General features: G+C 60.7%; 44 protein-coding genes and 1 pseudogene (2 of these 45 cut by a window edge). 37 read left to right on the top strand and 8 right to left on the bottom strand.

Features of this window, described 5'->3' with window-relative positions; genetic code table 11:
- The 3 genes from AC50YL_RS23515 to AC50YL_RS23505 all read left to right on the top strand — a co-directional run.
- A protein-coding gene (locus AC50YL_RS23515; RefSeq protein WP_494835123.1) for an S-layer homology domain-containing protein crosses the window boundary here: on the top strand, positions 1-3,026 show its 3' portion. It extends 91 nt beyond the left edge of the window; the window shows 3,026 of its 3,117 coding nt (coding positions 92-3,117); its start codon lies beyond the left edge, outside the window; the stop codon is at positions 3,024-3,026.
- Positions 3,027-3,195: 169 nt separating this feature from the next.
- Positions 3,196-3,759, top strand: a complete 564-nt coding sequence (locus AC50YL_RS23510) for an FAD-dependent oxidoreductase (protein WP_494835121.1) — start codon at positions 3,196-3,198, stop codon at positions 3,757-3,759.
- Between the two features lie 192 nt (positions 3,760-3,951).
- A complete protein-coding gene (locus AC50YL_RS23505; protein ID WP_494835119.1) occupies positions 3,952-4,758 on the top strand; it encodes a phytanoyl-CoA dioxygenase family protein in 807 nt (268 codons plus the stop codon).
- Positions 4,759-5,013: 255 nt separating this feature from the next.
- Here AC50YL_RS23505 and AC50YL_RS23500 read toward each other — a convergent pair whose 3' ends face one another.
- Positions 5,014-5,235 (bottom strand): hypothetical protein, encoded by a 222-nt coding sequence (locus AC50YL_RS23500; protein WP_494835118.1) that lies wholly within the window; start codon positions 5,233-5,235, stop codon positions 5,014-5,016.
- A gap of 252 nt (positions 5,236-5,487) precedes the next feature.
- On the opposite strand from AC50YL_RS23500, the gene AC50YL_RS23495 reads away from it, so the two are divergent.
- The 3 genes from AC50YL_RS23495 (at position 5,488) to AC50YL_RS23485 (ending at position 7,707) form a co-directional block, all read left to right on the top strand.
- Complete coding sequence (locus AC50YL_RS23495) at positions 5,488-6,633, top strand: helix-turn-helix domain-containing protein (RefSeq protein ID WP_494835117.1); 1,146 nt, start codon at positions 5,488-5,490, stop codon at positions 6,631-6,633.
- Between the two features lie 32 nt (positions 6,634-6,665).
- Positions 6,666-7,058, top strand: a complete 393-nt coding sequence (locus tag AC50YL_RS23490; RefSeq protein ID WP_494835115.1) for a VOC family protein — start codon at positions 6,666-6,668, stop codon at positions 7,056-7,058.
- Positions 7,059-7,260: 202 nt separating this feature from the next.
- Complete coding sequence (locus AC50YL_RS23485) at positions 7,261-7,707, top strand: ParB N-terminal domain-containing protein (protein ID WP_494835114.1); 447 nt, start codon at positions 7,261-7,263, stop codon at positions 7,705-7,707.
- Positions 7,708-7,966: 259 nt separating this feature from the next.
- Here the strand turns inward: AC50YL_RS23485 and AC50YL_RS23480 are convergent, their stop codons facing one another.
- Together AC50YL_RS23480 and AC50YL_RS23475 are read right to left on the bottom strand one after the other, a co-directional pair.
- Positions 7,967-8,602, bottom strand: a complete 636-nt coding sequence (locus AC50YL_RS23480) for a GntR family transcriptional regulator (RefSeq protein WP_494835113.1) — start codon at positions 8,600-8,602, stop codon at positions 7,967-7,969.
- Positions 8,568-9,431: a sugar phosphate isomerase/epimerase family protein gene (locus AC50YL_RS23475; RefSeq protein ID WP_494835112.1), complete on the bottom strand. Its 864-nt coding sequence runs from the start codon at positions 9,429-9,431 to the stop codon at positions 8,568-8,570. The genes AC50YL_RS23480 and AC50YL_RS23475 overlap by 35 nt, the downstream gene beginning before the upstream one ends.
- Positions 9,432-9,692: 261 nt before the next feature.
- Between AC50YL_RS23475 and AC50YL_RS23470 the strand changes: the two genes are divergently transcribed.
- The 9 genes from AC50YL_RS23470 (at position 9,693) to AC50YL_RS23430 (ending at position 20,926) form a co-directional block, all read left to right on the top strand.
- Positions 9,693-10,544: a phosphogluconate dehydrogenase C-terminal domain-containing protein gene (locus tag AC50YL_RS23470; RefSeq protein WP_494835111.1), complete on the top strand. Its 852-nt coding sequence runs from the start codon at positions 9,693-9,695 to the stop codon at positions 10,542-10,544.
- 7 nt (positions 10,545-10,551) lie between these two features.
- Positions 10,552-11,601: a Gfo/Idh/MocA family protein gene (locus AC50YL_RS23465; RefSeq protein WP_494835110.1), complete on the top strand. Its 1,050-nt coding sequence runs from the start codon at positions 10,552-10,554 to the stop codon at positions 11,599-11,601.
- A 15-nt stretch (positions 11,602-11,616) separates the two neighbouring features.
- A complete protein-coding gene (locus AC50YL_RS23460; protein ID WP_494835109.1) occupies positions 11,617-12,363 on the top strand; it encodes an amidohydrolase family protein in 747 nt (248 codons plus the stop codon).
- A 304-nt stretch (positions 12,364-12,667) separates the two neighbouring features.
- Positions 12,668-13,936, top strand: a complete 1,269-nt coding sequence (locus AC50YL_RS23455) for a serpin family protein (protein WP_494835108.1) — start codon at positions 12,668-12,670, stop codon at positions 13,934-13,936.
- Between the two features lie 100 nt (positions 13,937-14,036).
- Positions 14,037-15,590 (top strand): WG repeat-containing protein, encoded by a 1,554-nt coding sequence (locus tag AC50YL_RS23450; protein WP_494835106.1) that lies wholly within the window; start codon positions 14,037-14,039, stop codon positions 15,588-15,590.
- Positions 15,591-15,807: 217 nt separating this feature from the next.
- Entirely contained in the window at positions 15,808-16,527 is a 720-nt protein-coding gene (locus tag AC50YL_RS23445) for a GntR family transcriptional regulator (RefSeq protein WP_494835105.1), read from the top strand.
- Positions 16,528-16,590: 63 nt separating this feature from the next.
- Positions 16,591-17,352, top strand: a complete 762-nt coding sequence (locus AC50YL_RS23440) for an SDR family NAD(P)-dependent oxidoreductase (protein ID WP_494835103.1) — start codon at positions 16,591-16,593, stop codon at positions 17,350-17,352.
- Positions 17,353-17,425: 73 nt separating this feature from the next.
- Positions 17,426-19,363 carry a DUF8034 domain-containing protein gene (locus AC50YL_RS23435; RefSeq protein ID WP_494835102.1) on the top strand — a complete coding sequence of 646 codons (1,938 nt, stop codon included), beginning with the start codon at positions 17,426-17,428 and terminating at the stop codon, positions 19,361-19,363.
- Between the two features lie 252 nt (positions 19,364-19,615).
- The gene (locus AC50YL_RS23430) at positions 19,616-20,926 is read left to right on the top strand and encodes a glycoside hydrolase family 140 protein (protein ID WP_494835101.1); all 1,311 of its coding nucleotides are present in this window, start codon (positions 19,616-19,618) and stop codon (positions 20,924-20,926) included.
- Positions 20,927-21,042: 116 nt separating this feature from the next.
- On the opposite strand, the gene AC50YL_RS23425 is transcribed toward AC50YL_RS23430, so the two are convergent.
- Both AC50YL_RS23425 and AC50YL_RS23420 read right to left on the bottom strand, forming a co-directional pair.
- Entirely contained in the window at positions 21,043-22,809 is a 1,767-nt protein-coding gene (locus AC50YL_RS23425; RefSeq protein ID WP_494835100.1) for a cache domain-containing sensor histidine kinase, read from the bottom strand.
- Entirely contained in the window at positions 22,806-24,407 is a 1,602-nt protein-coding gene (locus tag AC50YL_RS23420) for a response regulator (RefSeq protein ID WP_494835098.1), read from the bottom strand. The genes AC50YL_RS23425 and AC50YL_RS23420 overlap by 4 nt, the downstream gene beginning before the upstream one ends.
- 195 nt (positions 24,408-24,602) lie before the next feature.
- Between AC50YL_RS23420 and AC50YL_RS23415 the strand changes: the two genes are divergently transcribed.
- The 12 genes from AC50YL_RS23415 to AC50YL_RS23360 all read left to right on the top strand — a co-directional run bounded on the left by AC50YL_RS23415 (position 24,603) and on the right by AC50YL_RS23360 (position 43,969).
- Entirely contained in the window at positions 24,603-25,526 is a 924-nt protein-coding gene (locus tag AC50YL_RS23415) for an ABC transporter permease (RefSeq protein WP_494835097.1), read from the top strand.
- A gap of 13 nt (positions 25,527-25,539) precedes the next feature.
- Positions 25,540-26,424: a carbohydrate ABC transporter permease gene (locus AC50YL_RS23410; protein WP_494835096.1), complete on the top strand. Its 885-nt coding sequence runs from the start codon at positions 25,540-25,542 to the stop codon at positions 26,422-26,424.
- 80 nt (positions 26,425-26,504) lie between these two features.
- Entirely contained in the window at positions 26,505-28,133 is a 1,629-nt protein-coding gene (locus tag AC50YL_RS23405; RefSeq protein ID WP_494835095.1) for an extracellular solute-binding protein, read from the top strand.
- A 138-nt stretch (positions 28,134-28,271) separates the two neighbouring features.
- Positions 28,272-32,858: an S-layer homology domain-containing protein gene (locus tag AC50YL_RS23400; protein ID WP_494835093.1), complete on the top strand. Its 4,587-nt coding sequence runs from the start codon at positions 28,272-28,274 to the stop codon at positions 32,856-32,858.
- Positions 32,859-33,066: 208 nt separating this feature from the next.
- Positions 33,067-35,403 carry a fibronectin type III domain-containing protein gene (locus AC50YL_RS23395; protein WP_494835092.1) on the top strand — a complete coding sequence of 779 codons (2,337 nt, stop codon included), beginning with the start codon at positions 33,067-33,069 and terminating at the stop codon, positions 35,401-35,403.
- Positions 35,404-35,607: 204 nt separating this feature from the next.
- Positions 35,608-36,543: a phosphatidylinositol-specific phospholipase C/glycerophosphodiester phosphodiesterase family protein gene (locus tag AC50YL_RS23390; RefSeq protein ID WP_494835090.1), complete on the top strand. Its 936-nt coding sequence runs from the start codon at positions 35,608-35,610 to the stop codon at positions 36,541-36,543.
- A 61-nt stretch (positions 36,544-36,604) separates the two neighbouring features.
- Positions 36,605-36,898, top strand: a complete 294-nt coding sequence (locus tag AC50YL_RS23385; protein ID WP_494835089.1) for a hypothetical protein — start codon at positions 36,605-36,607, stop codon at positions 36,896-36,898.
- Between the two features lie 3 nt (positions 36,899-36,901).
- Complete coding sequence (locus tag AC50YL_RS23380) at positions 36,902-37,666, top strand: SDR family NAD(P)-dependent oxidoreductase (protein ID WP_494835087.1); 765 nt, start codon at positions 36,902-36,904, stop codon at positions 37,664-37,666.
- A 216-nt stretch (positions 37,667-37,882) separates the two neighbouring features.
- The gene (locus tag AC50YL_RS23375) at positions 37,883-38,566 is read left to right on the top strand and encodes a response regulator transcription factor (RefSeq protein ID WP_494835085.1); all 684 of its coding nucleotides are present in this window, start codon (positions 37,883-37,885) and stop codon (positions 38,564-38,566) included.
- Positions 38,559-39,953, top strand: a complete 1,395-nt coding sequence (locus AC50YL_RS23370; RefSeq protein ID WP_494835083.1) for a sensor histidine kinase — start codon at positions 38,559-38,561, stop codon at positions 39,951-39,953. The genes AC50YL_RS23375 and AC50YL_RS23370 overlap by 8 nt, the downstream gene beginning before the upstream one ends.
- An 83-nt stretch (positions 39,954-40,036) precedes the next feature.
- Entirely contained in the window at positions 40,037-43,126 is a 3,090-nt protein-coding gene (locus AC50YL_RS23365) for an efflux RND transporter permease subunit (protein ID WP_494835081.1), read from the top strand.
- A 105-nt stretch (positions 43,127-43,231) separates the two neighbouring features.
- Positions 43,232-43,969 carry a class I SAM-dependent methyltransferase gene (locus tag AC50YL_RS23360; protein ID WP_494835079.1) on the top strand — a complete coding sequence of 246 codons (738 nt, stop codon included), beginning with the start codon at positions 43,232-43,234 and terminating at the stop codon, positions 43,967-43,969.
- Positions 43,970-44,026: 57 nt separating this feature from the next.
- Here AC50YL_RS23360 and AC50YL_RS23355 read toward each other — a convergent pair.
- A pseudogene (locus tag AC50YL_RS23355) lies at positions 44,027-45,253 on the bottom strand (MFS transporter).
- A gap of 95 nt (positions 45,254-45,348) precedes the next feature.
- Positions 45,349-46,221, bottom strand: coding sequence for a helix-turn-helix transcriptional regulator (locus tag AC50YL_RS23350; RefSeq protein WP_494835077.1), 873 nt, complete (start codon positions 46,219-46,221; stop codon positions 45,349-45,351).
- A gap of 168 nt (positions 46,222-46,389) precedes the next feature.
- Between AC50YL_RS23350 and AC50YL_RS23345 the strand changes: the two genes are divergently transcribed.
- Positions 46,390-47,220: a phytanoyl-CoA dioxygenase family protein gene (locus AC50YL_RS23345; protein ID WP_494835075.1), complete on the top strand. Its 831-nt coding sequence runs from the start codon at positions 46,390-46,392 to the stop codon at positions 47,218-47,220.
- 152 nt (positions 47,221-47,372) lie between these two features.
- Here AC50YL_RS23345 and AC50YL_RS23340 read toward each other — a convergent pair whose 3' ends face one another.
- Complete coding sequence (locus AC50YL_RS23340) at positions 47,373-47,543, bottom strand: hypothetical protein (RefSeq protein WP_494835073.1); 171 nt, start codon at positions 47,541-47,543, stop codon at positions 47,373-47,375.
- A gap of 350 nt (positions 47,544-47,893) precedes the next feature.
- Here AC50YL_RS23340 and AC50YL_RS23335 point away from each other — a divergent pair, with 350 nt between their 5' ends.
- The 9 genes from AC50YL_RS23335 to AC50YL_RS23295 all read left to right on the top strand — a co-directional run.
- Positions 47,894-49,963 carry a bifunctional aldolase/short-chain dehydrogenase gene (locus AC50YL_RS23335; RefSeq protein WP_494835071.1) on the top strand — a complete coding sequence of 690 codons (2,070 nt, stop codon included), beginning with the start codon at positions 47,894-47,896 and terminating at the stop codon, positions 49,961-49,963.
- An 18-nt stretch (positions 49,964-49,981) separates the two neighbouring features.
- The gene (locus AC50YL_RS23330; protein ID WP_494835069.1) at positions 49,982-50,356 is read left to right on the top strand and encodes a sensory rhodopsin transducer; all 375 of its coding nucleotides are present in this window, start codon (positions 49,982-49,984) and stop codon (positions 50,354-50,356) included.
- Positions 50,357-50,375: 19 nt separating this feature from the next.
- Positions 50,376-51,659, top strand: coding sequence for an L-rhamnose isomerase (rhaA, locus tag AC50YL_RS23325; RefSeq protein WP_494835067.1), 1,284 nt, complete (start codon positions 50,376-50,378; stop codon positions 51,657-51,659).
- Positions 51,660-51,908: 249 nt separating this feature from the next.
- Complete coding sequence (locus tag AC50YL_RS23320; RefSeq protein ID WP_494835065.1) at positions 51,909-53,381, top strand: rhamnulokinase; 1,473 nt, start codon at positions 51,909-51,911, stop codon at positions 53,379-53,381.
- Positions 53,382-53,483: 102 nt separating this feature from the next.
- Positions 53,484-54,248 (top strand): DeoR/GlpR family DNA-binding transcription regulator, encoded by a 765-nt coding sequence (locus tag AC50YL_RS23315; protein ID WP_494835064.1) that lies wholly within the window; start codon positions 53,484-53,486, stop codon positions 54,246-54,248.
- Between the two features lie 209 nt (positions 54,249-54,457).
- Positions 54,458-55,186 carry a (Fe-S)-binding protein gene (locus AC50YL_RS23310; RefSeq protein ID WP_494835062.1) on the top strand — a complete coding sequence of 243 codons (729 nt, stop codon included), beginning with the start codon at positions 54,458-54,460 and terminating at the stop codon, positions 55,184-55,186.
- Positions 55,183-56,712, top strand: coding sequence for a LutB/LldF family L-lactate oxidation iron-sulfur protein (locus AC50YL_RS23305; RefSeq protein WP_494835061.1), 1,530 nt, complete (start codon positions 55,183-55,185; stop codon positions 56,710-56,712). The genes AC50YL_RS23310 and AC50YL_RS23305 overlap by 4 nt, the downstream gene beginning before the upstream one ends.
- Positions 56,705-57,436 carry a LutC/YkgG family protein gene (locus AC50YL_RS23300; protein ID WP_494835059.1) on the top strand — a complete coding sequence of 244 codons (732 nt, stop codon included), beginning with the start codon at positions 56,705-56,707 and terminating at the stop codon, positions 57,434-57,436. Before AC50YL_RS23305 ends, AC50YL_RS23300 begins: the two co-directional genes overlap by 8 nt.
- A 117-nt stretch (positions 57,437-57,553) precedes the next feature.
- Positions 57,554-57,671 carry the 5' end (the start) of a FadR/GntR family transcriptional regulator gene (locus AC50YL_RS23295; RefSeq protein WP_494835058.1) on the top strand. 581 nt of this gene lie beyond the right edge of the window, so only the first 118 of its 699 coding nucleotides appear in the window; it begins with the start codon at positions 57,554-57,556; its stop codon lies beyond the right edge, outside the window.

The following is a 57,671-nucleotide window of genomic DNA, read 5'->3' as shown; positions in this document are numbered from 1 at the left end:
ACATTCCTGCCACAAGCCCGTACCTGGCTTACATTAGCGACCTGAAGGCGCTCGGCGTCGTGGACGGCGTCTCCGAGGGGCTGTTCGGCCCGGAACAGACGCTGACCCGCGCGCAGTTCGCCAAGCTGATGTCGCTTGCTTTTCAGTTGAAGGATAACGGCGGCCAAGCGCCGTTCGCGGACGTCCGGGATCACTGGGCCGCCGCGTACGTGCGCGCCGCTTTTCAAGCGGGGATCGTGGAGGGCACTACCGCCACGACCTTCTCGCCCAATGCCCCGGTCAAGCGCGAGGAAGCATCCGCCATGGTCTGGCGCTATGCCAAACAGAAGGGGCTTGCTCCGGGCGCCGCGCTGAATTACGGCGACCAGCCGGATGCATGGGCGACGGAAGGGATCAACGGCATCATCGCCCATGGCTGGCACGGAGTTGACGCCGTGCAAACGGCCGGCCAATGGTCGTACCGGCCGCAGGCGCAGATGACCCGCCAGGAATCGGCCGCCTTGATCGATCTGGCGATGAAGGACATTCCCGGCAGCCTGACGGAGCCCGTGAAGCCGAAACCTCCGGCATCCGCCAACGGCGTGAGCGCGGGCCTGCCTTCGGGCGCCGTCACGTACGGCAGCATGGTGGTCTTGACCGCGTCCAAGCCCGAGGCGACCGTCTATTACACGACGGATGGCAGCGATCCGCGAAAATCCGCCACCCGCAAGCACTATGTCTCGCCGATCAAGGTGCTCGGCGCGCTGCAATTGCGGACCTGCGCCGTGTACCACCCGACCGCCGAGAGCACCGTGGTCAGCGAAGTCGCCATTTACCGCTATACGTTGACCGGTACGGGAGGACCCAAAGGCGGACTGAACGATCCGCTCTCCGACTATAAGCAATTGTTCAATCGTTCGAACGTCTACGTCGCGACCGATCATCCCACCTACTTCGGCGACGATGCGAAACGCATCGCCCGCGCGTCGACGGCTTCGGGAAGCGTGATTTACCATACGGGCTACGACATCACGTCCTTTCAGACCTCCAGTTACTTCTTCACCGGCATCGATAAGCAGAAGAACCGCTACTACGCCTCGAAGGACGGCAAGGCGTATACGGAAGTGACCGCCAACTCTTATCCGGTCGGCAATCCGGCAGGCAATTGGCTGCAGTACGTCGACGAGGCCCTATCGCTGCCGGCGAAGACCCGTTACCTGAAAATCGAACTGCGCGGCACCGCCCAGTCCTGGTCGCCGCAATTGTCCGGCGTGCTGATCAATCGCGGCACCGCGTCCGTCGACATCAAGCAGACGCGCAGCGCGGGTTCGCTTCAGGTCGCGTTGTCCACGGCTTCGACGGGGGCCAGGGTCTACTACCGCAAGGACGGCGCCGCGAAGTTCGAGCTCTACGCGCAGCCGATCCAGCTCACCGGATATACGGTGCTTGAAGCATACGCCGTCAAGGACGGCAGGGAACCGAGTCCCATCCGCAAATACAAGCTTAACGGGAGCAGCGATTTCACGGTCGACGCTTACGGTCAGATGGCCGCCGCGAATTTCCCGGAGAAGGTGACCGGCGATCAGGAGCTGAAGGCGGACGCCGCAGCGGACGCCTCGTACTACGGCGGCCTGCATCCGACCGCGAAGCTGGATAGCTACGGCGGTCTCGCCGGCAGCGCGGCCGAATACGGCATCAAAGGCACCGGTTACTTCGCGATCCAGCAGCTCGGCAGCCGCAAAGTGATGAAGACGCCGGACGGCGACATCTTCTTCAGCCTGGGGATGAACGGCATCCATGAAGACGAGACCTACACGGTGGTCAAGGGCCGCGAGGAAGCGTTCGAATCGATCCCGGCCTACGAAGGAGCGTACAAGCCGGCGTACATTACGCCCGATCATGGCAGCTTCTCGTTCTACATGGCAAACAAGTACAAGAAAACCGGCACGTTCCCGACGGACAGCTCCTTCTACGCGGAAGCGGTGGGACGGCTGAAAAAATGGGGCTTCAACAGCGCCGGGGGCTATTCGCCCGAGCAATACGGCGCGGCGAACAAATTCCCTTACGTGCGGATGCTTCCGATCGACATGAACTGGGCGAGGCTGGACGGGATCTCGATCTTCGATATTTTCGCGCCCGGCGCCGAAGCCAAGCTCGACCAAGCGTTCGCGGCGGCGGTCAAGCCGAACAAGAACGACAAGATGCTGATCGGGTACTTCATGGGCAACGAATACGATTTCCATAAATTCTATTCCGACGTGCCGAAGCTGAAGGCCAGCAAGGCTGCGATCAAAGGCCGTCTGGTGAAAATGCTCCAGGACAAGTACCAGAAAATCGCGGCCTTCAACGCCAGCTGGGGAACAAGCTTCGCTTCCTTCAACGACTTGCGGGAAGCCGAGCTTCCGATCAGCACGTCGGCCTCGTGGCAGGATATGGACACGTTCTTCCGGTATTACCTCGACACGTTCTACGGGACGGTATCGCGCATCTACCGCAAATACGATCCGAACCATCTCCTGCTCGGGGACCGCTGGATCACGACCTCGTTCCACAATGCGAAGTTCCGCGACGTGATGGCGGAGGTGGAAGGGAAGTATTCGGACGTCATCAGCATCAACTACTACTCCTACAAGATCGAGAGCGATCTGCTGCAGGACGTGTACGAGAAATCGGGCGGCAAGCCGATCCTCATGAGCGAGTTCGGTTACGGCACCGCGGAGCAGGGGCTCGCGCCGCTGCTGCCCAACGCGGCCGTGAACCAGTTCCAGCGGGGCATGCGCTACCGGAATTACGTGGAGGGCGTTGCCGGCTTGGGATACGTCGTAGGCGCCCATTGGTTCAATTACGTGGACCAAGCCGCGCTCGGACGGTATTGGCAGGGAGCCGGCGATTGGGCGGAGCATTATAATTCGGGCGTGCTGAACGTCGCCGACCGTCCGTACAAGTCGTTCCTGACGGGCGTCATGCAGTCCAATTACGACATTTACGACGTGCTGCTCGGGAAGCGGGCGAAATTCTATTACGATTTCAACTCAACCAGCGGTTGATATCGCGTCTGCAGGCATGGCCGTTTCGTTTCAAAACATACCGATATGAAAAGTTGAATATCGGATTTTCAAAGCGTATGATAGAAGCGGACGGGCTTGCCAATGCATCGAATACCAGACTGCCGACCGTCATGTTCAGCATCTCGAATCTATTTTGGGAGGTAGAATCATGTCAGAAATCGCCATTATCGGAGCAGGACCGGCAGGCGGAAGCGCGGCGCTGTTCGCGGCCAAAGCCGGGAAGAAAACGCTGGTGCTCGACAGCGATCAAAGCGTGACGAAGCGAGCCTGGGTCGAGAACCACTACGGCGTACTGGAGACGACGGGACCGAATCTGGTCGAGATCGGCATCCGGCAGGCGAAGAAATTCGGCGCGGATATCGTGCAGGCCAAGGTCACGAAGATCAGCAAGACGGACGACGGCTTCAGCATTGCGACGGAATCCGGCGACGCGTACGAAGCGAAGGTCGTCATCGTCGCATCCGGCTTGTTCCTCGATTTCGCGGAGGCCTCCGGACTGAACACGAAGCCGGGCACCGAGCCGCGCATCAAGACGATTCTCGACGCGGATGCCGAAGGCCGCACCAATGTAGCGGGCATCTGGGCCGCAGGCACGTGCGCGGGCGTCAGCATGCATACGATCATCACGGCCGGGGACGGCGCGAAGGTCGCCGTCAACGTCATCAGCGAGCTGAACGGCTCGCGCTACGTCGATCACGATGTTTTGAAATAAATCGCCATTTTACAATCGAACTTTTCATCACGGATCTCTCTTTCTTCTCGGGGCGCATGCGGCAGCATAGCCTGAGAGGAGAGGGGGATTTTTTAGTTGAAGCTTGCAGGAAATCGTGCGGCCGGGTGGAATGAATAATTTGAAAGCGGGTTCAATAATCGGGGGACCATTTTGATTCGCGGAGGGTTAATCATGCGGTTGAGCCAAGCGCAAATCGATTTTTTCGAAACGTTCGGGTTTTTGAAATTTCCGGGGCTGATGGCGGACCGTTTGGACTGGATCGTCGACGAGTTCGCGAAGACGTTTCCGGAGGACAACAAGCATGACGGCACGAAGCGGACATGCGTCGTGCCGTTCATCGACCAGCGCATGTCCGTGCTGATCGACGATCCGCGCATGCTCGCGATCGGCCGCTCCCTGCTCGGCGAGGATTTCAACTACATGGGCAGCGACGGGAACTACTATACGGGCGATACCGGCTGGCATCGGGACGGCTACCACGAGAAATACAGGCATTTGAAAATCGCCTTCTACCTGGATCCGCTGGACGGCGACAGCGGCGCGCTGCGCGTCATACCGGGCAGCCACCGGCTGCAAGACAAATACGGCGACGATCTGACGCTTCGCATGCGGGACGCGGCGGCGACCTGGAATATTGGCGGCGCGGATGTGCCGGCTTACGTGCTGAACGTGACGCCAGGCGATGTTCTGGTCTTCGACCACAATACGTTCCATTCTTCGTGGAACGGCAGCGCGAGCCGCCGCATGTTCACCATCAACATGTGCCAGCGCTACGCGCAGGAAGACATCGGGGAGCTGCGGGAGTATATCGCGGGAGCGGCGAGATTTTGGATCGACCGCGCCTTCTCCGAGACGATGATGAACACGGCATCGCCGGAGCGGATGATGCATTTGGAGCAGGTGATGGCGAACGACGACCATCTGGCGGCGCTGAGCGCCAAGGCGCGGCAGGAAATGGCGGAGCCGTCGCGTGGCTGATGGATGCGCGCGTCGCGCACGAACGGCAGAACCGGGACCGTTTCGATGGAAGCGGTTCTTTTCGTTTGCGGGAGCGTCGTGTAGGGCAACGTCGTCGTCGTCCGGAAGTTCCGGCGCTATGCCCGAACTTACGGATCTATCGTTCAAGCAGGACTGCGGAAGCAGCGCTCGACGCCTATCGGCAGGATTGGAAATGGGGCGTGCAATGTCGGATCTTACGGTTGGAACGGTTGCGTCGCGGCATGCACGTACCGTTCAGCGGGCTCTTTTACGCCCCTTCCGCTTGTACCGTCTCCGGAATGAAGAGGTGTCCGCCCCTTCGGCAGCAGCTCCGCCCGTCAGCGAATCGGTTTGCTGGGCGTCTTCCACTACGTCCTTCGACTTGTCTTCTCCCACGATGGGGAGGATATCCGCGTTCCCGAACAGGATCGTCCCGTTATTGGTGACGATGATCGCGGTTCGAATCCAACAGGCCATACCGGCATCAGCATCCTCGTCGTCATGTAAGTGAATCGGCTAGTCTAACCTATGCCGGTATAGCCGCGCCCGAATTGGCGCGTATCCCGCTTGCGCCAGAAATCGCGGGAGCCCGGGTTAGGGGCGGGCGATTCAACCGCCGGTTGAAACGGCCTGTTCAACCGATGATTGATAGAGCCGGAGCAAGCGGCATGCTATGCTGAATGCAGGCAGTGCGCACTGTACGAATCTAGCAAGCGGAGGCGTTCGATAATGGAAATGCGCAAGATCGGTGCTTATTTCTCGAGACTCAGAAAAGAAGCGGGCATGACGCAGGCGGAGTTTGCCGAACGGTTAAGCTTGAGCCATCAAGCGGTATCGAAATGGGAACGCGGAGAGTCGCTCCCGGATATCGGCTTGCTGCCGGCCATTTCCGGTCTGCTCGGAACGTCCATCGACGAGCTGCTCGCGGGCGGGCGGCGGATCGTGCCGGCGCAGGCAGCCGCGGCATCGGAGGCGGCTGGGGAACATACGGCTGCGGAAGCGGCGCCAGCGCCTGCGGAACCGCGTACGGATGGCTCGGGATACGCGGCAGCGGAGTCAATAGAAGCCGAGCCGGAGCACGCCCGTGCGGTAAAAGCGGAGCAAGAGGCAGAAATAGAGCTGGTGCTAAAGCAAGAGGAAGAACAAGTAGAAGAAAAAGCAGAAGCAGAAGCAGAGCAAGAACATGAGCGAGAACTCGAGCATGAACAAGAGAATGAGCAAGAGAATGAGAATGAACATGAGCATGAGCAAGAAGAAAGCGCCGTGATTGCGGCCGTCGAGCCGATCGACGAAGCGGACGAGGAAGAAGACGCGGACGGGGATCATCCGAGCCTAAGCGCGATCTTGCGTTTGGCGCCGTTCCTGGGCAGCGACACGATCGACGCGATGCTCGCCTTCGTGGAAGACGGCCGGTTGAACGCGGACGTTATCCAAGCGTTGGCGCCGTTCATGGGGCATGAATCATTGGCCCGCGTGGTTGATCGCGCCGCCGGCGGGAATTTCGACATGCGCCAGCTTGTCGCGCTTGCGCCTTTCTTGGCCGCGGAACATATCGACCGGCTCGTGCTGCGGGCGGAGGGCGGCGTGACGGACTGGGAGGTCGTGCATGCGCTGGCGCCCTTCATCGGAAGCGAGACGCTGGACCGCCTCGCCGATCAGACTGTCGATGGCGGGATCGAAGTCAGCCATATCGTTGGACTTGCCCCGTTCTTAAGCAGGGACAGCATCGAGAAGCTGCTGGGGCATGTGGAATCGGGCACGCTCGGCGCCAACGTTCTGACCGGACTCGCGCCTTTCCTGCACAAAGACGCCTTGGACCGGCTGGTGAAGCGCATGCTGGATAAGGCGCTGATGCCGGCAGCGAAGCAAAGATAGGCAAAATCGGACCACCGGGAGGAAACAATATCATGAGCGGAAACGGTTCGCAAGCCATCCCGATGCTGGCGGTAGACGATGCCGGCCGGGCAATCGATTTTTATAAACATGCCTTTGGCGCTGTCGAGGTTAGCCGAATCGAGACGGAAGACGGGAAAGTCGCGCATGCCGAGATTAAAGTAGGAGATGCCCGGATCATGGTTGCCGACGAGTTTCCCGGACACAATCAGGCGGCCAAATCGCTTGGCGGCACGCCTGTCATCATTTATGTATACGTCGAAAACGCGGACGATGCGGTACGAGCAGCCGTGAATGAAGGCGCAATTTCCCTTCGGCCGATTCAGGACCAACCGCACGGAGACCGGGTGGGAAAGATCGAAGACCCTTTCGGTCATGTGTGGATGGTTGCTTCTCCATTGGATTAAGAGAACGAACGGGTAGTGCGAAACAAAAGGCATGATCGCGAAGGTATATGCGGGAGACGCAAAGTTCGAGGACGGCATGGCGACGAAGCTTCCCGCCGACGCCGAGATTTATAGGCCCGACTCGTATGGATCGTCCGTCTATATCGTGAGATGGAACGGAAACGAAAGTACGTTATCTTGGACTTGTGGAGGGATGAGACCGATGTCGCTGCCGCTGGCATTTACGGCCGAAGAAGCGATTGCGTTCGCGAAGGCGGATTGCTTGGAGGAATGGGTGCATCTGTTCTTGCGCACGGCCGGCAATAACGCCCCGTTCTCGGAAGGGCTGAAGCTGCAGAAACGGTACTGGGCCGGTCCCGTGCTGCTGCCGCTTGCCGAGCTGGAACGCTGCTGCGGACCGGAGCCGGAGATGGAATATTACAATCCGCCGGAGAGTTGGGAAGCGCGGGTGGAATCGCTCATGGCGGCGCTTCGCGGCGGATGGTCCTGCGCGCCGCTGATCGCGCAGGTCGCTGACGGCAAGCTGTCGATCCGCGACGGCAATCACCGGCATGAGGCGCTGCGCAGGCTCGGCGTCTCGTCGTGCTGGACCATCGTGTGGGGCAGCGACAGCCAGGAAGAATTGACGGCTTGGGACGGCGTTACTTAGTCTCAAGACGTTACTCGCCGCGGCCTTATTCCGCTTGCGGAGCCGTTGCGGGATCGATGGTTCGGACATGCGGATTTCCCTCGTAATCAAGAATTGGAAGCTTTGTACGCCCAAACTCCGGAGGTCGTCAAGAAGTGCCGGATTATTCCGGCATCGCGACGCACGGGACGAGGGGTTATTGCCGGTTTGCATATCCGCCCAATCAACAACAAAACGGCAGCTTCGGACGCTAATCATGCATCCAAGCCGCCGTTTTCGTTTACAACACCAATATCCGCGCCCCGTATTCCAAATGCTCCACCATGCGCCGCTTCGCTTCTTCCCCTTGACCGTCCTGGATCAATTCGAAGATTTCGAGATGATCCCGGTAGGAAGCCAGAATGCGGCCGTTGTCCTTTCGAAGCACCTTCAGCGCCAACTGGAACAAGCGATCCTGCAAATTTTCCATCATCTGCACCATTTCGTCGTTGTCGTAGACAAGGGCAAGGCGCCGGTGGAAATCCGAGTCGGCATGCGTGAACGCGAGGTAATCGTGCTGCTCGGCCGTCTGCCGCTGCAGCTCCAAATTCGCGCGGAACCAGGCGCTCTCGTCCGGCGAAAACTTGCGGCTCGACAGCTTGAGGACGATGTGGCTCTCCAGGGCGACGCGAAAGTCGAAGAAATCCGCGACCCGCTGCAAGGACAACTCGGGCAGGCTGAGCCCTTTGTTCGGCGCCAGGTTCAGCAAGCCCTCGGCGGCCAGTTTCTCGAGCGCGGCGCGGATCGGCGTCCGGCTCATCTGCAGCAGCTCGACCAAATATTTTTCCGTCAGCTGCTCGTTGCCGTTAATCGTGCCTTCCAGCAAGTGCGCGCGCAGCTGTTCATAGGCTTTCTCTTTCAACGTTACGGGTGGCATAGTCGTTATCCTCTTCTTCCATAAAATGAACGGACCTCAGATAGGCGATGCTTCGTTCCATCCAATCGCGCTCGACGGCGATCGTGTCTTCGACGGAATTCGCGTATGGCGTCCATAGTTCCAATATCGCATTGACGCCGGTCTTGCCGTTTGCCGCGACGATCGCGCTCAGCTGCGGGATGTCCAGCCGTCCCTCGCCCGCAGGCGTGCCGAGAATCTCGAAGCCCATCATATGATCGACCCGCCGGATGTCGAAATCCTTGATATGCAGGTTCACGAGATACGGCGACAGCGCGCGAATGACGTGATCCGGGGCTTCCAGCGCGCCGAATGAATTCACCGTATCTAGGCAGCAGCCGACATGCGCGTGATTCAGGTTCTGAAATAATTGTACCAGCTGTCCCGTCGTATGCAAGCCGTGATTTTCGACCGCAAGCACGACATCGGCGGCTTCGTAGGCCGGCAGCACCTCGCGGATCTGCGATTCGGCCGCCGCCAGATCGGGCGTCGTGACGATCGTCCGGACGATGGAGGAGCCGAGCGTGCCCGCGATGGCGAGATAACGGAGCAGCAGCTCCGGCTCGGTGCCGCGCGTGCCCACCTCCAGCTCGACGCCTTGCTCGTCGGCCGTCCGTTTCAGCCGAAGCAGCTCATCCTCCGTCCGGAGATGAAGCGGCAGGTTGTCCGCGATTTGCAGCAGGTTCAAGCCATGGCTGCGGGCAAGCTTGACGAGGGCCTCTGCCGTCAACGCCTGTTGCGGGCGCGCGTAGCCGGGAACGCCGACGGACCAGGTTAGCGTGTAGGTGCTGAGCCCGAGTTTCATCTTCATTTATTTCCTCCTGACCCGTGCTTCGTTGACCCGCTTGGGGCGCTCCTGCAGCGGACGCAGCCCTGATGCCGGACTTCGAGCATGGCATATTGCATTCAGCATAGCAGGATTTCCGGTAAGGGGCAATTAATTATATATAAATTGTATACATTTTGTATTGAACATGTTTTTGTAATCGGTTATGCTAGTGGCATCATCCTTGCGGGTGCGGTTCGCAACGGATTGCATCCGCTTTAATTCGATTGCAAAGGGGCAAGGAGCATGAGCACTGCTATTCAGATCGCGATTCTTGGCGCGGGCGGCAAGATGGGCTGCCGGATAACGGATAATTTGAGGAAAACGGATTACGGGCTCTTGCTGGTCGAGCAGGCCGATTCCGGCAAAGCAAGGCTTGCGGAACGCGGGCTGTCGGTCACGTCGAACGAAGAGGCGCTGGCAGCGGCGGACGTCGTCATATTTGCCGTTCCGGACGCGGTCATCGGCCCGCTCTCGCAGACGATCGTGCCGCGGCTAAAGCCGGATACGACCGTCATATTGCTGGATCCCGCGGCGGCATACGCGCAGCAGGTCGCGCTTCGCGACGACTGCCATTTCGTCGTGACGCATCCCTGCCATCCGGCGCTGTTCGAGGAGCAGGATTCGCCGGAAGCGCGCCAGGACATGTTCGGGGGAATCGCGGCGAAGCAGGACATCGTCATCGCGCTGCAGCAGGGCACGGAAGAGAAGCTCGGGCAAGCCGAACGAATCTGCATCGCGATGTTCGCGCCGGTTACCCAGTGCCATCGCATAACGGTCGAGCATATGGCCCTGCTCGAGCCGGCCGCGGCGGAGGTCGTGGCCGCTGCGGCCGCGTGCATCATGAAGGAAGCGATGGACGAAGTCGTTCGCATGGGCGTGCCCGAAGCGGCCGCCCGGTCGTTCATGCTGGGTCATATCCAAATTCCGCTCGCCATCGCCTTCAACAATGTCAATCCGTTCTCCGACGCCGCCAAAATCGCGATCGAATACGGCTTCGAGAAGATCTTCAAACCGGATTGGAAGCAGGTGTTCACGAAAGAATCGCTCGACGAAGTGCTGCGCTTGATGCTGCATTTGGACGAGAAGAGGGGTTGAGGCGAACATGGAGAAAACATGGAAGGTCGGCCTGATCGGCACCGGCTTCTGGTCGGATAAGCATCTCCAGGCTTGGAGCCGTATTCCGGGCGTTCAAATCGCGGCGCTCTGCAACCGTTCGCCGGAAAAGCTTCGCCTAGCGGCGGCTAAGTACGGCGTGCCGGAGGAGCGGCTATACGCGAATATCGACGATATGCTGGCGCGCGCCGATATCGATATCGTGGATATCGTGACCGGAACGGAGACCCACCTGTCGTTCGTGACCAAGGCCGCCGACGCGGGCAAGCACATCATGTGCCAGAAGCCGTTCGCGGAATCGCTGGCCGAGGCGGAGGAGATGGTGTCGCATGCGAAGGGGCGGGGCGTGCGCCTCATGGTAACGGAGAATTGGCGCTGGCTGGAGCCGTTCCAGACGATCAAGGGCGTCTTGGACAGCGGAGAGCTCGGCAAGATCCAGGTCGCGCGCTACATCCATACGGATTACTATACGCCGCGCATGGAGCCGGACGCGGAGCTGCCGCAGCCGTTCTTCCGGACGATGCCGAAGCTGCTGTTCTACGAAATGGGCGTTCATTGGTTCGATACGTGGCGTTTCCTGTTCGGCACGCCGAAACGGCTGACGGCGGAATTGACGCGCGTAAGCGATTATATCATCGGCGAAGACAGCGGCATCGTCATCCTGGGACATAACGATTTCTACGGCTTCATGGATATGAGCTGGGCGACCCGCCAGAAACTGGATCAGCCGCTCGGGGAACGCGTCGGTCCCGTTCATCTGGAGCAGTTCATCATCGACGGCAGCGCCGGGACGCTCAAGATGTACACCGACGGCAAGATCGCCGTCGTCTCCAAGGACGGCAGCGAAGAACGAATCGTAAAGGCGAAGACCTGGCTGGATCACGAGGAAAGCCATGTCCGGCTGCAAAGCCATTTTATCGCATGCCTGAACGACGGGAAAGCATTCCAGACAAGCGGCGAAGACAACATGATCACGCTGCGAATGACCTTCGCGGTCTACGACAGCGCGGCGGGGCATAAGACGATTTCCCTTCAGTAGAGGAGATGGAACGGTTTGACGATTATCGACGTTCATGCGCATTACGGCTGGGATTACGTGTTCGACGAGGATTTCACGCTTGAAGAGCAGTTGGCGAAGCATGCGGAATTCGGCGTGGGCGCCACGATCCTGCAGCCGGCTTCCTGCCACGACCTGGAGCGGGTGACCGCGCAGCATGACGCGATCGCGGAAGCGGCCCGATTATTTCCGGGGAAATTTTACGGCATGGCGAACCCGAATCCGCATCTGCGGGACGATATCTACGAGGCGGAGCTTCGCCGCTGCGTGGAGGAGCTGGGCTTCATCGGCGTGAAGCTGCATACGTTCGCCCACGCCGTCCATCCGGGCGGCCGCGACGGCACGAAGGTGTTCAAGCTTGCGCGCGAGCTTGGAATTCCCGTTATGGTGCATACGGGCGCGGGAATTCCGTTCGCCAATCCGTCCAATCTGATCGAGGTGGCAGAACGGTTCCCGGAGGTGCCGATCGTGATGGCTCACTGCGGCATGATGATCATGGCCGGAGAAACGATACTTGCTTTGCGAAAATGCGAAAACTTGTATGCGGACATTACGTGGACGGCAGGCTTCCAGATCAAGCACTGGGCCGACGAGGTCGGAGCGGACCGGTTCATGTTCGGCACCGACCATGCGGACAATACGGGCACGGAGCTTGCCAAGATCCGTACCTGCGGACTGAGCGTAGAGCAGCAAGAGCTGATTTTGCGCGGCACGGCGGAGCGGATTTACGGCATTAAGCCATAAAGGCAAGGGAGGCGAGGCTGCGATTAACGGCCTTGCCGCCTGCAGGACGAGGTCAGCCCGGATTCATCGGGCTGGCCTTATTCGCGTTGATGGGCGACTATTCGCGCCCGCGGCAGTCGAGCCTTGTCTGGCGGCAGACGGCGTCCGTCTCCGTCGCGGAAGAGTCGTCCGGGATTGCGGATGGGCGGTGGTCTGGTTGCGCGCGGACTCGGAGACATTCGATTAGCGTTTGGCCTCGCAACCTTCTGTACGGCTGTTGCGTCTTACCAGTAGTTGGATGTCTAATCGATCTGGGGGGATCACGATGACAGGAGCAATACGACGAAGCGCCCTTATGTACGGAATCGCTTCCATTCTGCTGGCAGGCACGGTATGTGGCTGCGGGGCGAAGCAGGAGGCGCTGAAATTCACCGCGTCCGACGTCGACAAGGCACTGGTGAAGCGCGACCGTGACTTCGCCATGCGTCTCGCCGAACCGCTGCTTGCAGCCGCGGCGGCAGAGCACCGCAATACGGTGTTCTCGCCGTACAGCGTCTCGCTTGCGTTGACGCTCGTGCTGAACGGCGCGCGCGGCGAGACGAAGGATGAACTGCTGGCGCTGCTTGGCTCGCGCGACATTTCGCTGGAGGACCTGAATGCGGGAAACGAGGTCGTCATGAATATTCTTGCGCATGACGATCCGGACGTGGAGGTGCGCATCGCCAATGCGATCTGGGCGCAGAAGGGCATGACGCTCCGGGACGATTACGTGAGCGGCATGAAGCGGACGTATGCGGCGCCGATCGCCACGATCGATTTTGCCGATAAGACCCGCGCGTCGAAGGCCGTCAACGATTGGGCGGGCAAACAGACCGAAGGACGGATCAAGGAGCTTGTCGGTCCCGCCGTCATCTCGCCGATGACCATGATGCTGCTGGTGAACGCGATTTATTTTCACGGCAGGTGGACGGAACCGTTCGAGCAGTCGGCGACGAGGGATGCCGCGTTTCACCTGGACGGAGGGCAGGAGGTCCAGGTGCCCATGATGTCGATGCGGAGCGAGCTGCTCCATAAGTCGACCTCGTCCTATCAAGCCGTTCAGCTCCCGTACGGCTCGGGCAAATGGAGCCTGACCGCGGTCCTACCCGTGTCCGGCAAGACGTTGCAGGATGCCGAGGCGGAGCTGCTTCGCGAACCGGCCGGGTGGACGGAAGGCTTCGAAAGCGGCGATACGCAGCTCGAGCTGCCGCGGTTCAAGATCGAAGCGGGGAGCAGCCTCAAGGACACGCTGCTGGCGCTTGGCATGGTTCGTTCCTTTGAAAAGGGAACGGCCGACTTCACCGGGATATCGCAGAGCGCGCGGCTGTTCGTGAGCGAAGTGCGCCACAAGGCGTTCATCGAAGTCGACGAGCAGGGCACGGAAGCGGCCGCGGCGACGGCCGTCGCCATGGATGATTCCGGCTCCGCGGGGCCATCCGAGCCGTTCGCGTTCAAGGCGGATCGTCCTTTCCTGTTCGCCGTCCGGAACGAGACGACGGGCGTCATCGCGTTCATGGGCAGCGTCGCGGATCCGTCGCCGACGGCGGCAGAGTAGCTGCTTGGCGGAGGATGCGTTTGACGAACCGGCTGTTCCCGGAACCAATGACCAGGTAATCACGAGTAAAGAATGAAGCAGGAAGGAAGAGGTGCGGCTCATGAAACGGAAAACCTTGCGGTCCATGAAGAGAACGGCTGCGGCGATGACGGCGGGACTGATGGCGGCAGGCGCGCTGCTCTATGGCGGAAGCAGCGTCCAAGCAAGCAATTTGGAAGTGTTCGATAAGGGGGAGCATCTGCTGTTCCCCGAAGGCCCTATCCGCCAGAGCGGCACATGGCTGATTCCGCTGCGCGCCGTCGCGGAGCGGTTCGGGTATGCGATCGGGAAAACGGAGCCGGGGGAAGCGACGCTCAGCGGCGGGGCCAAGGGCAGCATCGCGCTGCATCCCGGGGAGCCGACCGTGATTATGAACGGCGTCAAACGAACGTTTCAAGCGGCTCCGGAGTATATACACGGCACGCTCTTCGTTCCGCTGGATTTCATCGAAGAATTGACCGCTGTCGACTATAGCGTCATGGAGGGGACGGCGAATAATCCGTCGGCGATCCAGCTCCGGCCGGGGGACGAGGACGCGGCGGCGCTGCTGGACAAGCAGTATTGGACGGGCGTGAACGCCGGTTACGGAAATACCTTGATTTTGAACGGCAAGGGCGAAAGCGTGCAGACGATAACCGGCCAGTCCGTCTGGTTCGGCTACGACGAGTTGGCCCCGTTGTACAAGAACGGGCTCGGACAAGGCTTCATGGATCGCGCGGGCAAGCTTGCCGTCGGCGCCTCGCACTACCGGATCGATTCGTTCAGCGAAGGCTTGGCCGTCTACAAGGATCTCTATCCTTTCGATTCCGCTTCCTATCAAGTCAAATTCGGATACGTAAACCGCGCGGGGCTGAACATGTATGCTTCCGGCTACAGCTCTGTCCCGATGCTCTTCAGCAGGGCGTATCCGTTCTCGGACGGCCTCGCCAAAGTCGTCCAAGGCGACAAGACATTCTATATCGACCATAACGGCAGCACCGTCATACCTCCGATCGCGGGCAGCCTGCATACCGGTTCGTTCGCCAGCGGTCGCGCCTCCGTGGAGATGCGGGTGCGGATCGGCGGCAAGCTGACCGCGCGCATCGGGTTTATCGATACGGAAGGGAAATTCGTCATTCCGCCGACATACGCGTGGGCGGACGATTTTGCCGATAACGGCCTGGCGGCGGCCGTTGGCCAGAACGGGAAATACGGTTACATCGACGCGGCCGGCAAATGGGCGATCGCCGCGCAATACGACAGCGCGGACCGCTTCCAAGATCATTTCGCCGTCGTGCGAACGACGACGCCGAACGGAACCGTGCTGTCGCTGATCGATGCCGCAGGGAATAAGGTCAAACTGCCTCCGCACAAAGAGTTGGGCGGCGTATCGCAAGGTCTGGTCGCCTACGAGTCGGATGGATTATGGGGTTATGCCGACACGTCGGGAGATGTCGCGATCGCGCCCCGATTCGACTGGGTGTCCGGCTTCCGAGGCGGGTTGGCGAGCGTCAGGCTGAAGGAGAACGGAAGCAAGCTTCGCGACGCGTATATCGACAGGTCGGGCGCAGTGGTATGGAAGAGTGAATTCACTTACCGATCGATTGCGGTACGCAAGTTAACGGAACGTGCTTGAACCGGAAACGAGCAATAGACTTGCATAAGCGATGGAATAGGAAGCTTTGAACGAAGGCGGGGAACGGGCGGCGCGGAGCCGGCAGGTTCTCCGCCTCTTCGGTTGGCCGCGGATATTTCCGGTTGACGAAAGGGCAATCATTCCTTACTATAATGTTGTATACAACATCCAACATTTAACAGCAGAACCATGCAGCAGCGCAAACGGGAGGATTCACGTGACGCAAGGAACCGGCAAGAACGGGCAGGAGCCGCTGGCGAAGCTCGTCGTCAGCAACATTTGGGACCAAACCTATCAGATTTTGAAAGAGAAGATCTTATCCCGTCATTTCGGCGCGAACGAGAAGCTGCTTATTCCGGCGCTCGCGGAGCAGCTCGGCGTCAGCCGCACCCCGATCAGGGATGCGTTGAACCGGCTGGAGATGGAAGGCCTCGTGCGCACCGTCGCCAAAGTCGGCACTTTCGTGAATCCGGTGCAGGAAGACAACGTCAACGACATCATGGACAGCCGCTTGATGATCGATCTATGGACGCTGGATCGGCTGGCGGCAATGGACGAAGCGGAGCTGGCCGGCAAGATCATGCCGCTGGCAGCGCTTATGGACGATGCGGCCGCGGCTTCCTACGCTGCGGACGGATCCAATATCGAGCTCCAATCCGGCTTCGATCTGATGTTCCATCTCGCGTTCGTTCGGCTTGGCGGCAACGCGAAGAACGTCGAGCTCTACAAGTCGCTGATGAATTACCGGCTGTTGAACCTGCGCGAGCCCCATGTGACCCCGACGATGCTCGAGCTGGCATTCCGCCAGCATCAGGCCATCTTCAGCGCCGTCGTCGCGCGGGATTTCGCGGCCGCCAAGGAAGCGGTCACGTCGCATCTGGCCTATTCGCGGCAAAATATCGTCGCTGTCATCAGCCGGAACGGCGGCGTCATCTAGCGGGTTCGGGCGCGTGCGTCTTGACGGTTAAGACCCAGAAGACGAATGGAGGAGCGATGAAGGATGCTGAACGGAAAAATCGCGATCGTGACGGGATCGACCAGCGGAATCGGCGAGGCGACGGCGCTCAAGCTGGCCTCGCTCGGCGCCCGGGTCCTCGTCACGGGGCGGGATGCGGAGCGGGGAGGCGGCGTTATCGGGGAGATCAACCGGCGAGGCGGCGAAGCGAGGTTCCTGCAGGCGGATCTCGCCGATCCCGAAACGCCGGGCAAGCTCGTCGCGGAGGCGGCCGGCGCTTGGGGCGGCGTGGATATCGTCGTTAACAACGCGGCGATAGTATGCAACAAGCCGCTCGCGGAAGTCACGCACGGCGATTGGGACCGGCTGTTCGCGGTCAACGTGAAAGCCGGTTTCTTCCTCATTCAGGCGGCGCTGCCGCATCTGAAGGCATCCGGCGGCGCCGTCTGCAATATCAGCTCCATCAACGGCTGGATCAACGACCGCAACAACCTCGTCTACGATACGATGAAGGCCGCCTTGAACCATATGACCAAAGGGCTTGCGCTCGATCTGCTGCAGGAAGGCGTGCGCTTCAACGCGCTGCTGCCGGCTGGGGTGGCGACGCCGCTGCTGGACCTGTGGTTCCGGGAGAAGCTGGGCGACGCGGCCGCGGCCAAGGACGCCGCTGCGGCGGTCTGCGATGCGCCGAGCGTCGGCAAGCCGGAGCAGATCGCCAGCGCCGTCGCCTTCCTCGTCGGCTCCGATGCCTCGTGGATCAACGGGGCGATCATTCCGATCGACGGCGGTTATCGTCTCGAGCCGTAGCAGCTCCGGCCGGACATGTTTGCGGGCACGTTCGCAACATAAGCATTCCTAAGAGAAAGGTCGTGTTTATGGCATGGATTCCACCAATCCGGCTTCCCTTCAAACGAGCATTACGGCCTCCCGGCGCGCGCCGGCTCCGGCATGGGCGTCCAAGCAGCGGCGGCTGTTCGACCTGCTGAACCAATCCGCGACGGCGTTCATCGCGAAGTATACCCGTCCGGACGGCACGCTGATCTGGCGCGGCGACTGGCCGGGCATGGACGGCTCCGACGATCCGTACGAGGGCTTCATGAATCTGGCGCTGCTCTATGCGCTCGGCGGGGACGATTTTCTGCACGAGGCTTCGCGCCGCATCTGGGAAGGGATTACGTGGCAATGGACGGAGTACGGGCAGATCCACCGCGAATTCGACGCTTATTACGACTGGATGCATCATGGCGAAGGTTATCTGTACGTCTACTTTCTCGGGCTGGCGGGCCCGGCGACGCTGAAGGACCGGCAGCGCGCGGTCCGGTTCGCGCGGATGTACACGGGCGACGACGAGGAAGCGCCGAACTTCGACAAGGAGAAGCGTCTGATCCGCTCGCCGCTGAACGGGAGCCGAGGCCCGCGATTCCAAGTGAACCGCGAGGACTGGTCGACTCATCGGGGCATCCTGGATCATTATTTGGCCCCGTTCGAGGACGTGCCCGGCGTCGACTTCGCTTCCCGGAAATGCCCGTGGAGCGACGACGAGGTCTATGATCGGCTCATCGCGATGATGAACGAGCGGATGAACCGCGGCGACGTGCCGCTGAACCTGAACGCGACCGGACTCGTCGCGAACGCGTTCATGCACGCGGGGGACGAACAATATCGCAACTGGGTGCTGGACTACCTCGCGGCCTGGAACGAACGGGCGGAGCGCAACGGCGGGCTGATTCCGGACAATGTCGGCCTGAACGGCGAGATCGGGGAATACAACGACGGCAAATGGTGGGGCGGTTATTACGGCTATCGCTGGCCGCACGGCTTCATGACGATCATCGAGCCGGTAACGAACGCGGCGATGAACGCGCTGCTGCTGACCGGCGATCGGGCGCATCTCGGCTTGGCCCGCCGCCAGTTGGACTTGAATTGGTCGTTGCGCAAGGAGATCGGCGGCGAATTGCAGGTGCCGTACAAGCATTTCGACGCGGGATGGACGGATTACCGCGGCGCGACCGCGAAATACCCGATTTATCTCTGGACGGTGTCCATGGCGGACGAAGACCTGGCACGCATCGACCGGATTCCGCGGCAATACGACTGGAATCAAATCATCGTCCCGAACGTCTCGGGCAAGGACGCGGCGCTGGGGCGCGAGACGAAGCATTACATCGTCAATACGGAGCCGTGGTTCCAATATATCCGCGGCGCGCTGCCGGATTACCCCGACAAGGTGCTGGACGCCAATTTCCAATTGATCGTCCGGCAGCTGGAGCGGATGGATTCGCCGATCGGCGATCCGAACGCCTGGTCGGAAGCGTACAGCGACGACGATTTCTCCAGCATCCACATCTGGCAGGAGCTGTGCCCGGTCTATATGGAAAGCCTCGTGCAGCTGACGCTCGGGGCGCCGATGCACATCTCGCACGGCGGTCTGCAGCATGGACGCTTCCGTTACTTCGATGCGGAGCGCAAGCGCGCGGGACTGCCGCGCGACACGGCGGCGCTGGTCGAGAAGCTGGGCGACGCTTCGGCGATCCTGCAGCTCGTCAATACGTCGCGGACCGGTCGGCGCACCGTTGTCGTGCAGGGCGGCACCTTCGGCGAGCATACGATCGAAACGGCGGCGGTATTGGACGAAGGCGAAGGAAGCGAAGCGGCCGCCGTGGCGGTGGACAGCAAATGGCTGCAGATCGAGCTGCCGCCGGGCACGTCCATCCGGCTCGAGCTCGGCATGAAGCGCTATGCCAACCGTCCGACGTACGACGATCCGTGGACCCCGCAGACGAAGGAATCGCTGCTTTCCGGGCGCGCGCCTTATTAAGCCGGCAGTATGCCGCGGCAGCGCATGTCTACGAAGATGCGAGCCCTTACGCCTACCGGCCCAACGCGCATCAAAGCGTGCGGGGCCGGTTTTTCTTGCGAAAAAACGGGGTGAATCTCTTATATATTTATTGTATACATATTGTGTACGCGTAGGGGATGTGATAGTCTGGGACTACGGCCGAGTTCGGCCGGCAGCATCGCAATCATGGGGATTCGATCATTCACACGAAACGGGAGCGTGAGCGGGAGCATGACGACGAAGCGTTTGCAGCGTCTGAAAGTAAGCGATAACAAACGGTATTTGATTCACGAGGACGGCACGCCGTTCTTCTGGCTGGGGGATACGGCATGGGAATTATTCCATAAGCTGAACCGCGAGGAAGCGGCCGAGTACCTGCAGAACCGGGCCGAGCTGAAATTCAACGTCGTTCAGGCGGTCGCGCTGGCGGAATTGGACGGCATCGGCGGGAACAACGCCTACGGACGGCGTCCGCTGAAGCAGAACGCGGAGGGCCGATACGATCCGACGCTGCCCGATTTGGACGGCGACGACAATTACTGGACGCATGTCGATTATATCGTGGATCTCGCCGCGTCGCATGGGCTCTACGTCGCGCTGCTGCCGACGTGGGGCGACAAATATCACAAAGCGGGCTTCGGCAAGGGTCCGGAAATCTTCGACGGGGAAAACGCGCAAGCCTACGGCCGCTGGCTGGGCGAGCGCTACGGCGATCGGTCCAACATCGTCTGGGTGCTCGGCGGGGACCGCTCGCTGATCATCCGCAATCATTTCGAAGTGAACAACGGCCTCGCCGCCGGACTGCGCGAAGCCGTCGGAGACGCGCAGCTGATCACGTTCCATCCTTGCGGCAACGCGTCGTCCTCCCATCACATGCATGACGAGCCGTGGCTGGATTTCAACATGATCCAATCCGGGCATCACGAGCAGGTGCGCGAGAATTACAAGCACGTGAAGGCCGATTACGATCGGCTTCCGGTCAAACCGACGGTCGACGCCGAGCCTGCTTACGAGGATCATCCCGTTAATTTCAATCCGTCCAAAGGGTATTTCGACCAAGCGGACGTGCGCACGGGCGCGTACTACGGCGTGTTCGCGGGCGCATTCGGCACGACCTACGGGCATCACAGCATCTGGTCGATGACGACCGAGCCCAAGCCGTACTTCATCATGGCCTGGCAGGAAGCGCTTCATCGTCCGGGCGCGGCTCAGATGCGTCATCTGCGCGGGCTGATGGAAGCGCGTTCCTATCTGGACCGCGTGCCGGATCAAAGCCTGATCGCGGACAATTACGAAGGGGCGAACTATATGGTCGCCACCCGCGGCGAGCAGTACGGCCTGATCTACAGTCCGAACGGCATTCCGTTCCGGGCGTCGCTCGGCAAATGGAAAGGCGGCAGCGTGTCGGCCTCCTGGTTCGATCCCCGCACCGGCGAATACAGCGCGATCGGCGATTACGCCAACCGCGGCGAAGCGTCGTTCTCGCCGCCGTCGAGCGGCAGAGGCTGCGACTGGGTGCTGGTGCTGACGGCGACGGAGTAAAATCGAGTCCTGCAGCAGAGCAAAATACATGACGAACAATCGCCCGCCATTATGCGTACTCGCATGATGGCGGGCGATTTTGTCCGAACGGCCGCGATGCCCTGCCGCGGCTTGCGTTACGGCGCCCGCCTCACGATCGCGGGCAGCGCGATGCTGACCGTCGTGCCGCGCCCGGGCGCGCTCTCGTACGAGAGCCCGTAGGCCGGGCCGTACTGCAGCTGGATGCGCTCGTGAATATTCTTGATGCCGTAGCCGTGAAATTCGTCGACCGTCTCCCGGTCCAGGATGCGTTCGACGAGCTCGGCCGGCATGCCGGCTCCGTCGTCCGCGACGGTAAAGACGAAGACGTCGCCCCGGCGCGCGCCGGCGATGCGGATCGTGCCGGACTTGGCCGGCGTTCGCAGTATGCCGTGCATGATGGCGTTCTCGACGATGGGCTGCAGCGTGATTTTCAGCATTTCCAGCGTCAGGACATCCTCGTCCACCTCGACCTCCAGGCGGATTTGGTCCTGGTACCGGAGGTTTTGCAGGGTGACGTAAGCTTTGACATGCTCGATCTCGTTCCTGACCGGGATGATGTCGTCTCCCTTGCTCAGCCCGATCTTGTAGAACGTCGATAAGGACTGGATCATCGTCTCGATCTCGGCATTGCCGCTCATGACGGCCGACCAATTGATCATGTCGAGCGAATTGTACAGGAAATGCGGATTGATCTGGGATTGCAGCGAGCGCAGCTCGAGCGACTTGATCTTCTTGCCGGTCTCGAACCGTTCTTCGATCATGGCCCCCATCTCGGTGACCATGTAGTTGAAATCCCGCGAGATTTGGCCGATCTCGTCCCTCGACGAGACCCGGATGCGCGTAGTGAAGTCGCCGCCGGTCACCTTGCGGATGTTCTTGGCCAGATGCTTCAGCCGAAGCGCGCTGGAATTGAACCACAGATAAGCCAGGAAGAACGAGAGGAGTCCGGTCGCGAGCAGCATGAGAATCATGTAGAACCGGATATCTTTGCCGGTCGACTTGATCTCGCCGTACGGGATGACGGAGATGAACGTCCAGTCCGAATTGGCGACGGGCCGCGACAACGTCAGGTAATCGTCCTTGCCCGCCCGGATATCGCTGCTCGTCACGCTGTCTCTCGCCGCGCTCTCGGCGGCCGCGCGCAGCTCGCGGTCGGCCAGCAGCTTCGCGTTCCCGGAGGCGGAGATGAGGTCTCCGCCGCTGTTCACGATATAGGAAAGCCCCGTGGACGTCACGTTCGCCTGCTTGACGATCGCGTTCACGACGGGCTCGCGCATGTCGATGCGGATGACGCCGTCGGTCACGTTGAAGGTCTTGATCGTGATCCGCCGCGCCAGCGAGATGATCGGCGTGCCGTTATCCGTCTCCGACGCGAACCGGTCCGGCGCGATCCAGGTCACGACCGACTTCGAGGCTTTCAGCGCCTCGTACCACGGCAGGCCGTCCAGGTCCTTGAACACGAAGAAGCTCGCGTTGTCGTACGAGTAGCCGGGAATGTCCCGGATATACAGCCGGATGCGCTGGACGTCGGTGTTGCGCTCGATCTGGTTGAAGAGCGTCGTCAGGTTGTTCTGGTCGATGTTCTGCTGAATGAAATCCTCGTCGTAGATGGCCGGATTGGTCGTATGCACGTCCTGCAGCGTCTTGTCGAAATAGATAATGTCGGTGGCGTTAAGCAGGTTGCTCAGCTTCGTCTCGAGGTAGGTCTCCGACTGGTCCAGGGCGTTCTGGGAGGTGCGCAGCATATTGTCCTCCATCTGCGACGAGACGCGCCAGTACGTCAGCGCAGTCAGGACGATCAGCGGCACGAAGATCAGCACCAGGTAGGAGAACAGCAGCTTCGTCTTGATGCTGACCGTCATTTCAGCGCGTTCTCCCGATAGTCCGAGGGCGTAATGCCGGTAATGCGCTTGAATGTCTTCGTAAAATACTTGACGTCGTTGTAGCCGGTTCGCGCAGCTACCTCCAGCAGCTTGACGCTGCGGTCGGCCAGCAGCTCCTTGGCGCGATCGATCTTGTACGCGTTGAGATAATCGTTGATCGTTTGGCCGGTGTCCTTTTTGAAGAGCTGGCTGAGATAGGCGGGCGTCAGATGCAGATGGCCCGCGATATCGCTGATCGTGAACCCGCCGTTCCGGTAATTTCGCTGGATATAGCGGATCGTCTCGTGCACGACGCGGCTCTTGGCGCCGACCGCCGCGACCGCGGCGAAATATTCGCGCACCTCCGATTCCAGGAAGGCGAGCAGCTCGTTCAGGGTAACGGCGTCGCTCACCCGGTGCCACAGGTATTCTTCTTTCCGTTCCTCCATGTACCGGCCGAGGAATTTGTTTTGCGCTTCCGCGTAGAGCTTGAGCAGCAGCCGGTAGAACAGCATTTTCACGTCGTCGATCAAGGTCGCGTCATGCCTGCGAATCTCCCGGGCGATATGGGCGATGAACGGGAAGACGGCCTCGTCGCAGGCGAGCAGATAGTCCGCGAAGGGCTGATCGAAACCGTCGTCAAGCCCCGCGGGCACGGCAGACTCCGCTTCGAATACGGCGACGCGGCCGTTGCCGAGGAAGAAAACCTTCTGCACGGCGGCGACGGCCGATTGGTACGAGAGATGGATCTGCTCCATGCCCTTCGCCGTCCGGCCGATGCCCGCGAACAGCCTTGGGGGCGATCCGGGCCCGCAGAGGCTCGCGAAGTCGGCGCCGATCCGCTCGGCGGCGGAACGAATATCGTCCAGGGACAGCCCGTTCGCGATCAGCATATGCGCGACGAGCCGCATGCCGTCGATCGTGCCCGCCATGGCGGTAATTCGCAGGCTGCCGAGTACGCGCGAGATGGCCTCGTAAAGCAAGCCGCGCAGCTCCGCCGTGCGTTCGAGCGGGATGTCGGACGCGAAATGGATGCGAAATAAAACGCTTACATATCGGCCCGCGAGAGGCAGCTCATAGCCCGATGCGGCGAGCAGCCGGTTGATCTCCCCGGCATCCGGACCGCCTTGCGCGAGCTGGAACGCGAAGTCCCGCTGCAGCAGTCCGATGCTCGTCTCCAGCTTCGCGGCCGTCTCGGCCAGCCGCTTGGACTGCTCCGCTTCCTGCCGGCAGGCTTCCGCCACCGAAGCGATGCATTCCTCCAGCTCCTTGACGCTGATCGGTTTCTCGATATAACGGACCGCCTTCAGCTGGATGGCGGCTTTCAAATATTCCTTGTCCGAATACCCGCTGATGAAGACGAATTTGCAGTGCGGCAGCTCCGCCTGCGCCTGCCGGGCCAGATCGATGCCCGTCACCGTCGGCATCCGGATGTCGGAGAGGATGATGTCCGGCTTGTACGCGAGCGCGAGCGCAAGCGCGGTATGGCCGTCGTCCGCCTCGCGGATCTCGCCGATGCCGTAGCTTTGCCAAGGCAGGCACATTTTGAGCCCATCGCGGGTTCTTTTCTCGTCGTCGACGATCAACAGCTTAAGCATGCTCGCATCTCTCCTTGGAACGATTTCCGTATATTCAAAATAGCAGAGTGGGCCGAGGGTCTACAAGACGGCGCGCGAAATGTCTATCGAATAGTGCACCAAATCATACGATCGTGTCCTTTTGGAAGTGCTTTCATCGCTCTATAATCAACTTATGAAATCCCAGACGACGAAAAACGGAGAGAGCGATCGCACATGGTCCGAAAACGAAACTTCCTGTTCTACCTGATTCAAAACCGCGCCTTCCTGCTGATGATCCTGCCGGCCGTCCTGTTCTTCATCCTGTTCTCGTACCTGCCCATGGCGGGCATTATCGTCGCCTTCAAGAACTTCCGGTTCGACCAAGGCATCTTCGGCAGCGAATGGAACGGCATCAACAATTTCCGGTTCCTGTTCCTGTCGGGCCAGATCTGGAACATCTTCAAGAACACGTTCTTCTACAATACCGCGTTCATCGTGACGGCCACCGCGTTTCAGATAAGCATCGCGGTCCTGCTGTCCGAGATCACCTCGAAGTTCTACAGCCGGTTCTCGCAAAGCTTGATGTTCCTGCCGTACTTCATCTCCTGGGTGATCGTGGGCGCGTTCTTCTACAACATCTTCAACTACGATTACGGTTTGATGAACGCGGTGCTGAAGGCGTTCGGCGCCGATCCCGTGGACGTGTACAGCTCGCCCGGCATGTGGAAGTACATTCTGGTCTTCTTCCACAACTGGAAGTGGATCGGCTACGGCTCGGTACTGTATCTCGGCGCGATCCTCAGCATCGACGAGGAGATGTACGAGGCGGCGGATATCGACGGCGCGAACGTGTTCCAGAAGATCTTCCGCATCACGCTTCCGAACATCATGCCGACGATGATCGTCATGGTGCTGCTGCAGGTAGGCAATATTTTCAGAGGCGATTTCGGGATGTTCTACCAGCTGGTCGGGAACAACGGCAACCTCTACGACGCGACCGACATCATCGATACGTACGTCTTCCGTTCGCTGTCCCAGATGGGCGATATTCCGATGTCCTCGGCCGCGGCATGCGTGCAATCCGTCATGTGCTTCGCGACGATCAGCGTCGTGAACGGCCTCGTCCGGAAGTTCAGCAAAGACAACGCCCTCTACTAAAGGAGAACGGAACATGAAACCAATCCGCATCGACAAACTGGTCTTCAACTTCATCGCGTACGGCGTCATCGCCGTTGTCGCCCTGCTTTGCGTCATTCCGTTCATCATGGTCGTATCGGGCTCGTTCTCCACCGAGGCGTCCGTGACGGCGAACGGCTACGGCCTATGGCCGTCCTCCTTCTCGATCGAATCGTACCGGGCGATCCTGACGGACCCGACCTCGCTGCTGAAAGCGTACGGCGTCACGCTGTTCATTACGATTACCGGCACGCTCGTCGGGCTGTTCCTCACCGCGATGACGGCCTACGTGCTCTACCGCAAGGAGTTCCGGTACCGGAACGCGTTCGCGTTCTTCTTCTACTTCACGACGCTGTTCAGCGGCGGTCTGGTCGCGTATTACCTCATCATGCTCAAGTACTACCACATGAAGGACAATCTGCTGGCCCTGATCGTGCCCTTGCTGCTTTCCCCGTATTACATTCTTATCATGCGCAACTTCCTGAAGTCGGTGCCGGACGCGATCCCGGAATCCGCCAAGGTCGACGGGGCGGGAGAATTCACGATATTCACGCGGCTCTGCCTGCCGCTCATGAAGCCGGCGTTGGCGTCCATCGGGATGTTCATCGCGCTCGGGTATTGGAACGACTGGTATCAGGCAGCGCTGTTCATCGACGATCAGAGCAAGTTCCCGCTGCAATACATGCTGTACAAGATGATCACCAACATCGAATTTCTCTCCTACGCGGCGGGCAACAACGGCATTCCGACCGTGGAACTGCCCCACGAGACCGTCAAGCTCGCCATGACCGTCGTCTCGATCGGACCGATCGTGCTCATCTATCCGTTCGTGCAGAAGTATTTCGTCAAAGGGCTGACGGTCGGCGCGGTGAAAGGGTAAACGCAAGGCGCGGCAACGGTTAATACCGGGATACGGATTAACATAGATGGCATAGCAAAAACACGAGGAGGTCATCCAGTTTGAAAACGCACTCGAAAAAGGCATTCATGATCGGAGCGCTCGCCCTTTTCCTTAGCACATCCTTGGCGGCATGCGGTTCGAACGACAACGGGAGCGGCGGCACGTCGAACGGCCAGAGCGACGATGCGGGCACGAAGGCGGCAAATAACGCGCCTGCGGCTGCCGACGCCGATACGTCCGGCAAGGACGCCGCGGCGGCGGGCCCGGATATTTCCAAGCACGTGAAGCTGACTTGGGCGGCGCTCGGCGATCCGCCGAAAGACTTCGACGCGGTGAAGGCGGAGCTGAACAAGAAGGCGAACAAGGATTTGAACGCGGACGTCGACTTCGTCTGGATCGGCTGGGGCGACCTGAACAGCAAGTATCCGCTCATGCTGATGTCGGGCCAGAACGTCGACATGATCTACACGGCCGGTTGGCTGGATTACAGCGGCAACGCGAAGAAAGGCGCCTTCACCGAGCTCACCAAAGACATGCTGGACCAATACGCGCCGAACGCCGTGCAGAAGCTGCCGCCCGAAGCCTGGTCCAACGCGACCGTCGACGGCAAAATCATCGCGGTGCCGCGGAACTTCCTCGAGTATCAGGATGCGGGGTTAGCCGTCAGGGGCGACTACATGAACAAGGCCGGCCTCACGGCGATCACCGGCCTGGACGACGTGGCGAAATACCTCGCGGCGGCGAAGGAAGCCGATCCTAAAGTCACGCCGTACAATACGGGCGCCGACGTAGGCGACTACCCGCTGACATCGTACGTGACGCGGAAGGATTCGCTGATATCCGTGCCGGGCCTTCCGGCGAACATGCTGCTGTTCAATCCGCTGGAAACCAAGCCGCAGGTCTCGTCCGCGTTCGATAACGCCGATCTGCTGGCCGCGTATCCGAAGATTCGCGACATGTTCCTGAAAGGCTACATCAACAAGAGCGTCCTGAACAACAAGACGCCTTCGCGCGACGCCTTCAAGGCCGGTCAATCCGCGCTTGCGGCTTATGGCGACAATCAATTCCGCGACTCGTACAACGATATCAACACGGCGCATCCCGATTGGAATATCTCCTTCCAGTCCTTTGCTCCCGAAGGTCCCTTCATCAAGCTGGCCTACGATTCCGGCATGATGGCGATTCCGTCTTCCTCGAACAATAAAGAGCGGGCGCTGATGTTCATGGATAAGTTCTTCAGCGATCCAAGCTACTACATGCTCATGATGAACGGCATCGAAGGCAAGCACTGGGAATACACGGCCGACCAGGCGAAGATCGAGGTACCGGCCGGAACGGATCCGTCCCTGTATCCGAAATGGCAGTATCCGTGGGGCTTCGGCGACTGGGTGGGCTTCAACAAGCCGTCCACGACCGACTACCCGGACTATGCGAAGCACGTCGAATACATGGCGAGCGTGGCGAAGCCGAATCCGTACGCCAACTTCAAGCCGGACATCGATTCGATCAAGAACGAGATCGCGGCGCTGAACAACGTGTTTACCAAGTACGCCGGCGCGCTGTCTTACGGCGCCGTGGATCCGGACGACGCGCTTAAGAAAGCCGCCTCCGAGCTCAAGGCAGCCGGCTATGACAAAGTGAAGGCCGAAATCCAGAAACAGCTCGACGCTTTTACGCCCGGCTCGTAAGCAAGCCCGGCAGGCCGTAAGACCGGCCGCGTACGACGCGACATCGACGGGGACTGCTGACGACGAATCATCAGTCCCTTCTCGTATGCCGGCATTGGAAGCGTATTCAACAATAAGGACAAGGAGGATCATGCACACATGATCAGAAAAGCAGTCAGCTTGGCCGTCATAATCGCGATGCTTCTCGGCTTGCTCTCGCTAGGCGCCCGTTCCGCCGCGTACGCGGAGGAGGGAAGCGCGGCGCATTCCCTCAAGGTCAGCATGAACGGCACGTGGGCGAATTTCTCCCAGGATGCCGTCGTGTCGACGAACAGCAGTTATCAGGCTTCCTTCTGGATGAAAGGGAGCGGGACCGTCACGTTTCGGATGATGAGGAGCGACTGGAACGCGACGATCGCTTATCAAACGTTCGCGGCGACGGACGAATGGAAGAAATACACCATTCCGGCCCTGAACACGGACAGCAACGAAACCCTGCTCTTCTCGATTACGGACGGTTCCGCGGGAGGCACGGTGTATATCGACGATTGCTTCCTGGGCCCGGCCGGCGGCGCGAACGCGCTGCAGAATCCGGAGTTCGCGGACGGCATGAACGGCTGGACCAACGACGAGTCGCAAGGGCCCGTGTTCAGCCTGGACGACGTCGAGGATCATCCGAGCGCGTCCGGACCGGCGGAGAATCCGCTGGCGAACGGGCTGGTCGATGAATTGAACGACGCCGGGCAGCTGTTCGCCCACAGCGACAAGTATGGCATCGACACCTCCAACCCGAACGTATTCGCCGGCGATGCGAGCCGTTTGAGCCGCGGGGCGGCAGGCGTAGGCGAAGAGGTCTATGCCGTGTACAAGACGGATTACGACGTGCGGTCGTTCTCCGCGGACGCGTTCTATTGGGACAGTCAGCCGGTGCGGGACATCGCCGTGTCCGTGTCGACGGACGGCGCGACGTACGAGCCCGTGGGCCTGAACAAGACGGATTTCGGCGGCAGCTGGAGGAAAGTGAATTTCAATTCGTACGCGCTGCCGGACGGGGTGCGGTACGTGCGGGTCGCGCTGCCCGACCTGCAGGACGGCGAGAACGGCTGGGCCGTGCAAATTTCGAGGGTCGTGCTCAATAACAGCACCGCGGCCGTGACGGCCGATCCGCCGTCCGGCAAGCTCGCGGGACCGTCGGATATCGCGTTGACCTCGGAGACGCCGGATGCCGAGATCTACTATTTCACGGACGCCGATCCGACGGAGAAGCGTTATGACGCGCCCGTCCATATCGACGGCTACACGAAGCTGTACGCCTACGCCAAGAAGGCGGGCAAGGAGAACAGCTTCACGAACGTCTTCACCTATTACGACGAGGCGCAGCAGAAGGTCGACACGTACGGCCAGCTGAAGAGCGCGAATTTCCCGACGAAAGTGACGAGCGACCAGCAGCTGCTCGACGACGTCGCCGCGGACGAAGCGTACTATGACAGTCTCCAAGCACCGGAACGGGACAGCTACGGGGGTCTGCCGGGCAGCAAGGAGCAGTACGGCCTAGAGGAGAAAGGCTACTTCAACATCCAGAAGCTGGACGGCAAGTTCGTCATGGTCGATCCGATCGGCAACCTGTACTTTAGCGTCGGCGTCGACGGCACCGGCTACACCGGGGACACGTTCACGCAGGTGAAGGGCCGGGAATACCAGTACCAATGGCTGCCGGACAAGAACGATCCAACGTATGCGAGCGCGTTCCTGAACGGCAATCCGGACAATTTCTCCTTCTACGTCGCCAACAAAATCAAGAAATCCGGCGGCAATCCGTTCAATGACGCGGATTACTACAACGAAAGCGTGGAACGGCTGAAGAAATGGGGCTTCACGAGCGAAGGCGGCTTCTCGAATCCGCCGTCCGCCGACAAACTGGCCGATCCGTTCCCGCAGGTGAAATTCGCGGATCTGCCGACGCAGGACATGATCGGAAGCACGGGACTGTTCGATATCTACAAGCCGACGGCCGCCGCCGATATCGCGCAAGCCCTCGCGGACGAAGGCATCGCCGCCCGCAAGGACGATCCGCTTATTATCGGCTACTTCTTCGGCAACGAGCTGCCGTACCAGAATTTCAGAAGCGTCTTTACCGCCGCGGATCCCGACGCGAAGAACGCGACCAAAGGCGCGCTCATCGACGAGCTGATCGCGAAATACGGCGATATCGACACGTTCAATGCGGCTTGGGAAACGACGTTCGGCAGCTTCGACGGGCTGCGCGCGGCATCGCTGCCGGTCACGTCGGAAGCCGCTTCGGCCGACATGGACACCTTCCTGGAGCATTATCTGGATACGTTCTATTCCACGATCACGACCGAGTTCCGCAAAGTCGATCCGAACCACATGATGCTCGGCGACCGGTACCTCGTGAACACGATGAACAATACCGACATCCGCGAGATGATCAGCCGGGTCGCGGGCAAATACCTGGACGTCATTTCGTACAACTATTATACGTACGACCTTGATCTGAACCGGATCAAGAAGATGTCGGAGCTGGCGAACAAGCCGCTCATCTTCACGGAATTCCATTACGGCGAACCGACGCAGGGCTTGACCGGCGGCGTGCGCGTGCTGGACAACGAGCAGGAGAAGGGCGAAGCGTACCGCAATTACGTGGAGAAAGCGGCGGCCTCGGGCGTGGTCGTCGGCGCGCACTGGTTCGAGTACCTGGATCAGGCCGCGACCGGCCGCTGGTTCCAAGGCTATAACGGCGAGAGCTACGGCATCGGGCTGCTGAACGTAGCCGACCGTCCGTACAAGACGATGCTGGAATCCGTCAAGGCGACCAACGACGGCATCTACGACGTCGTGCTCGGCAACAAGCAGCCGTATTCCTTCGACTTCGGCCCGGGACGGTCGGAGCGCAATTCGGACAACAAGACCGACATCAAGAAGACGGATGCGCCGATGGTAATCGACGGGGAGAAGGACGCTTCCTGGCCGACCGGCGCGACGTTGTCGCTGGACGACAAGGACCGCATCTTGGGTGCCCAGAAGCCGGATGTTTCGGCCAAGTTCGATCTGGCCTGGGACGCCGACAATCTCTATGTTTACGCGCATGTGTCGGATCCTACGCCGATGCAGAACGCGTACGAGGGCTTCGACATCTGGAACGGCGACGCGCTCGAGCTGTTCGTCGGTCCCGAGTTCCTGGATAAGCCGGGCGCGCTCAGGGTCTCGGATTCCCAGATCATCTTGAGCGGTACCGGCGGGTTCTATTGGTACAACAACAAGGATCCGCAGCCGCCGATCGATACGGTCGTCAAGGCGGACGCGGACGGCAAGGGCTATGCGGTCGAGGCCGCGATCCCGCTCTCCGGCCTCAACATCGCCGATGCGGCCGACGGTCGACAGGTGCGCTTCGATATCGGCTTCGACAACGGGGAAGGCAACAACCGCGTCGGCCAGTATTTGTGGAACGGCGTCGACGGCAACTCCTCGAGCCGCGACAAATGGGGCATGGCGACGCTCGTCGACCGTCCGGACCCGGTAACGGGCGGAGGCGGGGGCATCTTCATTCCGGCGGACGGCTTGACCGTCGACGCCGCGAAGGGCATCATCAATACCTCGACGCCGGTTTTGAACGCCGCGACGGGAGAAGCGGAAGCGACCGTTCCGGCTTCGGCATTCGGTCAATTGCCGGCTTCGATGCCGACGATTACAGTGCATGTACCGCAGAAGGACGGCGCGACGGGGTATGCGGTGAACGTGCCGACGGCCGTGCTGGCGCATGCCGCGCACGATCAATCGCTCGTCATCCAAACCGCAGCCGGTACGCTCACCGTACCATCGAACATGCTCGGCGGGATTGACGTTCAGCAGGCAGAGACGGTGACGCTGGTCATCGGCGCTGCCGACGCAAGCAAGCTGGGCGACGATCTGAAGAGCAGCATCGGCACGCATCCGGTCGTGAACCTCACGCTGAGAGCGAACGGCAAGGATATTCCTTGGCGCAACGCGCAAGCTCCGGCGACCGTGTCGATTCCGTATACGCCTACTGCAGCTGAGGCGGCGAATCCGGAGCATATCACGATCTGGTTTATCGGCGCAGACGGCCGGCCGGTTCCGGTTACGAACGCGCGGTACGATGCGCAATCGGGCAGCGTCACCTTCCAAACGACGCATTTCAGCATGTACGCGATCGTATACGTCGAGAAGCATTTCGCTGATTTGGATCGCTACGCGTGGGCGAAAAAGCAAGTGGAGGAGCTCGCTTCGAAAGGCATCATTACAGGAACGACCGATCAAGCCTTCTCGCCTGCGGCCAACATCACCCGTGCGGATTATCTGACGCTGCTCGTGAAGACGCTGGGCTTGACGGCCGACTTCGACGGGAACTTCGACGACGTGCAGCCGGGCAGCTATTATTACGAAGCCGTCGGCATCGCGAAAGCGCTCGGTATCGCGACGGGCAGCGGGGACAATATGTTCCAGCCGAAGGCGGCCATCTCGAGGCAGGAGATGATGACGCTCGCGGCGCGCACGTTAGCTAAGCTCGGCAAGCTGAACGCCTCCGGCGGGTCGGCGGTTCTCGAACGGTTCAAGGACCGGGGCGACATCGCGCCATATGCGGCGGACAGCGCGGCGGCGCTCGCGGAAGCCGAACTGATCCAGGGAGCTGGCGGAATGCTCAATCCGCGCGGCAAGGCGACGCGCGCCGAAGCGGCCGTATTCTTGTACAACGTCTATCATCTATAAATCTCGCGTTCATCCGTACACCATAGGAAACGCAAACAGCCGGGCGAGGCAACCAGACACATCGCCCGGCTGTTTGTTTCCATATAGCGATCACGTAATAGCAAAGGGGGGAACGAACGAAGGAAAGCCCACGATTCAAGGCAAACCCAAGATTCAAGGAAAGCGCAAAACGAAAGCAACCGGGAACAAAAACGTTGGAGGTGTTCGTTTGAAGTTCAAAAAAGGCATGATGGCTATTTTGGCCGCCGTACTCGTCCTCAGCTTGTTTACATTCGCCCCGCAGGCGTCGGCGGCAGTGCCGAGCCCGTGGCAGCAGCAGGATATCGGCTCCGTCGGCGTCGCCGGCTCGGCCGATTACGCGTCGGGAACGTTCACGATCCAGGCGTCCGGTACGGATATCGCCGGAACGTCGGATCAATTTCGCTACGTATACCAGCCCTTGAGCGGGGACGGCACGATCGTGGCGCGGGTCGCGTCCATCTCGAACACGGGCGCTTGGGCCAAGGGCGGCGTCATGATCCGCGAATCGCTGACGACCGGTTCGAAGCATGCGTCGACGGTCATGGAATACGCGTCGACCTCGGGGGCGCAGCTCATCAGCCGCAGCGCGGCTTCGGGCAGCACCGCGACGGTGACGCAGACGGGCGTCGCGGCGCCGTATTGGGTCAAGCTGCAGCGCGCTGGCAACGTATTCACGAGCTCGATTTCCGGCAACGGCTCTTCCTGGACGACGGTCGGTTCCGTATCGGTAACGATGGCTTCCGGCGTCTACATCGGACTGGTCGTCAGCGCGCAGAACAACGCGGCGCTGAACACGACGACAATCGATAACGTCAGCGTGACCGGCTCCGGTACCGGCAGCGGACCGGTTTTCGTGAAGGGCATTAACCTGAACGGCGCGGCGACGACGATCGAAGGCAACGGCTGGACCTCGTACGCCTCCGCGCTGAGCAGCGGGCTGTCGGTCTCGAACGCATCGACCTGGAGCGGGACGTATGCCTTCTCCTTGAACCCGGCGCCGGATGCCAATACGCTGTCCATGCTGCAATCCGCGTTGTACCGCTCCGCTCCGCCGAACGGGCAGGGCTTCAGCTTGAATCAGACGATCGCGAACGGCAGCTACCAGATCTACCTCTGGACGATCGAGAATTTCCAGAGTAATTTCCGCAACGAGGACGTGAAGCTGGAAGGGGCGACGGCGGCGACGGGCATCGGCGATCTGGCGCTCGGCAGCTGGGCCAAGTACGGTCCGTACAGCGTCACGGTCAGCGACGGCGTGCTCAACATCGACATCCTGCGCTCCACCAAGGGCGACCCGCAGCTCGCCGGCGTGGCCATCTACAGCGCCGGCAGCGGCACGCCCGACACGCAGGCGCCGTCGGCGCCGGGCAGCCTGGCGTCCCCGTCGAAGACGGACACGACCGTCAACCTGACCTGGTCGGCTTCGACGGACAACGTCGGGGTGACCGGCTATAACATTTATCGCGGCGGCACGACGCTGGCCGGCACGACGACCGGCGCCACGAGCGCGACGATCACGGGCTTGACGGCGAACACGGCGTATACGTTCACGGTCAAAGCGAAGGATGCGGCCGGCAATCTGTCCGCCGCCGGCAATTCGCTCGGCGTGACGACGAACGCAGCTTCCGGGAACCGCAGCGGCCTGCCGTGGAAATCCGGCGTCTACCGGACGACCAACGATCAGGCGAACTGGACCGCCATCCAAAATTTCGAAACGTGGCGCGGGCGTCTGGCGGACGTGACGACGAACTTCCCATATCGCTATTCATGGGCTATCATGACGGAGAGCGGCGCGTTCTTCGACGGCTGGCAGAATGCCCCGTGGACGCCGACCTACGCGGTGCCGATGTTCCCCGAGAATATCGGGGCTACGTTCTCGGGCTGCGCGGCCGGCAGCTATAACAGCCACTGGACGACGTTCGCGCAGAATCTCGTCAGCCATGGCCAAGGCGGCGCGATCATCCGGCTCGGGTGGGAATTCAACGGCAACTGGTTCGCGCATTCCGTCACGACCGCCAACATGACGGATTGGAAAGCGTGCTTCCGGCAGGTAGCCGCGACCATCAAGGCAACCGCGCCGAACGTGAAGATCGATTGGAACGTCACTCGCGGCGACGGGCTGAAAGCCGCCGGCAACGCGGATCCGGCGCTCGTCTATCCGGGCGACGACGTCGTCGATTACATCGGCGTGGACAGCTACGACCAATGGCCGCCGGCCTTCAGCGACGCGACCTGGACCAGCAGCCATATGGGCGGATCGTACGGCCTGCAGCACTGGATCGACTTCGCGGTTGCCCATGGCAAGAAGTTCAGCGTTCCGGAATGGGGACTCTATCACGGCGCGGCGCCCAACTTCGGGAACGATAATCCGTTCTACATCGAGAAAATGTGGACGTTCTTCAACAGCCTGGGCTCCACGCTCGCCTATGAGGCTTACTATGACGAAGACGTGCTGACGCTCGGCAACCTCTCTTACGGCAGCAACAATCCGAACAGCGCGCCGGTGTACAACTCGCACTGGTAACCGGCCTCAAGCAGCCGCCGCCCGAAGGTTTCGGGCGGCGGCTTTCCAGCGCGGGCGAATCTGGCGGCGAACGCCGGAGCAGCAGAAGAGAACAGCCGCAACCGCGACCCGGAAATGTCCGCCTATCGGACCGGAGCCTGTTTCTGATTCTCTCTCGGCCGTCTAAGAGGTAAGAAAGACAGACGCCAAGGAGGGAGCAAGCCCATGCTTCCATTCATCAACGCCAAACTGCCGCAATTATCGCTCGCGCTCCTGATCCTCTTCGCCGCGCCGATGCTGCTGTCGCCCGCAACCGCAACCGAAACCGAAACGCGATCGCAGCAGCCGCCGGCATGCAGCGCCCCGCTGGTTCAGCCGCCGGTCCGGCTTCAGACGCTCCAGCCGTACGAATGGGTCCGGGAGACGCCCTTGATCGCCCATGCCCTCGGCGGCATCGACGGTTACGCGGGAACCAACAGCCGGGAAGGGCTTATCCATGCCTACAATTGCGGGCACCGGGTATTCGAGACGGATATCAGCGTCACCGCCGACGGGGAGCTCGTCCTGCGGCATGATTGGGAAGCCGGGACGTATCCCGTTCTCGGCCAACCCGTTCCTTCCAACGCCGCGCCGATGCGGCTTGCGACATTCCGGGCGTTTCCGATTCAGGGGCACTACTCGCCCATGACGTTCAAGGAGCTGCTTGCCTTCATGTCCGATCACCCGGACATGCTGCTCGTCACGGATACGAAAGAGCCGGACGACGCCAAAGCGGCGGCGATGTTCAAGCGTCTCGTGGCGGAGACCGAGGCCGTCGATCCGAGCCTGCTGCACCGGTTGATTCCGCAGCTTTACCAAGCGGGGAACTACGAAGCCGTGAATTCCGTCTATCCGTTCGAACAATTCATCTACACGCTGTATATGAACAAGGACTCGGACGAACAGGTGATTCGGGACGTCGCCCGGCGGGGCATTCGGATCGTGGTCATGAACGAGAAACGCTATTCGCCCGAATTCGTGCATGCCTTGAAGGACAAGGGCGTCTATGCTTATGTCCATACGATTAACGACGTCTCGCGAATCCGCAAGCTGAGGGAGCAGGGCGTGCAAGGCGTGATGACGGATTTCGCCGTGCCCGAGCAACTTGACGAAGCCCTTTGACCGGCGGCGATGTATGGTATAATTCCCCTATGCAACTTGTCCCAGTGGAGGTAAAATGACGATGAACGTAACGATTATCCTTGCCGAAATGACGCATGACCGAGAGAACGGCTACCGGGGGACCGTGCAATTCGAGGCGGAGGGCCACAAGCATCCGTACGAGATCACGCTGCAACTGAACAGCCTGCGCGGCACGACGTGGGATTACAGCCTGCGCTTCGCGAAGGATCCGGGCTCGGAGGAAGAGATCGGCGCGGTCGAAGCCGCGATCGAGGCCGATGACGATTTGTTCGATAGACTGATCGACGCCGCGGCGGATACGCTGCCGAACGATCACGACCAAGAGGAGGTTTAACGCATGATCGGAATCGATTTGAATGGCCGTACCGCGCTCGTTACGGGCGCGACGGGAGAATTGGGGCGCGTCATGGCGCGTACCCTGGCCGCGGCCGGAGCGGACGTGGCGGTTCACTACAATACCAACGAGGCCAAGGCGCAAGAGCTGGTCGCGGAGATCGAAGGGATGGGCAGAAGAGCCGTTGCGGTCCAAGCCGACATCACGAAATTGGATTCCATTATGGCGATGCGCGATGCCGTGACGGCCGAGCTCGGCCATGTTCACATCGTCGTGGCCAATGCCGTCATCCAATATCAATGGACGTCCGTGCTGGAGCAGTCCGAGGACGATTACCGCAGCCAATTCGAATCCTGCGTCCTGCAAAGCGTCCATCTGGCCAAGGCGTTCGTGCCGGCCATGATCGAACGCGGCGCCGGACGGATGATCGGCATCAACACGGAGTGCGCGATGCAGAATTTCGAGACCCAATCGGCTTACGTCGCGGGCAAACGGGGCATGGACGGCGTCTATCGCATCCTGGCGAAGGAAGTCGGCCCGCATCAAATCACGGTCAACCAGATCGCGCCGGGATGGACCATCTCGGAGCGCGACCGGACGAACGGCACGGAGCGCAGCGAAGGGTACGACAGCCGCGTGCCGCTCAAGCGCAGAGGCACGGATCAGGACATTGCCAACGCGGTCGCGTTCATCGCGTCGGACTTGGCCGGATTCATTACGGGCACCTACATACCGGTTTGCGGCGGCAACGTCATGCCGGCGATTTAAGCCATCAGCCATCATTCTTTCTTCGTTTCGAATCTTGCATTCCATAAGAAGGGCGAACCCGCTCGTCGACCGACGACCCCGGGATCGCCCTTCTTTTTGCTTTCCGCGCGGCGCGCTCTCGAAGACTAGCTTCTCATCTTGCAATTCGGTAACATAATAAGATGATCTCCGGGTGCGCGCGAGCACCGACTACAGGAACGAGAGGCGATAACAGGAATGGCGAAAATTGCAGTCGTGGACGACGATCCGCATATCCGCGAGCTGGTCCAGCTGTACTTGCGCGACGAAGGCTTCGAGATCGTCGAATTCGCGAACGGCGAAGCCGCGTGGCGGTTCATCACCGAGCATACGGTCGACATGGTCATCATGGACATCATGATGCCGCGCATGGACGGCTGGGAGCTGTGCCGCAGGATCCGGGCATCCGGCGACATGCCGATCCTGATGATCACGGCGAAAGGCGAATCGGAAGAGAAAATCAAAGGGTTTCAGCTCGGAACGGACGATTACATGACGAAGCCGTTCGATCCCATGGAGCTGGTCGTGCGCGTGAAGGCCTTGCTGAAGCGGTACCGGATCTCGGCCTCGCAGATGATCTCCGTCGGGGGCATCGTGCTGGACAGGCTCGGATACCAGGTGATCTACAAGGATACCGACGAAGCGGCGACCATCCCCCTGAAAGAGTTCGAGCTGATGTACAAGCTGGCGAGCCATCCCGGCCAGCTGTTCACGCGGGCGACGCTCATCGAGCAGATCTGGGGGTTCGAGTACGAGGGCGACGAGCGGACGGTCGACGTGCATATCAAACGATTGCGCGAGCGCTTCGCGGCCTACGAAGAAAAGTTCAAGATCGTGACGCTGCGCGGACTCGGCTACCGCCTGGAGGTCGTCCATGACTAGGTCGCTGTACGTCCGTACGGTGCTGATCTTCATCGCGGCCGTCATCATCAGCCTCGTCTTCGCCTTCGTGCTGGCGATCCATATGTACAGCAGCAACGTGAAGTCGCTCGCGGAGGGGCAAATGATCGCGCACGGCAAGAAGATCATCTCCGAGCTGACCGAGGCCTCGCCGGATAACTTGCAGACCGTGATCGGCAACGCGGTCGACGTACCCGGTATCCGGGTGAAGATCATGGATTCGGACGGACGCACCGTGGCGTACGGCGACGGAGGCAGCAAGCAGAGGACGCCGATTACGAAGGCCCAATTGGACCTCGTCCTTCAAGGCGGCATCTACCGAGGCGCCGTCGCCCCAAGCAAGGAGGAGCATTCCGGACCGCCGTCGTTTCTCATCGGCATCCCGTTTCAATTGATGGACAAGCCCTACGCGTTGTACATTACGCCGGAAATCAACCGTCTGTTGGACATGTTCCGCAAATTCACGTTGACCGTGCTCGGCTACGTGCTGATTGCCGGCAGCCTGCTGATCCTGCTCGCCGCGCGGTATATCGTCAAGCCCGTACAGCGGCTGACCGACGCGACGAAACGGATGGCGCGAGGGGATTTCGGCATCGTGCTGGAATCCCGCCGGAAGGACGAGATCGGCGATCTGACGGAGAGCTTCAACGAGATGGCGGGATCGCTGCGCATGCTCGATAAATTGCGCTCGGACTTCGTCAACAACGTGGCGCACGAGATCCAGTCGCCATTGACGTCGATCGCGGGCTTCTCCAAGGCGCTGCGCACGAAGACGATGACGGAGGAAGGGCGCAAGCATTACTTGACGATCATCGAGGAAGAAAGCCAGCGCTTGTCCCGGCTCAGCGCGAACCTGCTCCGCCTGTCGGTGCTGCAACAGGATCACGAGCTTCATAATCCCGGCTTCTTCCGCCTGGACGAGCAGATCCGCCGCAGCGTCATCGCGAGCGAACCGCAGTGGCGGGCGAAGGACATCGAGCCGGAGCTCGATCTGGCGGACGTGACGGTCTACGGCGACGCGGATAGTCTCGAACAGGTGTGGCATAATTTGATTAGCAACAGCATCAAATTCGCGGAACGGCAGGGGGAAATCGCCATTTCGCTCCATCAGGACGAGGACGCGGCGGTCGTGGAGATCCGCAACAACGGACGAGGCATCGGGAAGGACGAGCTCCAGCATATATTCACGCCGTTCTACAAAGCGGACCAAGCGAGGGACTACGCCGTGAAAGGCAACGGCCTCGGCTTGTCGATCGCGAAGGAAATCATCGGCATGCATCTCGGGAGCATCGAGGCGGAAAGCGAGCCCGATGTTCAAACTTTGTTCACAGTCCGGCTGCCGATCGGGCGAAATTCGGGGCCTGTCTGATTTTGTAACGCCCAGTTCATGTTCAGTTCAAAAAACTCCGGTATGATTCGCACTAGATATAGAGAAGAGGAGAGAGTGCCAGAATGAATGCTTTAACGAGATTCAGTTTGAAAAACAGCGTCGCGGTCGTCATTCTCAGCTTGCTCGTATTGGTCGTCGGATTTTATTCCTCGACCCAGATCAAGCAGCAGACGTTCCCGGACGTGACGTTCCCGGCCGTCTTCATCCAGACGGTATACCCGGGCGCATCGACCGAAGAAATCGAATCCGAGGTCACCAAACCGATCGAGGACAGCTTGATCGGCCTGAAAAATTACGATTCGCTGACGAGCTCCAGCACGGAGAATTCGTCGAGCATTTTCCTGCAGTACGCATTCGGCACGAACATGGACGACAAGATGAAGGACGCCGAAGCCGCGGTCGCCAAGCTGACCCTGCCGGACAACGCGAAGGTTACCGTCCAGCGGCTGTCGTTCGGCGAAGCGCCGATCTACCAAGCGGCGATCTTCTCGGCGAAGGAGGATGCGGCGGCGCTCCAGAAGACGCTCGAGGAGCAGGTGGTGCCGAAGCTGGAGAAGGTATCCGGCGTTAGCTCCGTATCCTTGACGGGCACGCAGTCCCAGCAGCTCCGCATCGACGTGGACAAGGACAAGGCGGCCCAATACGGCCTCTCGCTGAACGCGATCCAAACGGCGATTCAATCGCTCGATTACGCGCTGCCGCTCGGTTCCGTCAACGCGGGCGACAACACGATTCCGATCCGCCTCGTAGGCAAGATCGACTCGCTCGACCAAATCAAGAACCTGCAGCTCAGCCCGGGCATGGGCGGCGGCGGACAAGGCGCTCCGGGAGCGGGGGGCCAGGCCGGCGCAGGCGCGACGAAAGTGAAGCTGTCCGATATCGCGGAAGTGAACACAGTCTCGTCTCAGAATGAAATTACCCGCTACAACGGCCAGGCCAGCTTCATCGTCGGCGTCGTGAAGACGCAGGATGCCAATACGGCGGACGTATCCGACGCGGTCAAAGACGTGCTGCAATCCTATCAGGATAAAGGCACCCTCGACGTCCGCTTGATTCAAGACCAAGGCGCGGACATCAAGCATTCCGTCTCCTCGCTGATCCGGGAAGGACTTTTCGGCGCTCTCTTCTGCGTCATCATCATTTTCCTCTTCCTGCGCAATATTCGGGCGACGCTCATCTCCATCCTTTCGCTGCCGATCTCGATTTTCGCGACGATCTCGCTGCTGGACCAGATGGGGTACACGCTGAATATCATGACGCTCGGCGGCATCGCTGTCTCCATCGGCCGGATCGTCGACGACAGCATCGTCGTCATCGAGAACATTTACAGATGGCGCCAGGAGAAAGGCCGCGAGATGGACGGCAAAGAGCTCGCGTACCGCGCGGCCAAGGAAGTCATCGGCGCGGTAGGCTCGTCCACGATCGCGACGGTCGTCGTGTTCCTTCCGCTGGCGTTCGTAACGGGCATCATCGGCGAATTTTTCCGTCCGTTCGCCATCGCGGTCGTCATCTCGATTCTGTGCTCGCTGCTCGTGGCCATGATGCTCATTCCGGTACTGGGCGCGAAGTTCTTCAATTCCATCAAGCCGCATAAGCAGGGCGGCCGGTTCATCGCGTTCTACGAACGGCTGATCCGCGGCGCGCTGAAGCGCAAGGCATGGGTGCTGATCGTATCCATCCTGCTGCTGGTCGCATCGTTCGGCACGATTCCGCTGCTCGGCGTCGCATTCCTCCCGGCGGGCGAAACGGCCTCGATCGCGGTCAACGTGAAGATGCCGGCGCAAACGCCGCTCGACGAGACGAATGCCGTCGGCGCGAAAGTGGAAGATTATTTGAAAGGCCTGCAGGACGTCGATAATTACCAGGCGATGATCGGCGGCATGGATAATCCGTTCATCCAAATTCCGAGCACGAACACGGCCTCCTTCAACGTCCAGTTCAAGGAAGGCGCCGACGTCGACATGAACGAACTGATCGACAAGGCGAATAAAGACTTGAAGGAAATCGTGACGGCCGCTTCGCCGAAGGCGACGGTCAACATCTCGGAAGGCGCGCAGAACGGGCCTCCGACGGGCAACGAAGTGACGATCGATCTGTATTCCGACGATTTGGCGGCCTTGTCCAAGGCAGCCGTGCAGGTCGAGAATTTGATGAAAGCCAACACGGACATGAAGGACGTCTCGAACAACCTGAAGGACGTCTCGCCGAAGTGGGTCATGTCGCTGACGCAAACGGCGAAGGATCTGGGCGTATCGTCGTTCCAAATCATGGCTGCGGTCAACGAGCAGCTGCGACCGGTCAATGTCGGCACGTATACGCTCGACAGCAAGGACTGGGATATCACGATGGGCTTCAAGCAGCAGATCTCGTCCAAGGCGGAGCTGGAAAACATCAGCATCCCGACGGTCGGCGGCGTGAAGAAGCTGAGCGAGCTGGCGGACTTGTCCGAATCGACCGCTCCGGTGTCCATCAACCATGAAGAAGGCAAGACGTATGCAGAAGTGAAAGGCAACGTGAAGGATTCGGACAAGACGGCTTCCGCGACGAAGACGATCCAAGCGGACATCGACAGCCTGTCGCTGCCGGACAACGTCGACGTCAAGATCGGCGGCGGCCTCGAGATGATCACGAGCGGCTTCAAGAGCATCGGCATCGCGATGGGAGCCGCGGTCGGACTCGTGTTCCTGGTCATGAGCATTACCTTCGGCGGGTTGCGCACGCCGCTGATTATCCTGTCCTCCCTGCTCTTCGTGCCGGTCGGCGCGCTTGGCGGCCTGCTCATTACGAACAACTCGCTCTCCATGAGCGCGATGATCGGGATGCTGATGCTTGTCGGGATCGTCGTCACGAATGCGGTCGTGCTCCTGGACCGCGTCGAGACGAACCGCAAGTCCGGCATGGAGCTTCGCGAGTCGTTGGTCGAAGCGTCCAAGACCAGGCTGAGACCGATCCTGATGACGGCCTGCGCCACGATTCTGGCACTGCTGCCGCTGGCGTTGTCGAAATCCTCGACAAGCCTCATCTCCGGCGGCTTGGCAGTCACGGTTATCGGCGGTCTGACGACCTCCACGCTGCTTACCTTGGTCGTCGTCCCGGTCATCTACGAGATGACGGGCAAGCGAAGCAAAGTTCGCAAAGATTTGGAGATCTAAACGCAGCAAAGCATGGCACGGGCGCATTCCTTCCGGGGAATGCGCCCGTTTTCTTTTGATTCGCAATGGCAATTTCCGGTAAACTGAAACTGGAGGTGGGCAATCATGAAGCAGAACAAGTACGACGACGAAGGCTTCTTCGAGAAATACAGCCAAATGCCGCGTTCGGTGAAAGGGCTGGACGCCGCGGGAGAATGGGCATCGTTTCGCCCCATGCTCCCGGACATGAAGGAAAAGCGGGTGCTGGATATCGGATGCGGCTTCGGGTGGCACTGCCGGTACGCGAGAGAGCAAGGAGCCGCTTCGGTCGTCGGCATCGACATTTCGGAGAACATGCTGGCGCGGGCCCGCGAAATGACCGACGATGCGGCGATCGCGTATCGCAAGCTTGCGATCGAGGACCTTGACTATCCGGCCGGAACGTTCGACGTCGTGATCAGCTCGCTCGCGCTGCACTATATCGAGCGCTTCGATATCGTCTGCCGGGAAGTCCATCGCCTGCTGGCGCCGGGCGGGAGCTTCGCGTTCTCGGTGGAGCATCCGGTCTTCACGGCGCGCGCCGCGCAGGACTGGCATTACGGGTCGGGAGGCGAGAAGCTGCACTGGCCGGTGGACGATTATTACGGCGAAGGCTTGCGGCAGGCGCGATTTCTGGAAAACAACGTGATCAAGTACCATCGAACGGTATCCACGATCATGAACGCGCTGATCGAAGCGGGCTTCGCGATCCGGAAGCTGTCCGAGCCGCAGCCGACGCCGGAGATGCTGACGTCGAACCCGTCCATGCGCGACGAGCTGCGTCGGCCGTTGTTTCTCTTGATAGCGGCGGAGCGGCAGGATTAAACCGAAAAGGCATGTCCGATGCACGATCATCGGGACATGCCTTTTTGCCGTTTTCGGTTACGAATGCAGCGTTTTGCCGTGCAGCGGCGCGCCTGTCTCTTCCCGGCGGCGGTTGACGGCCGCGTGCACGACGAAGGAAGCGACGGCCATCGCCGCGGTCGCGACGGCGAGCCAGGCGACGGGCGTCAGGCCGCCGCCGTCATAGAGAACGCCCATGACGTAAGGGCCGATGACCCGGCCGGCGGAACCGATGCCGCCGGCAAGCCCGAGGTAGAACGGCGCATGGCTGCCGCCGTTCTCGCTGAGGAACGCCGGAATGGCGGGCGCGATGAGCATCTCGCCGAGCGTGGTGAGCAGCATGCCGAGCACCATGCCCGTAAAGCTGTGCATCGCCAAGATGACGGCGTACCCGCTCAGATAGAAGATTGCGCTGGCGGTGAGCTGCGCCTTGATGGAGCTGGCCGCGGCCCGCTTGACCAAGTTCGTGACCGGCTGGGCGACGAAGATCAGGATGCCGTTGAACGTCCACAAGTACCCGAACATCTGCTTCGACATCCCGTGCTCGATGATAAAAGGCGAAACGCCGGTATTCCAGATGCTGTTGCCGAGATTGATCAGCATGCCGCCGAGCGCCATGAACAGATAGAGTCGTACGTCCTTGAGAAGAAGCCAGATGCCTGCTTCCGCGGACCTCTTCTTGATCAGGGAAACCCCGCTCCCGCCGGTTCCGACATGCTTCAGGTAGAACAGGAAGAAGACCGCGAAGACGCCGGATGAGACGCCGTTCAGCACGAAGCTGAGCGAGTAAGACACCTCCGCGAGAAATCCGCTGAGCGCGGTTCAGACCGCCACGCCGATATTGTTGGCGATGTAGACGACGTTGTAGAGCTCGCCGCGGCGCTCCGCGAACCGGAATCCGATGAATGCTTGAATGGCCGGCATGGAAAGCGCGTTGAACAGCCCGATCAAGCCCATCATGACGATGAAGACCGGCCAGTTACGGCTGAGCGCCGGAAGCAGCAGCAAGCCGGCCGCGTTGAGGGCGAGCGCGCCGATGATCAGCCGTTTCACGCCGATCCGGTGATAGAGCGCGCCGCCGAGCAGCTGGCCGGCGATGCCGCCGAGCGATTGAATCAGAATGACGAGTCCGGCATCCGCCATGCTGCGGCCCAGCTCGTCGAACACGAACATGGTGACGAGCGGCCACATGAGCGCGCTGCCGATCGCGTTGATGAGACTGGCGAGCAAAAACACTTTGATTTCCTTCGGATAAGAAGCAAGCATGCTTGGGGCACCCCCGATGAGTTGAGCAAAGATCGCAAGCTTACATTATACCGCATCCCGGGGCGTCTAGCCGAAGACGTTTTTTGCCAGCGGCGTCAGTCCGGCTTCCCGCGCCACTGCGACGGCGTGACGCCGACGTATTTCTTGAACACGGTCGCGAAGTGCTGGCTCGTCTTGTAGCCCAGATCGAGCGCCACGCCGGTTATGCTGGCCCCTGGCGCACGCAGCAGCCCGCAGGCGCGGTTCATCCGCAGCCGGTCGACGTAGCTGGCCGGCGATTGCCCGTGCAGATCGTGGAACAGCCGATAGAAATGCGATTCGCTCACCCCGATCCTCGCGGCCAGCTCCTTGTTCGACATGCGACGCTCGGGCTCCGCGTCGATCTCGGCCGTGAGCCGCAGCAACGCTTCGCGGAGATCGAGCGGAATTTGCCGCGCGACGGGCGGGTAGAGCAGCTGCAGCAGAATATCCAGCAGATAGTGGCGCAGGAGGAACAAGTCGTCCTGCCCGCCGCGTTCGATGAGGCCGCGCAGCTTCAGGAACTGCTCGCGGACGCGCATATCCGCGTTCACGATCCGCGGCAGGGCGCCGAGCGCGTCAAGGATGCGGCGCCGGTCGGCGTCGCTTAACCCGAGCCAGCCCGGCATTTCGCCCGGATCCACGAGGATGAGCCACCAGATGCTGGAAGGCTCCACGTAATTGGATTTGGCCCGATGCCATTCGCCCGGCTTGGTATGGAAGAACTGTCCGGCATGGGTCGGATAGAGGCCGTCATCTACTTCCCAGGCCAGCTTGCCGTGCTCGACGTAGACGAATTCGAAGCCGCGCGCATGCTGGTGATCATATAGCGGCGAAGCTTCGTGAAAACGATCGAAGCCGATCATCTCGAGTTCGGGCAATGCGGCGAATGCGCCGGATTCCGCCCATTCGTGCGCCCAGCGCGCGGAATCGTTTTTGCTGCGCGGCATGGCTGTGCAGCTCCTTTCGCGTCGTTTCTGATCATCCGGATGTTTCTAATCCTATTGGATAGGTTTTCGGAAGTCAACGCGGCACGCCTGCTCTTACAATAAGGGCAGCAACCGGATTTCCGCGACCTTGTTAAAGACGAGACTAGACACGAGAGAGGCGATTCAGCGATGAGCGTCATTCCTTACGACGTGACGGAAGAGGATAAAAGGCGGTTCGACGAAGACGGGTATTGGATCAGCCCGAAGCTGCTAGACGACGGTACGATCGAGCGGCTGCGAGAGGCGCATGAGCGGGTATGGAGCAAGAAGCATGACGGCCACGGCCTGCCGTTCTACAATTATTCGCTGCCGGAGAACCCGCTGGCGCTGCGCAAGCTGGACAACGGCTGGTGGATCAACGACGAGATCCGGGCCGTCGTGACCGACCGCGAATTGGGCAAGATGGCGTCGGAGCTGCTGGACGAGGATGCGATCCGGCTTTGGCACGACCAAGTCATCTACAAGCCGGGCACGAACGGGCAGGAGACGAAAGCCGGCAACGTGGGCTGGCATCAGGATTACGGCTATTGGCGCGTGAGCAGCACGACGAACATGGTGACCGTCTGGATCGCGCTGCAGGATACGGACCTGTCCAACGGCGGCATGATGACGATTCTCGGCTCGCACAAATGGGGCGCGGTCGAGGGCAGCGACACGTTCTTCGAGCAGGACATGGGCAAGCTCAAGGCGAAATTCGCCACGCGCGATTGGGTAGAGGAGCCTTGCATCCTGAAGGCCGGCCAAGCGAGCTTCCACCACGCGCTGACCTTCCACGGGTCCGGCACGAACTATTCGAGCGAGCCGCGGCTGTCGGTCGTCGCGCATCTGATGCCGGGCGATACGCATTTCCGCGACGTCAGGCAGAAGCACGACAATTTGCGCCTGCTCGGCGGGCGTCCGGTACCGGGGATGCGCTTCGACCGGGACGAATATTTTCCGCTGCTGTACGCGAAGGAGTAGTCCATCGTCAATTGCGGAAGACGCAACCGCGTTAGTCGAAACCAAACGAAAAACGCATCCCGAGAGCCTTGGCCGGCTTCGCGGGATGCGTTTTTGCATATAGCTTGTTAACCACAGCTGTATCTGAGTTGACGGCAGCGGATGCCGGGCGATTAATGAACGCGCGTCTTGCGGGAGGAGCCCGTCCAAGAAGACGGCTTCTTGCCTCCGTCGGACGCGAAATCTCGGTTCGAGCGGCGTTCTTCCGTTCCCGCTTTATCCTCGTCCAAGATCATTCTGCACAGCAATGCCGTATAGGTCATACCCCAGGTTCTTCTTTTCAAGTTTCTCACTCCCTTATCGTGTGCAAGCCTTCGCCGCCGGAACGGCAAGCTTGTCCTACTTTTCATTAACCCGCAGCCGGAATTCGAATCAACCCGATCGCGAATTTGTTCTTTGTAATCGCAGTCGGACTGAACGCGGCTTCTTCCGCAAGGACGAAACATATCGGCAAGGGAGCGGCGAGCACCGGCTTTTGCAAGACCTGACTCCGTTTCTCGCGGAAGCGGATGTTTGTTTTGTTCCGAAATAGAGAATGTATTTTTGTTTTTGTTTGAAATTGTGTATTCAAAAATAAACAAACATGCTAGACTAGGTTCAAAAGCTATTATTACATTCATTCGGAGGTACGAAGATGGTACAGAGCTTATGGGATAACGCAAAGGCATCGGAGCTGCAGGACGGACTCGCGCAGCTCGTTTATCGTTCCAACATCATCGGCACGGACCGCCGCGTCTGCAATTGGGGCGGGGGCAACACGTCGAGCAAGACGACGGTCGCGGATTTCCGCGGCCGCGACGTTGAAGTGATGTACGTCAAGGGAAGCGGATCCGACCTGGCGACGATGAAAGCCGGCAATTTCACGGGACTGCGCATGGACGATATCCGTCCGCTGTTCGAGCGCGAGTCGATGTCCGACGAAGACATGGTCGCGTACTTGGCGAACTGCATGATCGACGCCAAGCACCCGCGCGCCTCGATCGAGACGCTGCTGCACGCGTTCCTCCCGTTCAAGCATGTCGACCATACGCATCCGGATTCCATCATCAGCTTGTGCTGCGCGGACAACGGCAGGCAGCTGGCGGAAGAAATTTTCGGCAACCGCTTCGTCTGGGTGCCGTACGTGCGCCCGGGCTTCGCGCTTTCGAAGATGATCGCGCAGGGCGTGCTCGACAATCCGAACGCTGAGCTCGTTCTCATGGAGAAGCACGGTCTCGTGACCTGGGGCGAGACGAGCGAGGCGGCTTACGCGCAGACGATCAAGATCATCAGCGAAGCGGAAGCGTTCATCGAAGCGCGCGTGAACGAAGCGAAGCTGTTCGGCGGCGCGAAGCATCAGCCGCTGGACGCGGACGTCCGCAGAAGCCTCGCGTCGCAAGTGATGCCGACGATCCGCGGCGCGGTCGGCGACGCGAAGAAAATGATCCTGACGTTCGACGACGGGGCGGACGTGCTCGCGTTCGTCGGCGGTACGGACTCGGCCGAGCTGTCCCAAGTGGGCGCGGCCTGCCCCGACCATCTCGTGCACACGAAGGTCGTGCCGCTCTTCATCGACTGGACGCCGGACGCCAGCGACGCCGAAGGCTTGAAAGCCATTCTGAAAGAAAGCATCGCCGCGTATAAGAAACAATACGAAGCCTACTTCGAGCGCAACAAGAACGAAGGCGACGTCATGTTCGAAGCCGCTCCGCGCGTGATCCTCATTCCGGGCATCGGCATGATCAACACGGGCAAGAGCTGGTCCAATTCCAGTGTCAGCGGCGCGCTCTACCACCGCGCGATCGCGGTCATGCGCGGCGCGACGGCGCTCGGCCAATTCGTTTCCTTGAGCGAGAACGAATCCTACAACGTCGAATACTGGCCGCTCGAGCTGTACAAATTGTCGCTTGCTCCGGCGGAGGCCGAATTCTCCCGCAAGGTCGCGTTCATCACGGGCGGCGCCGGGGGCATCGGCAGCGAGACGGCGCGCAGGCTCGTATCCGAAGGCGCGCATGTCGTGCTGGCGGACCTGAACCTGGAAGGAGCGGAGCGCGTCGCCGGCGAAATTAACGAGAAGCACGGCGAGGGACGCGCGGTCGCCGTCAAGATGGACGTGACGAGCGAAGAAGCGGTCATGGCCGCGATCGCCGCCACGTCGCTCGCATACGGCGGTCTCGACATCGTCGTCAACAACGCGGGACTCGCGACGTCGAGTCCGTTCGACCAGACGTCGCTGAAGGAATGGAACCTGAATATCAGCGTACTCGGCACCGGCTACTTCCTGGTTGCCCGCGAAGCGTTTAAGCTGATGAAAGAACAAGCCATCGGCGGCAATATGGTGTTCATCGGCTCCAAGAACTCCATCTACGCGGGCAAGAGCGCATCGGCTTACAGCGCGGCCAAAGCCTTGGAAGCCCATCTGGCGCGCTGCATCGCGGCGGAAGGCGGCGAGTTCGGCATTCGCGTCAACACGATCCTGCCGGACGCGATCCTGCAGGGCTCGACGATCTGGAACGGCAGCTGGCGCAACGAGCGGGCGACGGCCTACGGCATCGAGCCGGATCAATTGGAAGAGTACTACCGCAAGCGCACGACGCTGCTCGTGAACATTTATCCGCGCGACATCGCCGAGGGCATCGCCTTCTTCGCCTCGTCGAAAGCGGAGAAAACGACCGGCTGCATGCTGACGATCGACGGCGGCGTGCCTGCGGCCTTCACGCGATAAGAGAGGACGGTGCGGACCATGTACCAAGCAAGAGGCGAGAAGCATTGGATCATTCCTGACGGGTTTATTCCGCCGACGAGCGCGCCCGGCGCCTACGAGAGCCACGAATCCATCTGCGTGCTGAACTGCTCCTCGGAGGAGGCTTTGCTGCGGATCACGATTTTCTTCGAGGACCGCGAGCCGCTCGAGAACATTTTGGCCGTCGTGCCGGGCAGAAGAACCAAACATATCCGCACGTCGTCCCTCGCGGCGAACGGGGCGTCCATTCCGGTGGGCGTTCCCTACGCCATCGAGTTGCTGAGCGATATACCGGTCATCGTGCAGTACAGCCGGCTGGACGCCACGCAGGCGGAGAACGCGCTCATGTCGGTAATGGCGCATCCTATCAAATAAGAGCGAAGGAGCAATGATCATGGACCAAAGCATTGTTGCCAATTACGAAGCGGCCAAAGCGCTGTACGCGCGCCACGGGATCGACGTCGATGCCGTGCTGGAGAAGCTCGCGGAGATCAAAATCTCCATGCACTGCTGGCAAGGGGACGACGTCCGCGGATTTTTGAATAAAGATCAAGCGCTTACAGGGGGCATCTCGGTCACGGGCAATTACCCGGGCGCCGCAAGCACGCCGGCGGAGCTTCGTTCCGATCTCGAGAAAGCGTTCTCGCTCATCCCGGGCAAGCATAAGGTCAACCTGCACGCGATTTACGTCGACACGGACGAGAAGGTCGAGCTGGACGCCATCGAGCCGAAGCACTTCGAGAAATGGGTGGCTTGGGCCAAGGAACAAGGTCTCGGCCTCGACTTCAACCCGACCTGCTTCTCGCACGAGAAGTCGGCCGACGGCTTCACGCTCAGCCATCCGGACCCGGCCATCCGCCGGTTCTGGATCGACCACTGCAAGGCGGCCCGCAAGATCGGCGCCTACTTCGGCGAGCAGCTGGGGCAAACCTGCGTCACGAACGTGTGGATTCCGGACGGCCTCAAGGACGTGCCGGTCGACCGCCTGACGCCCCGCCGTCGCCTGAAGGACGCGCTCGACGAAGTGTTCGCGGAAGAGCTGGATCCCGCGCATCACCTCGACGCCGTCGAAAGCAAGCTGTTCGGTCTCGGCTCCGAGGCATACGTCGTCGGTTCCCACGAGTTCTACATGGGGTACGGAATGGCCAATAACAAGCTGATCTGTCTGGATGCGGGCCATTTCCATCCGACGGAAGTGATCTCCAATAAACTGTCGGCGCTGTCGCTGTTCGCGGACGGCATCCTGCTCCACGTCAGCCGTCCGATGCGCTGGGACAGCGATCACGTCGTCACGCTCGACGACGAGCTGATCGACATCGGACGCGAGCTCGTCCGCGGCGACCTGCTCGGCAAGACGCACATCGGCCTCGATTTCTTCGATGCCAGCATCAACCGCGTCGCGGCTTGGGTCATCGGCACGCGCAACACGATCAAGGCGCTGCTGCGCGGCTTCCTCGATCCCGTCGAGGAGCTTCGCAAAGCCGAGCTCGACTTCGACTTCACGACGCGCCTGGCGCTGCAGGAAGAGTTCAAGTCGTATCCGTTCGGCGCGGTGTGGGATTACTACTGCGCGAAGCAAGGCGTGCCGGTGCGCGAGGCTTGGCTGGCCGACGTGAAGGCGTACGAGCAAGACATGCTGCTGAAGCGCGGCGCGGAAGCCGCGGTAGCAAAGCCGTAATCGCGCGAGCCGCCCGCCGCGAGAGGCGGCGCAGCGATCTCCGGCTGCGGCGTGCTTGCGGCGCAGCGGGTCTCCGCTCGCGGCGTATGGCTCCGGCGTAGCGGATTTCCGCTCGCCGCGTATACCCGCGGCGCGGAAAATAGGCGCCGGCGTGAATTCCGTTTCGGCCCTCATCCGCGGCTGCCTTGTCGCGGCTGGGGGCCGAAGCGGTCCCGGGCGGCGGACGACGAACGTTTGGGAGGGTTTTATTTGTCCAGCATTTTAGCGTACGACCTTGGGGCGAGCAGCGGCAGGGCGCTGCTCGGCCGCCTGACTGACCGCAAGATCGAGGTAGAGGAGGTTCATCGTTTCGGGAATGATCCCGTCGCGGTGGGCGACCGCCTGCATTGGGACATCCTCCGGTTGTTCCATGACATCAAGCAGGGCTTGTTGAAGGCCAAGCTGGCCGGTGAAACGCCGGGCAGCCTGGCGATCGATTCCTGGGCCGTCGATTTCGGACTTATCGGCCGCGGCGGCGAGCTGCTCGGCAATCCGTACCATTACCGCGACCGCCATACCGACGGCGTCATGGAACGCACGACGGCGCGACTGACGCCGGGCCGGATCTTCGGCCGGAGCGGCATTCAGTTCCTGCCGTTTAATACGATTTATCAGCTGGCGGCTTTGAAGGAAGCGGACTCGCCGCTGCTGGCGCAGGCCGAGCATTTCCTGATGATCCCCGATCTGCTGCGGTACTTCCTGACGGGCGAGATGCGCAATGAATTCTCCAATGCCACGACGACGCAGCTGTACAATCCGCTGCTCGGCGGCTGGGATGCGGAGCTGCTCGGCGATATCGGCATCCCGTCATCGCTGTTCGGCACCGTCGTGCAGCCGGGCACGCCGGCCGGCCGGCTTCGTCCTTCCTTGACGGAAGAGCTGGGCATCGGGGCGATTCCGGTCTACGCCGTCGCCGAGCACGATACCGGTTCGGCCGTCGCGGCGGTTCCGGCGCTAGAGCGCGATTTTGCCTATCTCAGCTGCGGCACGTGGTCGCTGATGGGCACGGAAGTGGATCGGCCGGTGATCACCGAGCTTGCGCAGGAGCTGAATTTTACGAACGAAGGCGGCGTCGGGGGGACGTATCGGCTGCTCAAGAACATCATGGGCCTGTGGATTCTGCAGGAAAGCCGCAGGACGTGGGAGAAAGCAGGGTTGACGTTCGGTTTCCCCGAACTGGTTGCGCTTGCCGAACAGGCGCCGCCGCTGCGCGCGTTCATCGATCCGGACGACGCGATGTTCCTGCACGCCGGCGACATGCCCTCCCGCATCGTCCTGTATTGCGAGCGCACGGGACAGCGGGCGCCGGGGACGCCGGGCGAATTCGTCCGCTGCATCCTCGAAAGCCTTGCGCTCAAATACCGTTATGTGCTTGAATTAACGGAGCGGCTCTCGGGCAAGCGTTTCGGCGGCCTCCATATGGTCGGCGGCGGCATTCAGAACGCGCTGCTTTGCCAATGGTCCGCGAACGCGATCGGCAGACCGGTCTGGGCCGGTCCCGTCGAGGGCAGCGCGCTCGGCAACCTGGCGGTCCAATGGATCGCGCAGGGCGAGATCGCGGATATATGGGAAGCGCGCAAGATCATCCGCGAGTCGTTTCCGGTCACGAATTACGAGCCGCGGGACGGCGCGCAGTGGGAAGAAGCGTACGGAAGATTCCGCGCGTTGGCGGGGCTTTCGTGAGCTTCGGATCGGTAGTGGATACATGTACGGGATGCCTGCCTCTTGGCCGGCATCGCGCGGAATAAGAACGTCATTGCTACGATTACGGGAAGAGGTCGACATATGCTGGTTGCGGAACGCTATGAGAAAATTGTTGGGCTGGTGAACGATCGGGGCAGCATCCGGGTAACGGAGCTGAGCGAGCTGTGCCAGGTGACGGAGGAGACGATCCGCCGCGATCTCGACCGGCTGGAACAGGCCGGCCGGCTCCGCCGTTCTCATGGCGGCGCGGTCAGCGTGAAGGATACGCCCCAGCAGCCGGAAATTCCGTACGCGGAGCGCGAAATCACGCACGCGGAGGAGAAACGGCGGATCGCCGAGGAAGCGGTCAAGCTGATCCGTCCGAAGGACCGGATCTTGCTGGACGCGAGTTCGACGGCCTGGTACATGGCGACGTACCTCCCGGATTTTCCGCTGACGGTGCTCACCAATTCCATCAAAGTGGCGATGGAGCTGAGCAGCAAGGAGCGCATCGAGGTCATCTCGACCGGGGGGCAGCTCGCCCAGCGATCCTTGTCCTACGTCGGTCCGCTGGCCGAACGTTCGCTGGACGCGTACCATGTCGACAAAGTGTTTTTCTCGTGCAAAGGGGTGCATCTCGACCGCGGCATCAGCGAATCGAACGAGCTGCAGGCGCGCATCAAGCAGAAAATGATCGGCATGGCGGACGACGTCATCCTGCTCGCCGATTCCAGCAAATTCGGGGTGCAGGCGTTCACGCACGTGGCGGAGCTCGGCGACGTGGATACGATCATCACGGACCGGCGGGCGCCGCAGGAGACGCTCGGCGTGCTGGCGGAGCGGGCAATAACGGTTCATACGGTGTGAGGGCCGCGCAAGCGCCTCGTGTCGTTCCGACCGCAGCGTTCGGAGGCGCAAACGCTTTTTTACTGACCCTATGATTTTTCTTGTTTGTTTCCGATGCGGATTCGAGCCGGACTGCCGGCCGTTCGAATCCGCATTTTTATTATTGTCAACCTGTCTGATAACCTGATAAAATGATGGCATAGACCACTCGAAGCGAGGTGCCTGGTTACGTGAAAGTGTCCTTGTTTATTACTTGTTTGAGCGATGCCCTCTACCCCCGCGTGGGGGAAGCGATGGTACGCCTGCTGGCGAAATACGGCGTCGCGCTGGAGCTTCCGTCCGTGCAGACCTGCTGCGGGCAGCCGGCGTTCAACAGCGGCTACTGGAAGGAAGCGCGCGAGACGGCGAGCACCATCATCGCCGCTTTCGAAGACGCCGATTTCGTCATTTCCCCGTCGGGCTCCTGCACGTTCATGATCCATCATTATCCGAAGCTGTTCGAGCACGACCCCGTCATGCTGGAGAAAGCGCTTCGATTGCAGGCGAAGGCGTACGAATTCACGCAATTCCTCGTGCAGGTGCTCGGCGTCACGGACGTCGGCGCGCAATTTCCGCACAAGGTCACGTACCATCCGTCCTGCCACGGCAGCCGGCTGCTCGGCGTGAAGGAAGAGCCGCTCCTGCTGATGGAGCAGGTGGATGGGCTGGAGCTCGTGCCGCTTCCGTTTGCCAACGATTGCTGCGGGTTCGGCGGGACGTTCGCGGTCAAGATGTCCGATATTTCCGGCGCGATGGTGACGGAGAAGTCCGATCACGTGCTGGAAACGGAAGCCGAAGTGCTCGTCGGGCTCGACATGGCCTGCCTCATGAACATCGCGGGCAACTTGCGGTATCGCGACAAGCCGGTGCGCGTCATGCATTTGGCCGAACTGCTGTATGAAGGGGTGAAGGGCGCATGAGCGCAACGGGAACGCAGGCTGGGGGAGCGACCGTCAAGGAACGCGCGGAGCTCGCGCTGAACAACGATTTCTTGCGGAAAGCGGTCAAATTCACGACGGAGCGGCTGCGGGCAGGCAAGGAAAACGCCGCCGCCGATCACGGCAACTGGGACGACTGGCGCGAACGCGGACGGCAAATCCGCCTGCATACGATCGCGCATCTCGATTATTATTTGAATCTGTTCGCGGACAACGCGCGGGCGAACGGCGTGCATGTCCATTTCGCGGATACGGCGGCGGAAGCGGTCAAGATCTCGCTCGATATCGCGAAGCACGCGCAGGCGAAGACGGTCGTGAAGTCCAAGTCGATGGTGACCGAGGAGCTGCATCTCAATCACGCGCTCGAGGAGATCGGCGTGGAAGCGATCGAGACCGATCTGGGCGAGTACATCATTCAATTGGCGGGCGAGACGCCGTCCCATATCATCATTCCGGCGATTCACAAGAACCGCTACCAGATCGCGGAGCTGCTCTCGGCCGACGCGGGCGAGACGCTGGCGCCGGACACGCAGGTGCTGGCGGGCTTCGTGCGCCGCAAGCTGCGGGAGAAGTTCCTCGAAGCGGACATCGGCATGACGGGCTGCAATTTCGCCATCGCCGAGACGGGCTCGATGGTGCTGTTCGAGAACGAGGGCAACGCCCGGATGGTCACGACGGTGCCGAAGACGCAGATCACGCTGATGGGCATGGAACGCATCATCCCGTCCTTCGCCGATCTCGAGGTCATGGCGACGCTGCTGCCGCGCTCCGCGACCGGACAGAAGCTGACCGTCTACATGTCCGGCATCACCGGACCCCGCCGCGACGCCGACGCCGACGGGCCGGAAGAAATGCATATCGTCATCGTGGACAACGGCCGTTCCCTGCAGCTCGGCGATCCGGAGTTTCAGGAGCTGCTCAACTGCATCCGCTGCGGCGCCTGCCTGAACGCCTGCCCGGTCTACCGCCATATCGGCGGCCATGCCTACGGCGGCACGTACAGCGGTCCGATCGGCGCGGTGCTGACCCCCGCGCTGAAGAAGAACGTGGCGGAATGGGACGATATCGCCAACGCCTCGAGCCTGTGCGGCGCCTGCTACGAAGCCTGCCCGGTCAAGATCCCGCTGCACGAGATGCTGATCTATTTGCGCCGGCGCAAGCTGGAAGCCGGACGCGGCGACAAGCTGGAGGCGCTCGGCATGAAAGGCTTCGCCGCCGTCATGTCGAACGCGAAGCGTTACCGGGCGGTCGTCAAGCTCGGCCAGCTCGGGCAAAAGCTCGTCGTCCGCGACGGAGGGATCCGCGTGAAGCTCGGTCCGCTGAAGGGCTGGAACACGTACCGCGTCACGCCGAGCCTGCCGAAGGAATCGTTCCGGCAGCAATGGAAGACGATGGAAGAAGAGATCCGCCACGGGCTGCAGGACATGGACCCGGCCGTGAAGAACCGGATGGAACAAATCGTGAAGGACCGCGAATCGGGTAAAGGAGGCCACGGGCATCATGGCTAAATCGGAAGAACACCAAGCGTGGCTGGCCGAGCTGGACGCGAAGTCGCGCGCGAAGCAGGCCGGCTTCATCGATGGCATCTCGGGCAAGCTGAAGCGCCCGCGCGTGACGGCGCCGCCGGCTCATCCTTACCGCGGGGCGCCGGATTTCTGGAAGTCGTTCGAATGGCCGCTCGAGGAGCGGATCGCGAAATTCCGGGCGAATTTCAAGGCTGCCGGGGGCCATACGGAACGGCTGGCCTCGATGGAAGACGCGCGCGCGTTCATCGCCGGCAAGGCGGCGGAGCTGAGCGCGCGGTACGTCATCCGCCAAAATCAGCCCGAGCTGAACGGACTGGGCCTGGAGGAAGCGATGCCGGACGCGGCCTTCTCCGTCTGGAACAGCGATCCGGAGGAGCATTGGAAGGCGCGCGCCGCGGAAGCGGATGTCGGCATCGTCGTCGCCGACTACGCGGCTGCCTACACCGGCTCCGTTACGGTACTGTCCTCCAAGGACAAGGGCAGGTCCGTCAGCCTGCTGCCGACGGTGCTGATGGTCATCATTCCGTTGGAACGGCTGCATACGCGGCTGGGCGAGATTTTGGCCGACTTCGACCGCGCAGGGAGGGAGAATCTTCCGGCGGGCATTCATTTTATCTCCGGCCCGAGCCGCTCGGCCGACATCGAGAACGACTTGACGATCGGGGTACACGGTCCCGGCGTGGTGTATGCGCTGATCGTGGGTTGAGGGCCGAACGCCGGCTCGTTGCATTGCGGCATCGCATGATGGTACGATTCTCCAATGTGCGGTATGCCGGCGGTACCTTTGCGCTTGGCCGCATGCAGCAGGAAAGGAGCTTCAGCGATGGAAATCACCCGTTTATCCAAACGCAACCATTACGAGGAGATTGCCGAGCAGCTGAAGCGGCTGATCCTCGACGGCAAACTGAAGGTCGGCGACAAGCTGCCCTCGACCAAGGACA

Source organism: Paenibacillus sp. J22P277 (assembly GCF_059383675.1).
The sequence above is the reverse complement of the archived record's forward strand: the minus strand, read 5'-3'. Positions and strand labels throughout refer to the sequence as shown.

Bases quoted from the DNA above. Each gene is read 5' to 3' on its own strand.
- AC50YL_RS23510 (WP_494835121.1), top strand. From the start codon at position 3,196: ATGTCAGAAATCGCCATTATCGGAGCAGGACCGGCAGGCGGAAGCGCG.
- AC50YL_RS23505 (WP_494835119.1), top strand. From the start codon at position 3,952: ATGCGGTTGAGCCAAGCGCAAATCGATTTTTTCGAAACGTTCGGGTTT.
- AC50YL_RS23500 (WP_494835118.1), bottom strand. From the start codon at position 5,235: ATGGCCTGTTGGATTCGAACCGCGATCATCGTCACCAATAACGGGACG.
- AC50YL_RS23495 (WP_494835117.1), top strand. From the start codon at position 5,488: ATGGAAATGCGCAAGATCGGTGCTTATTTCTCGAGACTCAGAAAAGAA.
- AC50YL_RS23490 (WP_494835115.1), top strand. From the start codon at position 6,666: ATGAGCGGAAACGGTTCGCAAGCCATCCCGATGCTGGCGGTAGACGAT.
- AC50YL_RS23485 (WP_494835114.1), top strand. From the start codon at position 7,261: ATGTCGCTGCCGCTGGCATTTACGGCCGAAGAAGCGATTGCGTTCGCG.
- AC50YL_RS23480 (WP_494835113.1), bottom strand. From the start codon at position 8,602: ATGCCACCCGTAACGTTGAAAGAGAAAGCCTATGAACAGCTGCGCGCG.
- AC50YL_RS23475 (WP_494835112.1), bottom strand. From the start codon at position 9,431: ATGAAGATGAAACTCGGGCTCAGCACCTACACGCTAACCTGGTCCGTC.
- AC50YL_RS23470 (WP_494835111.1), top strand. From the start codon at position 9,693: ATGAGCACTGCTATTCAGATCGCGATTCTTGGCGCGGGCGGCAAGATG.
- AC50YL_RS23465 (WP_494835110.1), top strand. From the start codon at position 10,552: ATGGAGAAAACATGGAAGGTCGGCCTGATCGGCACCGGCTTCTGGTCG.
- AC50YL_RS23455 (WP_494835108.1), top strand. From the start codon at position 12,668: ATGACAGGAGCAATACGACGAAGCGCCCTTATGTACGGAATCGCTTCC.
- AC50YL_RS23450 (WP_494835106.1), top strand. From the start codon at position 14,037: ATGAAACGGAAAACCTTGCGGTCCATGAAGAGAACGGCTGCGGCGATG.
- AC50YL_RS23440 (WP_494835103.1), top strand. From the start codon at position 16,591: ATGCTGAACGGAAAAATCGCGATCGTGACGGGATCGACCAGCGGAATC.
- AC50YL_RS23435 (WP_494835102.1), top strand. From the start codon at position 17,426: ATGGATTCCACCAATCCGGCTTCCCTTCAAACGAGCATTACGGCCTCC.
- AC50YL_RS23430 (WP_494835101.1), top strand. From the start codon at position 19,616: ATGACGACGAAGCGTTTGCAGCGTCTGAAAGTAAGCGATAACAAACGG.
- AC50YL_RS23425 (WP_494835100.1), bottom strand. From the start codon at position 22,809: ATGACGGTCAGCATCAAGACGAAGCTGCTGTTCTCCTACCTGGTGCTG.
- AC50YL_RS23420 (WP_494835098.1), bottom strand. From the start codon at position 24,407: ATGCTTAAGCTGTTGATCGTCGACGACGAGAAAAGAACCCGCGATGGG.
- AC50YL_RS23415 (WP_494835097.1), top strand. From the start codon at position 24,603: ATGGTCCGAAAACGAAACTTCCTGTTCTACCTGATTCAAAACCGCGCC.
- AC50YL_RS23410 (WP_494835096.1), top strand. From the start codon at position 25,540: ATGAAACCAATCCGCATCGACAAACTGGTCTTCAACTTCATCGCGTAC.
- AC50YL_RS23400 (WP_494835093.1), top strand. From the start codon at position 28,272: ATGATCAGAAAAGCAGTCAGCTTGGCCGTCATAATCGCGATGCTTCTC.
- AC50YL_RS23390 (WP_494835090.1), top strand. From the start codon at position 35,608: ATGCTTCCATTCATCAACGCCAAACTGCCGCAATTATCGCTCGCGCTC.
- AC50YL_RS23385 (WP_494835089.1), top strand. From the start codon at position 36,605: ATGAACGTAACGATTATCCTTGCCGAAATGACGCATGACCGAGAGAAC.
- AC50YL_RS23380 (WP_494835087.1), top strand. From the start codon at position 36,902: ATGATCGGAATCGATTTGAATGGCCGTACCGCGCTCGTTACGGGCGCG.
- AC50YL_RS23375 (WP_494835085.1), top strand. From the start codon at position 37,883: ATGGCGAAAATTGCAGTCGTGGACGACGATCCGCATATCCGCGAGCTG.
- AC50YL_RS23370 (WP_494835083.1), top strand. From the start codon at position 38,559: ATGACTAGGTCGCTGTACGTCCGTACGGTGCTGATCTTCATCGCGGCC.
- AC50YL_RS23365 (WP_494835081.1), top strand. From the start codon at position 40,037: ATGAATGCTTTAACGAGATTCAGTTTGAAAAACAGCGTCGCGGTCGTC.
- AC50YL_RS23360 (WP_494835079.1), top strand. From the start codon at position 43,232: ATGAAGCAGAACAAGTACGACGACGAAGGCTTCTTCGAGAAATACAGC.
- AC50YL_RS23350 (WP_494835077.1), bottom strand. From the start codon at position 46,221: ATGCCGCGCAGCAAAAACGATTCCGCGCGCTGGGCGCACGAATGGGCG.
- AC50YL_RS23345 (WP_494835075.1), top strand. From the start codon at position 46,390: ATGAGCGTCATTCCTTACGACGTGACGGAAGAGGATAAAAGGCGGTTC.
- AC50YL_RS23335 (WP_494835071.1), top strand. From the start codon at position 47,894: ATGGTACAGAGCTTATGGGATAACGCAAAGGCATCGGAGCTGCAGGAC.
- AC50YL_RS23330 (WP_494835069.1), top strand. From the start codon at position 49,982: ATGTACCAAGCAAGAGGCGAGAAGCATTGGATCATTCCTGACGGGTTT.
- rhaA (WP_494835067.1), top strand. From the start codon at position 50,376: ATGGACCAAAGCATTGTTGCCAATTACGAAGCGGCCAAAGCGCTGTAC.
- AC50YL_RS23315 (WP_494835064.1), top strand. From the start codon at position 53,484: ATGCTGGTTGCGGAACGCTATGAGAAAATTGTTGGGCTGGTGAACGAT.
- AC50YL_RS23305 (WP_494835061.1), top strand. From the start codon at position 55,183: ATGAGCGCAACGGGAACGCAGGCTGGGGGAGCGACCGTCAAGGAACGC.
- AC50YL_RS23300 (WP_494835059.1), top strand. From the start codon at position 56,705: ATGGCTAAATCGGAAGAACACCAAGCGTGGCTGGCCGAGCTGGACGCG.